Raw genomic sequence first — 56,166 nt, 5'->3', positions numbered from 1 at the left:
AATGGCGGAAAAGGTCTGGGCCGATCATTTGGTCAGAAAAGGCCAGGGGGGCGAGCCCGATCTGATCTACATCGATCTGCAGCTTATGCACGAGGTGACCAGTCCACAGGCTTTCGAGGGTCTGCGCCTGGCAGGCCGGAAGATCCGTCACCTGGACCAGGTCATCGCCACCGAGGATCACAACACCCCCACCATCGACATCGATCGGCCCATTGCCGACAAGGTCTCGGCCCTGCAGATCTCCACCCTGGAGCGCAACTGCCGCGAGTTCGGTGTTCGTCTGCACCCATTGGGGGATGCCGACCAGGGAATCGTCCATGCTTTTGCGCCCGTCCTGGGGCTGACCCAGCCCGGCATGACCATCGTCTGCGGTGATTCGCATACCTCGACCCACGGGGCTTTCGGGGCCCTGGCTTTCGGCATCGGAACCTCCGAGGTGGAGCACGTTCTGGCCACCCAGACCCTGAGCCTGAAGCCTTTCAAGACCATGGCCATCACTGTCCAAGGCCAGCTCAAACCCGGCGTGGGCGCCAAGGACGTCATCCTGGCCGTCATCGCCAAGATCGGCACGGGTGGCGGCCAAGGGCACGTTCTGGAGTACCGGGGCGATGCCATTCGGCGCATGTCCATGGACGCGCGCATGACCATCTGCAACATGTCCATCGAGGCAGGGGCCAGGGCCGGGATGATTGCTCCGGACGAGACTACCTTCGCCTATCTGGAGGGTCGGCCGCACGCCCCCAAGGGGGCCATGTGGGATCAGGCCCTGGATTACTGGCGTACCTTGCCCACTGACCCGGATGCAGTCTTCGACAAGGAGGTCATTCTGGATGCCGACAAGCTGACCCCATACGTGACCTGGGGTACCAACCCCGGGCAGGGTCTACCCATTGCCGCTGATGTGCCTGTGCCAGAGAAGATCGCCGACCCGGCTAAGCGCCAGGCGGCCCAGGAGGCCATCGACTACATGGGCCTGAAACCGGGGATGCCCATCCGGGACATTGCCGTGGACACCGTTTTCATCGGCTCCTGCACCAATGGGCGCATCGAAGATCTGCGCGCAGCGGCGGCCATCATGAAGGGGCATCACAAGGCCAAGAACCTGCATCGCGTCTTGGTCGTGCCGGCTTCCTCGCGCGTTCGCATTCAGGCCGAGAAGGAGGGGCTGGACCGCATCTTCGAGGACTTCGGAGCCGAATGGCGCAACGCCGGCTGCTCCATGTGCCTGGGAATGAATCCCGACCAGCTGGTGCCGGGGGAGCGCTCCATCTCCACATCCAACCGCAACTTCCAGGGTCGTCAGGGCAAGGGCGGCAGGACGCATCTGGCTTCGCCCGAGGTGGCCGCTGCGACGGCCATCAGGGGAACCATCTGCTCCCCGGCCGATTTGTAGGCCCATCAATCATTCGTTATCGTCATCGCCATCCAGCAGGCAGGAGGTCATCATGGAGCCACTTTCCGTTGTAACCGGGGTCGGGGTGCCCTTGCGTCGTTCCAATGTCGACACCGATCAGATCATCCCCGCCGTATTCCTGAAGCGGGTGAAGAAGACCGGCTTCGAGGACGCGCTTTTCTACGCCTGGCGAAGGGATCCGAATTTCGTGCTCAACCGGCCCGAATACTCAGGTGCCCGCGTCCTGGTGGCCGGGCCGGACTTCGGCATCGGCTCCTCGCGCGAGCATGCGGTCTGGGCTCTGCGGGACTATGGCTTCCGCGTGGTCATCGCCCCCCGCTTCGCTGACATCTTCTATGGAAACACCGCCAAGAACGGGGTCCTGGCCGCCATCATGTCCCAGGAATCAGTGGAGTTGCTCTGGAAGCTCCTGGAGGAGGACCCCGGCACAGAGATGACTGTGGACCTGGGCGCTCGCACGGTCACCTGCGCGGATGTGACCCTGCCCTTCCAGGTGGACGACTATGTGCGATGGCGGCTTATGAATGGCTACGACGACATCGATCTGACCCTGCAGCACGAGGATGACATCCGTGCCTATGAGCGCATGCGGGCCGAGCGATTCCCCTTCAAGCCGCGTACCCTGCCGGCCCAGCACATGCCCGAAGAGCCGGTTACTTCAGCAAGGGAGGGCCAAATTGACTGGCCTGGACCCCTGGCTGACCGCGGCATCATCTGACCGACGGGCCGTGCGCCCTGATATGAAAGTCATTCGCCCCCTCTTCGCCTACCATGGAATGTGACAGTCATTGGTCGACTGTGACCGGTTGGCAAGCAAAGAGGGGCGATTATCATGAGGCACAGCAGCGGCGATGTGCACAGCTGGGGCGTTAGACAGGCAGTGAATGCCCTGAGTGCTTTTGCTTTTATCTATGTGGCCATCGAGACCCTGGCGGGTCTTTTGGGGGGCAAGGTGGTTCTGCCTGCTCTCTTCCCACACGCCTCCAAAGAGCAATACAACGGTCCTTTGTCGGACTGGACAGTGGTTATCTCCGTTGTGCTTGCCCTGCTGTTTGCCTTGATCAGTCAGTGGCCGGTCATCGTAGGCCATGAACGGCATGGCCAGGACCAGGTGCGTTGGGTCACTGCGCGCCGGTTCAGTCTGCTGGCGTTGATCATCGCCTTGGCCTGCTTCTTCCTCAGTCAGCTGGTGGCCGGTGCAGCCAACTCCGGGCTGAGTGCCATTCTGTCCGGAACCGGTCTGCATCCGCCGGCTTCACCTGACGAGAGCGGCATGGAAACGCCGATCATGCTCTTTTATGCCATTCTTTTGGGACCCTTCGCCGAGGAGCTGGTCTTTCGCGGGGTCATCATGAACGGCTTGCGCCGCTTTGGTCGAGTCTTCGCTATTATTACCTCTTCTCTGCTTTTCGGCTTCATGCATGGTTCCTTGGTTCAGGGCCTGTTCGGTTTCATTTCCGGCCTGGTTCTGGGCTATCTGGCCATGGAGTACGGGCTGGTCTGGTCCCTGCTGGTGCACATGCTCAACAATGCCTTCTCTTCAGGTCTGCTGGCCAAGTACATGCCCCTGGCACCCGAGGTTGTTCGCATCGGCCTAGGCCTGCTCATGATCCTGGTGCTGCTGACCGGAGTCGTCGGACTGCTGTTCAAGCTGGGGACTCTTCGTGATTACTGCCGAAGCAATCGCGCTCCCAAGGGGATATACGCTTCCTGGAGGGCGCCTTGGTTCCTGCTCTTCTGCCTGGCATGCCTGCTGATGGCCCTGAGCGAATTCGTGCCGGGGCTGTCCTGAGCAGACAGTCGATGGCACTGGCCCATTGTCGGGATTCTGTCGAGGGAAGGGCGGGGTCGGGCTAGACTCGGACATGTAGTGTTGATATGAACGTGGGGAAAGGTTCGTGTCGCTGGACGCCCTTGGCGGTCGTACGGTAGTGCATGAAGGGGAAGGATCATCGACGGATGAGGGATGATGAGGATCGCGACAGCGGCGGCGAGTCTGCCGATGCCCAAAGCGATCAGGGGCGCTTGAAGGTGTCGCGCTCATCTATTGCCCTCATGACTGCAAGCCACAGTGCCAGCAAGGATTACGCGCGCCACTGGGATTATGAGGAAGGGTCCATCAGCCTGCCACCCTTGAGCCTGCCGGGGGAGGCGGTGGATGATGGCTTGGCCTACCCGGGGCGGATAGCCCATAGGAAGACCGCTCTTCTGGGTGATGACGGAGCTGGTGGCAAGGGGCATAAGGGTGCCATGCCAGTTGGTGAACGACCCTCGGTGCTTCCCGGATCCTATGATTTTTTGAACTCGGTCACCATGGCCAGTCAACCGGAAGTTCGCGCATTTCCTCCGGCAGACCTGCCGGTTGACGGGCAGGGCGGAAAGGATTCCGGCCAAGAGCCATCCCCGCGGCGTGTGGTGGTTCGCCGAGAGCTGGAGGCTTCCAAGGCCACCGGGACGGTCTCAGGGACCTCGGCACAGCAGGAGAAGCCTGCAGTCAAGGTCGTTTGGTCCTGGACCAGGCCCGAGACGAACAAAGGCCCGGTCTTCTCTTGGAATATGCCCAAGCGTCGTAAGCCGTCCACAAGCACCCGTGCAGGCAAACCTGCAGCTTCCGCATCGTCTGCCAATGCTGTCGATTCAGCTGTCCTGGCACCTTCCAAGGTTGAGCAGGAGTCATCAAAAGCTTCCGCTCCCGCTCCTTCCGGAGTCAAAACAGCCGAACCCAAGTCGGTGATTACAGCCGAGGCGCCCTCGGCCTCCGGCTCTCAGGCTTCGATGTCTGCGAAACCGAGTCCGGAGGTCTCTGCGCCTGCGACTCCCGTGGTATTCGCCGATCGGCCAGTCGTTGTCCGTCGTTCGGATGCGGACTGGAATTCCCTGGTCACCGGTTCCTCGGCTCCAGGACAGAGCGATGCCGCTGCACAATCCGTGGCCAGCGAGGCCGAGCACCAGGGGCGTCGTGTCTGTTCGACTCCACGGGTAGTTGCCCAGCCCGCTGCAGTCGCCAGTGACGGCACCGGTGGTCGGGTCGTTTCCTCAAAGGCTATCGGGGGACAGGGGCCGGCGCTCGCGCAGAAGGATCATGCCGGTCAGCCCGTGCAGACCGGCCAAGAAGGCATTGCCGTTCAGCCTGCCGTTTCTGAATCTTCCGATGCTGCGAATGCAGCTTCAGGGACGCAGTCGGTCGTTCAGTTTGCATCTTCACCGACGTCCGTATCTTCTCCAGGTGCTTCGGTGGCTCTCGCGGCCAAGGCTGCCGAGGCTGCTGCAGCTGCTGTGGCTGCCAAGGCCGCAACGACGGACGCAACCAAGCCGTCCGGCTCTTCGCATGGTCCTCATCTGGGCCTCTCCACCAGAGGTCGTAAAAGGAGTGGAGGAGCCCGTCGGTTGTCCAAGCGGCGGTCTGTTCGTAACCGCACCCGTCCTTCAGTCGAGTCGGCAGCCCCCAGGGTCGTTTCCAACTCTTCTGCAGAACCCGTCGTAGGAGCAGGCCGACCGGCGCCGGCCGATTCGCGGCCGATCGTTGTTCCGAGTGAACTCGACGCTGCCACGCCAGCTGCTGCAGTTGCGGCCAAACCCACTGCCAAAAAGTCCGCCACCTACACAGCCAGTTCGGGGGTCCTCCATGCCGTCAATGGCCAGGCCGCCTTCGCCTTCGTCTACCTGGCCATATCGGTTCTGGTGCTCATGGTCGGTTCAGGGATGATTCTGCCTGTCATCATGGAGCAGGTCAAAGACCCCGGATCCATAGCCTTCCTGTCCGATGGAATTACCCTACTGTCGGTCCTGCTGGCGCTGACCTATGCCTGTATTTCAGAGTGGAGCGTTATTCGAGGCGAGGATCAGCGAGGACAGGACGCCGTCCACTGGCGCACAGATAGAAGAATGACGGTGGCGGCTCTGCTGGCCCTTGTGGCGGTGCTCCTGCTGGGCCAGGGGATGGTCCATGAACTGAACAAGTTCTTCAACCACTTCTGCCTGCTTCTGCACATCCCCTCCCTGGCTTCGCGCAGTCTGCTGGTCACGGGCGCCTCCTCGCCGATGATGGCCCTGTACGCGCTATTGGCTGTTCCCTTGGCTGAGGAGCTGGTGTTCCGTGGCATCATCCTTAACGGACTGCGTCGGTTTGGTCGAGTCTTTGCCATCCTGACCGCATCCCTGCTCTGCGCCCTGCTCCAGTGTGATCCGGTCTCTGGTCTTTGGATCTTCCTGCTGGGGCTGGCACTGGGATACTGCTCCCTGGAGTATGGTCTGATCTGGGCCATCGGAGCCCGTGTGGTCGGCGATCTGCTCTTCAGTGGCCTGCCCAACCGGTATCTGATGAGCGCCCCGCGAACCGCCCGTCTGTCGATTTTGGCAGTGGCACTCGTCTTGGTTCTGGCTGGGTTGGTCATGTTCTTTCTGCGCCGCGCCAGCCTCTTGGACTACCGGCGGCGCTATCGGGCCCCTAAGGGAACGTACGTTTCCTGGAGGCAGCCCTGGTTCCTGCTCTATCTGCTGCTCTGCCTGCTGCTGACGGTCTTCAAGTTCGTGCCCGGTCTGCTCTAGCGCGTGACGTATGGGTGCTGCCGGTGGTGGCGTAGACTTGGACCAGCTGGAGGTCAATGCCGGATGGCCAAACCTGCAGAGGATCGTGAAAGGGCATGGTGAGATGGGGCAGACAGCGACGGCGGCCGACGCGTCAGGGACCGGGCAGACTCAGAAGCCCAGACAAGGCACGGCGGATCGCGCATGGATGAGTGCGGCCAGGGGCATGCTCAACCGTCAGGCCGCCCTGCTGCTGGTCTACCTGCTTATCATCAACAGCGTCGGCCTTCTGTTCGGTGTCCTGGCTCAGATGGAGTGGAATGCCGTGTTTGATCCGGTGCCTGCCCACTCCGGATTTATATATGTGATGAGCCATGCCGACAAGGAGTATGGGGGCATCATCAATCTGATCGCCGCCTGCACAGGCCTCTGCTTCCTGGTTTTCACACGACGCCGGCAGATCTGCGATTCCGGCCCTACGGGCATCTTCCACACTGATCTGCATCCCATGACATGGCAGGTTCTGCTGGGATGCTTTGCACTGACGCTGACCGGGCAGACTCTGGCCGACTGGTATCAGTCGGGCATGGATTGGACCGCGGCGCGGTTGGGAGTGCAGCAGTCCTGGACCACGACCGAGCAGATTCAGCAGGCCTCGGGTACCATTCCCATGTTTATATACGTCAGCCTGCTGGCCCCGGTCATCGAGGAGCTGGTCTTCAGAGGTGCCATCCTGCACGCGCTGAAGCCCTACGGCCACGTCTTCGCCATCGTCACCTCTGCGGTCATGTTCGGCTTCTTCCATGGCGACCTTGGCCAGGGGTTCTTCGCTTTCATCATGGGTCTGCTCCTAGGCTATCTGGCCTGCGAATACTCCATCTTCTGGTCAATAGCTCTGCACGTGTTCAACAATCTGGTCGTCAGCGACGGGCTGGAACTCCTTCTCGGGTTTATGAGCGACAATATGTCCTCCTACATCAACGTGCTCATGATGCTGGCAGGCATGCTGGCAGCCGTCCTGGTCCTTTACCTGGGTCGCCATCGGATTGTCGCTTTTCTGCGGGAAAACCGCACCTATACGAACGTCTATGGCGCCTGGGCCTGCCCATTCTTCATCATGCTGCTGCTGATCATGGGCTTCACCATGCTGACCCCCTTCGGTTCAGCCGGCGCCTGACCGGTATCTGACAGGGTGGACGCTCTATGCCTGAGGCGACAATTCACGGTGTCCCCACACCCCCTGTGGCAGACTTGCAATAAGGGCCGATGATGTGCCAAAGCCCGGCTCTGAGCGGATACGAGAAAGAAGCCGATAAATGCCCAAGGTGAATACACAGGATGATGTGCTGCATGTGGTGGGCGGCAGGCCCCTGCATGGCACCATACAGGTCCGCGGGGCCAAGAACTTCGTCAGTAAGGCCATGGTGGCCGCCCTTTTGGCTCCGGGTGTCTCGGTACTCAAGAATGTGCCTGTAATCCGCGATGTCCAGGTGGTCTCGGACCTGCTGAGGCTTCACGGTGTCAAGGTGGACGTCCGTCCGCAGGAGGGCGTGGTCACCATCGACGCCAGCCATGTGGAGCTGGCCGATGTGGCCGATGTGGACACCCTGTCGGGCTCTTCCCGCATACCCATCCTCTTCTCCGGGCCGCTCCTGCACCGGATGGGGGAGGCGTTCATCCCCGTTCTGGGCGGCTGCCGAATCGGCAGCAGACCCATCGACTTCCATCTGGAGACCCTGCGCAAGCTGGGGGCCAATGTCGACAAGGAGCATGAGTCCGGCATCCACATCACAGCGCCGGACGGCCTGCATGGGGCCAAGATCCACCTGCCCTACCCCTCGGTGGGCGCAACGGAGCAGACCCTGTTGGCGGCAGTCCTGGCCGAGGGGCGTACCGAGCTGTCAGGCGCGGCTACCGAGCCCGAAATCATGGACCTGGTGGCGGTTCTGCAGAAGATGGGCGCGCAAATCTCCGTGGACGTGGACAGGACCATCCGCATCGAGGGTGTGCCCTCCCTGAAGGGGTTCACCCATACCTCCCTGCCCGACCGGATCGAAGCCGCCTCCTGGGCTTCCGCCGCCCTGGCCACCCATGGCGACATCATGGTCAAGGGCGCCCACCAGCCCGACATGATGACCTACCTGAACGTCTTCCGCAAGATCGGCGGCCAGTTCGACGTGCGCGACGACGGCATCCGCTTCTGGCATCCGGGCGGCGACCTGCGGCCCGTGGCCATCGAGACCGACGTGCACCCCGGATTCATGACAGACTGGCAGCAGCCCCTGGTGGTGGCCCTCACTCAGGCCAAGGGTCTTTCCATCGTTCACGAGACCGTCTACGAGAATCGCTTCGGCTTCACCAAGCCGCTTATTCAGATGGGCGCCACCATCCAGCTCTACAAGGAGTGCCTGGGATCCCTGCCCTGCCGCTTCCAGCAGCGCAACTTCAACCACTCGGCGGTCATCTTCGGGCCCACCCCGCTGACCGGCCAGGACATCGATGTGCCCGACCTGCGTGGCGGCTTCAGCCACCTGATCGCCGCACTGACGGCCTCCGGCCCCTCCACCGTCCACGGCATCTCCCTGATCGACCGCGGTTACGAGGACTTCCGCGACAAGCTGCTGGCCCTGGACGCGCAGATCGACTGATCCGGCAGACATAGATGGCTTCCAAAGGCAAACCCTCCCCCCGGTCTGCGGTGCCTGCCCTGTCCGACCGGCAGGTGGCCCTGCTGGCCCAACGGCACAGTCTGGTGGATCCGACCCGCTACTATCCCACTGGACATCGCACGCCGGCCCTGGACGAGATAGACGGTCAGCACCCTGTGGGGACCACCCGTCTATTGCGCGGGGTCTCCCAGGTGGTGCGTGACTCCTGCCGGGTCTATGCCTGGGGGCTGGAGCAGGTGCCGCAGACCGGTCCTTTCATCACTGCAGCCACCCATGTGACCCAGTTCGACGTTTTCATCCCCATGATGGCCCTCTTCCACCTGGGTCGTCGTCCCCGCTATATGGCCAAGGCCGAGATGGCCCATTGGCCCCTTATCGGCAGCTGGTTTCGCATGGTGGGCATGCAGCCGGTGGAGCGCAAGTCCGGCAAGGCCAGGTCGATCGAGGAGGAGTCGATCAGCATCATCACCTCGGGCAGGCCGCTGACCATCTGGCCCGAGGGGACCGTGACCCGTGACCCCCTGAAGTGGCCCATGTCGCTCAAGCCCGGGGTCGGATTCATCGCCTTGGAGGCTTCGCGGCAGTTGGGTCGCATGGTCCCTCTTTATCCCAGCATCACCTGGGGGGCGGCTTCGATCAATCACAAGTGGCCCTGGCCTCGGAAGAACGTGGTCATGTGCTATGACCGGCTCCTTGACTATTCCGACCTTCTGGAAGACGTGGGTCAGTGGGGTGCTGAACCTCCCAAGCAGTCCGTGCATCTCCTCTGCGTCCGCCTGCGCAACAGGATGGAGGAGGTCATGGCCGAGATCCGTGGCGAGGAACCTCCGGCGGCTGGATACTTCGATTACGTGACCATGACCCGTCGGCCCAGAAGCGAGCAATAAGGCTGGAACCCACCTCCAATTCCCACTGTCCGGCGGCGGTGTCATAGGATGGTAGAGACAAGAATGAGGCTGCTGGTCGGCGTTCCCGTGCGCACGGCATTATGCAAAGGAGAATGATGACGAAGATCGCGGTATTGGGAGCAGGCGCATGGGGAACCGCTTTTGCCCAGGTATTGGCTGATGCAGGCAATCAGGTGGTCATGTGGGACATCGACCCGGATGTCGTGGGCGAAATCAACAGTCAACATTCGAATACTCGCCGTCTGCCGAACGTGAAGAGGCTGCCTGATGCCATCACCGCTGAAGGTGACCGGGCCGGGGCCGTCTCGGGGGCGGAAATCGTGGTCGTTGCCATAGCCGCTCAGCATGCCTGTGAGGCCTTGACGCAATTCAAGGGTCTGCTGGGTCATGATGCCATCGCAGTTTCCCTGATGAAGGGGATCGAACGGGGCACCGACAGGCGGATGGATCAGGTGGTTTGCCAGACGCTTGATCTGGACCCTGTCAGATTTGCGGCCGTTTCCGGCCCCAATCTGAGCAAGGAGGTGGCTGCCCGCGAACCGAGCGCCACTGTGGTCGCCAGCGCGGATGCTGATACTGCCATGAAAGTAGCCCGTGCCTGCACGACCGACTATTTCAAGGCCTTCGTCTCGGACGATGTGATTGGCCTGGAAATGTGCGGGTCGCTGAAGAACGTCACTGCGCTGGCCGTCGGGATGTCACGGGGGGCTGGGTTCGGGGAGAATACGGCCGCCATGATCCAGGCCAGGGGTCTGGCTGAGCTCACTGCCTTGGGGGAGGCTTGCGGTGCCAAGTCCAAGACCTTCGCTGGCCTTGCCGGGGTCGGCGACCTGGTGGCTACCTGCGGGTCGTCCCTGAGCAGGAACTATACTTTTGGCTTCAATCTGGGCCAGGGCAAAAGCATCGAGGAAGCCACTCGCGTCAGCAAGGGTGTCGCCGAGGGCGTACCCACCACCGATGCTGTCGTCGCTCTGGGCAAGCGCTACCAGGTGGCGACCCCGCTGGCTACGGCCATGAGCCATGTGCTGGATCAGGGACTGAGCTGCCGGGGCATGATCGATGAGCTGTTCGGCGGGCAGATCACTGCAGAATGAGTCTGACGACCATCAGAAAATCCTGAGGGTTATAGAGGGTGTACGAAGGCTGTGAAGCGTGCGCTATCAACCTTTTGATCGGCGATGAATGGTTTCCGGATCAGGATGTGCGCCTGGCTTGTCTGACTGCTGTATTGGCCCTGTTATGCCTGTGTTCGTGCCAAGCTTGTGGATGAGCGACTGTGTCCGGGCCTTGCCACCTGGCAAGGGGATATTCTGCTGTCTTGAATGATGTATCTGCCCGGGCAGGTGCATGAGGTTGAAAATCATGTCCAGGATGAGGAAAGCCGAGGGATGATGGTCAGGAAACGTGTTGTGGTGCTCTATGGCGGACGTGCCGACGAACATTCCATATCCTGCGTGTCGGCGGCCGGTGTGCTCAATGCCATCGATACCGACCGATATGAGCCCATCCCCATCGGCATCACCAAGGATGGCCGATGGACCATCGGCGGCCAGGATCCCAGGCAGTGGGGTCTGGGCGATGCCAGTCTGCCAACCGTGCAGATAACCGAAGGCAGCCGTCCGATCATCCTCGACATGGCCCGTGGCAGGGATGGGTTTCTGATCGGCGACCATGACGACCTGGTCTCTGGATCCGAGCCTTCCAGGTCCGTCGGGTCCTTGGAGCCTTTGGGGCATGTGGACGCGGTTTTCCCGGTGCTCCACGGCCCTTACGGTGAGGACGGCACCCTGCAGGGCCTGCTTGAAATGATGGGTCTGCCCTACGTCGGGTGCGGGGTCTTCGCCTCTGCCGCATGCATGGACAAGCACTATACCAAGATTTTGCTCAGCCAAGCCGGCATACCTGTGGCTCCGGGCATCACCATTGACTCCCGTGAACAGCGGTCCGGGGCCGACCTGCTGGCTGCTGTGGAGAAGGCGGAGCTGCATTACCCGCTCTTCGTCAAGCCCTCCCGCGCAGGATCCAGCTTTGGCGTGGTCAAGGTGGAAGAGCCCGAAGGCGAAGCCCTGGCTGCTGCGGTCGCCGAGGCTGCAAAGCATGACTGGCGGGTCCTGATAGAGGAGGGCATTGAAGGGCGGGAGATTGAGTGCGCCGTGCTCGCCTCAAGCAAGGACAGAAAGCCCCGTACTGCCTGGCCTGGCGAGGTGGTGCTGGACAAGGATGATCAGGACGAGGCCTTCTACGATTTCGACAGCAAATACGTGGACTCCTCCGCCTCCCACGTGGAGGTCCCCGCGAACCTGCCAGAGGAGACTCTTCAGAAGGTTCGCGACCTGGCTGCCAAGGCCTTCAGAACCGTGGACGGCGCCGGTCTGAGCCGTGTCGACTGCTTTGTGACACCCGAGGGCAGGGTCATCGTCAACGAAATCAACACCATGCCTGGCTTTACGCCTATCTCCATGTATGCCAAGGCCTGGGAAGCCACAGGGATCACCTACACCGATCTGATCACCGATCTGATTGAGGGTGTATCGGCCTGACGCTGGAGCTGCTTGCGGAATTTGACGCTTCTGACAAAAGGGGGGATGCCGCTTTTGCATTTCTCCCCAAGGATGAGAAGATCATCCGGCTAATGCTCAATGTCTTTTGTTTGGAGCTCCGCCTCCTGGACCAGGTAGTCCTGGCCGGCCAGAGCGCGGGTGGCGGCATCCTGCATATCGGCGGCGATCACACCCTGCTTGGCGAACATGACCACCTGTCCCTTGATGCCATAGGGGGTGAAGCCCTGAAGTTGGACAATGGGCGGGTTGGTAGGCATGGCCATGCCCTTGGTTGCCTGGGCAACCACCTGTGCAATGGAACGGGAGGACTTGGCCATATCGGCATCCCCTCGCAGGGTGAAGGGAACGGTGGTGGCGGCCTCGCCGGCCTCGGTGATTTTCTCAAGCGCCGTGGTGTTGAGGATGGAGTTGGGGATCAGCAGTTGGTTGCCGGTCCTGTCGATGACGATGGTATGGCGCCAGGTCACGTCGCGGACGGTTCCGGTGGTGCCCTGGATGGTGATGATGTCGCCGGGCTGGACCACCTTGCTGACCATCAGTCCGAAGCCGCCGACGATGTTGGCAATTGTATCCTTCAATCCGAAGGAGAGCGCCAGGCCGCTGACGCCCAGGGCGGCGACCACTGTGGATGGGTTGATCCCGAAGACGGGTTGCAGGACTGTGGCAGCAGCGAAGATCCAGATCAGGGCGCGGACGATGTTGACGAAGATGGAAGCACTGGGCAGGTTGGTCCGTTCCAGGGCACGCCGCATGGCCGCCGCTACGATCTTGGAGATCAAGGCAGCGCAGACAGCCACGACGATCAGAAGGATGATTTTTCCGAAATTCTGGCGGAACCAGTAGATGACGGCATCGCTGAAGCTGGAGATGGCCTGTTCGGACCTCCCCATGGGATCCTTGTCCGGATTGACGCTTGCGATGCTCGTGCTGGCAAAATCGACGGTCGGATTCATGAGGCCTGGTCCTCCGGCTCGTTTCCGGTGCTGTCCGTCAGGGGCTTGTCCATCCACATGTGCGGGCATCCCTCGTCCTGGTCGTGAATGCCCATGTCCCTATATCCTAAAGACCTATAGAAGCCCGCCACCCGTTCCTGGGCGTGGAGCGTGAGCCGGTCGGCGCCGTGGCTCCGAGCGGTTTCCTCGGCCCTGCCTACCAAATCGGCACCCAGATGCTGGCCGCGGTAGGGCTTCAGAACCGCCAACCGGCCAAGGGTCCATGTCTTGCCACCGTCGAGGAAGATCCGACACACCCCGACTGGTTCATCCCCGTCATAGGCCACGATATGAAGGCTGGCATCGTCGGTTTGGTCGAACTCATTGTGAAAGCCCTGCTCCTCCACGAATACGGCCGTACGAATGGCCCTGGCATCATCGGGGATGGTCTCGCTCACCTCATACCGCATGCTTCCTCCTCGCCATGGTCCTCAGCTGCCTCCAATCTACCAAGCTTGACCCGGGGAGTGAACGTATGTCCGCAACCGGATGACGAATGTACGTGTGGCTGTCGGCTGTCTGACCCAGACGATTACATGGATAGGGCATCTGCAAGCAGTACAAACTTATAGCAGTGACAGTGAAGTGACGCGGGAATGATTGGATGACTATGGACAAAGATTCAAAACTGACAGATTCGGCTGGCGGAGCCGGTAAAGGGACTTGGCGCTCGCAGAGGGAGCGGATGCTTGCCGGCGAGCTCTATGATGCCTCGGACCCCGAACTGGGCCAGCTGCGGGTCAAGGCCCACGAACTTTGCCGTCTTTTCAACGCGTCTTCTGAGCAGGAGCTGGATCTGCGCAGCCGGCTTCTGGACGATCTGGTGCCCGAGCATGGCCAGGACGTCGACTTTATGGGGCCTATCTACTTCGACTATGGGTGCTTCACCAAGCTTGGCTCGCGCATCTTCGCCAATTTCAACTTCACTGTTCTGGATACCTGCCCGGTGCAGATCGGCGACGATGTGATGATCGGCCCCAATGTCACCCTGGCCACCCCACTGCATCCCCTGCGGTGGCAGGAGCGGAATCTGAGGCGCCATGAGGATGGCTCCCTCTACGACTACGAGTTGGGCGCTCCGATCACCATCGGATCGAACTGCTGGCTGGCATCAAACGTGACTGTGGCCGGGGGAGTGACCATCGGCGATGGTGCGGTCATCGGGGCAGGATCCGTGGTCACCCATGACATTGCGCCCGGCTCCCTGGCCGTGGGCGTGCCCTGCCGGGAAATCCGGACCATCACCGAGGCTGATCGGATGGAACTGCCAGGGGAGGGCTGAAGGCCTCCTGGTCTGGAACGGCATCCATGCTGGCCAGCTGCTGGGCTATGGTCTGCGGGTCTCCGCCCGGGCAAGCTGCCTGAATGCGCCCATCCTGGAGGAAGATGACCCGGTGGGCCCTGGCGGCTACGTTGGGGTCGTGGGTCACCATGAGGATGGTCTGGCCGCTTCGGACGGCCAGTTCGAAGAGGTCCATGACCTCCCGTGAACTATGGGTATCCAGGGCGCCGGTGGGCTCGTCGGCCATGATGATTTCCGGACTTGCGGCCAGGGACCTGGCGATGGCCACGCGCTGCTGCTGGCCTCCGCTCATGTCTGCCGGATAGGTGTTGGCATATCCCTCCAATCCGACGTTGGACAGGGCAGACAGGGCCGCTTGGGTGGAGATTTTCCTGCCGCCGAAGAGGCTGGACAGCATGGTGTTTTGCAGGCAGGTGAAGGCGTTCACCAGGTTGTAGTCCTGGAAGACGAAGCCGATATGGTCGCGCCGGAGTCGGGTCAGCTCCTTCTCTTTCATTCGCGTCAGGTCCTCCCCGGCGATGGCCACTCTGCCCTGTCTGACCTGGAGCAGACCCGCGGCGCAATAGAGGAGGGTCGATTTGCCGGCGCCTGAAGGACCCATGATGGCCGTCCAGGTCCCCGCCTGACATTCCAGGCTGATCTCGTCCAGCACTCGGGCGCCCTGCTTCTGCCGCCTTCCGTAGTCGTAGGAGATCTTGTCCAGAATGAGTGGGGTCTGCGCGTATGGATCCTTTGCCGCCTGATGCCGCATCCTTGCCTTCCTTTCGGTCGTCGCCTGCCTGGTCTCTTCTTCTATAAGACCATGGCAAGAGCTCCCGTCAGGGTGTTTTCAGGGTCGAATCGGGGACGGTTCAGGGTGGAATCCACAGAATTCGCCTTTGCTTCTGAAAGATATGTATCGTAAACGTAGGGGGTCGTATCTCTTGCCAGAAGGGGGATTTATGGGCGGGTCGTCATCAGGATGACAGGGATTCGGTGATTGCTTATTTCCTTGGAATTGCAAGGATGCAACCGTCGGTTGACGGAAAATATCGGTGTCTTCGCCGGGTGCAACCCAAAGCTGGTGGCGGTCGGAGCCCCGCACGTTTCATCATGGCCTCGTTGCTGGTTGAATCGGCAATCTGCCGATCGGGAGAAAGAACAATATGAGTTTCAGAACCAACGTGCAGTATCTGCGTTCGCAGCGCAACATGACTCAGGAGCAGCTGGCCATGCTGGTGGGGGTGTCCCGTCAGGCGGTGTCCAAGTGGGAGTCGGACAAGGCATATCCTGAGATGGACAAGCTCCTGGCCATCTGTGACCTCTTCGGCTGCACCCTTGATGACCTGGTCCTGGGCGATGTTCGGCATCCGGGTTCCGGGCAGCGTGCATCCAAGCCGGACCATCAGGAAACCACCCAGACGACTCCGCCAACCCATGCGACTATGCCGCCTGTCCAATCTGCTATGGAAGACGTGACCGGCTACGCATCCTTCAGCAATGCCTACAGTCTGCGCATGGCTTTCGGCATCGCCCTCATTATGCTGGGACTGGCTTTCGGCGGTCTCTTCGCCGGAGCCAACCAGCCGACCGACACGCAGAATGGTTTGGCCTTCCTTGCTCTGATGATTGGCATCGTCCTGGGCCTGGCCTGTCTTATACCGGCGGTTTCCACCAGGAAGGACTTTCGCCGCAGGCATCCTTATGTGGCGGATTTCTATACCGATGAGGAGCGCTCGCGAGTTTATCGGCAGACTACCTGGGAGTTGGTCTGCGGTTTGGCTGTCGTGCTTCTGGATGTGGGGATCAACTCTGCCGGATACCTGATCTGGGACTGGTCCGATCAAGTCAGAGGGTTTGTCTTCTTCCTTCTTCTGGCTCTGGGGGTCTTTCTGCTGGTCCATGCGGGAACAAGCCACAGGATGATGAATCTACGCGCCTACAACAGGCAGGTTGATTCCGTCGATGACGGTCGCTGGGATACCTATCGTTACGAGCACCGGGTAAGCAATGCCATCAGCGGAACCGTCATGGGCCTTTGCACGCTGGTGGCCCTGACCATGCTCTTCTCGGGCAATTATGACAACCTCTTCGGTTGGCGGATCCCATTCTGGGCCATCTGGATCATCGGCGGGGTTTTCTGCGGGGTGCTCCAGTCTCTGATCGGCATCTTCCGCAAGCCTCCCCGTGCCTGAGGCTGCTGATTTGCCTTACTTGGCTGAATGTAGTAGTCTAACAAAGTTGTGTGTTCATCCGTGGCCTTGTGCTGCGGGTCGGAACACCTGGGACGACTTGGAAAACAACGTAAAGGAAGTCATCATGGCAGCTCGTTGCGCGGTGTGCGGCAAGGGCCCGCAGACCGGTTACAGTGTTTCTCATTCGCATATCCGGAACAAGCGCATCTTCCGCCCCAACCTGCAGTCGGTGCACACCACCGTCGATGGCCAGAACGTGCGTCTGCGCGTCTGCGTCAAGTGCCTCAAGGCCGGCAAGGTGCAGCGCATCGCCGCCTGAGTGCGGTTCGTCGGTCGTATTTGGACCCCCGGGGGCATAAGCTCCGGGGGTTCTTGTCATCCTGAGGGATGATGGTCGGCGCTTGCGGGAGGTGATCGGGTATGTCGGCAGTGGCTCGTGTAGGTCTGCACAGCACCGTGGCCTCGCTGGTGGCCAACAGGCGTCGGGTGAGCGCTCTCAAGGCTCTGGGCGTGGTCACGGTCGGGGATGCGCTGACCTATTATCCTTTCCGCATTACCGATCCCATGCAGATCACCACTATTGCCGGCATTCGTCTTGGCCAGCCCTGTGCCTTCGCCGCCCGGGTGGACCAGGTGCGTCTAGTGCCTCTGAGCGGTCACCGGGGCTTCCGGCTGGACGTGATGGTGGATGATGCATCCTTCGTCAGCGGTCGGGGCGGCACTCCGCTGTCGGTCAGGCTGGTTTTCTTCTCTCATAAGAAGCCCTATATGGACTGGATGGTCCGTCGGCTGCAGGTGGGGGCGTATCTGGTCGTGGCCGGCGAGCCCGGTGTCTACATGGACCAGCTCCAGTTCACCCATCCTGAGACCCTGGTTGTCGCCGATGCTGATCAGGAGGTTTCTGCGGACGCTTCCCGGCCTGATGCGGCCAGCCTTGACGAGGCTCTGGAGCGGGTCCGTCGGCCGCGACCGGTCTATCACGCCAGTTCCCGCATCTCCTCGGACCATATTCACGATGTCATTCTGGGTTTTCTGCGTCTGCTGGCCCAGGCCGATGATGCATCTGACCCTACTCCTGGGGCCGGTGCTGCAGAAGAGGAGCCGCCCAGTGCTGAGATCTGCATCAATCCAGAAGCGTTGGGTCGGTCCATACCCGATGTGCTGCCCGAGCAGGTCCGTGTCGACCAAGGGCTGATGCATCGTGCCCGTGCCCTGCTGGGCATGCATGCGCCCGACAGCCCTGACGACTTCGCTGCGGCACGCAAGACCCTGCGCTATGAGGAGGCCTTCGTTTCGCAGACAGCCCTTCTGCAGACCCGCCGACAGACCCAGCAACAGCCCACTTATCCATGCGCGGATTCGGGTGCCGACCGTCCAGACACCCTGCCTGCCCGTTTCATCGACTCTCTGCCATTTCAGTTGACCGATGGCCAGCGTCAGGTCATCAATGATATCGGTGTCGACATGGCCAAGGATCAGCCCATGCAGCGGCTTCTGCAGGGCGAGGTTGGCTCCGGCAAGACCGTGGTGGCTCTGGCGGCCATGCTTCAGGCGGTCCAGGCTGGCCATCAGGCTGTCTTGGTGGCTCCTACCCAGGTGCTGGCCGAGCAGCACTACGCCTCCATCGGCGCCATGCTCAAGGCCATGGGCACCGATGTGACCGCCACTGCCGTAGCGGGCCGCCATAAGCCTGTGGATAACGTCACCATGATCCGTATGACGGATCAGCTGGTCCTGCCTCTGGTACTGCTGACCGGAGGTATGAGACTGGCACAGCGCCGCTCCGCCCTGGCTGTTTCAGCCTCGGGCCGTCCCTGCATCGTCATCGCCACCCACGCGGCCTTCTCCAAGACCTTCCAGGCTCCCAACCTGGCCTTGACCGTTATAGACGAGCAGCATCGTTTCGGGGTTGAGCAGCGCGAGGAGCTACGTCGCAAATCCGAGCGAGTTCCCCACCTGCTGATCATGACCGCTACGCCCATCCCGCGTACAGCCGCCATGACCTGGTTCGGCGATCTGGACATCTCCGCCCTGACCGAGCTGCCCAGCAACCGCAAGCCAGTCCGCACGCACGTCATCGACGAGTCTGACGGAGCGACCATGGGCGCCATGTTCCTGCACCTGCGTCGACGGATCGAGGCTGGGGAGAGGGCCTACGTGATCTGTGCCCGTATTGATGATGAAGACGATCCTTCGGCCTCCTCAGACCGCCCCGGTCAATCCGGTGGGTCTGACTCCCAGCCTGAACTGCTGGTTGAGGAGGGCCAAGGTGACGGCCAGCGTCCGCCACTGCATTCGGTGGCTGAAATGAGTCAGCGACTGGCCGCCCTGCCGCAGTTCCAGGGCATCGCCATGGCCACGCTGACCGGGCGAGACGACGATGCCACCAAGAACGCCGTCATGGCTGACTTTGCCTCGGGCCGCACGCCCTTGCTGGTGGCCACCACTGTGGTGGAGGTGGGGGTGGATGTGCCCCAAGCCTCCTGCATTGTCATCTTCGATGCCGATCGGTTCGGACTCTCCCAGCTTCATCAGCTGCGCGGCAGAGTGGGGCGCGGCGGCACAGACTCCTGGGCCTTCCTGATCTCACGCGCCCCTGCGGATTCCCCGGCTGCAGAGCGGCTTAATGTCATCCGCGGCACCACTGACGGGGCCAAAATCGCCGAGGAGGACATACGCATCAGGGGAGCCGGCGACGTGCTGGGCGATGCCCAATCCGGCGGTCATTCCTCGCTGAAGCTTCTGCGGGTGGTCACCGACGCACCTATGATCGCCCGTGCTCGAACCCAGGCGGGCCAACTCCTGGAGTCCGATCCCACCCTGGCCGGGCAGCCCGAGCTGGCTGGCGCCGTCCTGGACTTCATGAGGGGCAACGAAGGTTTTCTGGTCTCCAGCTGAAAGGACAACGGACCATATGCACATCATCGCCGGCCGCTTCAAGGGATTCCCCATTCCCGCAGCCCTCAAGGGCACCCGGCCCACCACCGATCGGACCAAGGAGGCCATTTTCTCCCATCTGGAGTCCGAAGGCCTGCTGTCCGGTGCTCGGGTCCTGGACCTGTTCGCCGGCACGGGGGCCTTGGGATTCGAGGCTCTTTCCCGCGGTGCCCAGAGCCTGGTGGCTGTGGAGTCTTCCGGTCGTGTCGCCGGACTGCTGTCACGCTCAGCCGCCGGGCTGCGTCACCATCCGGCCTGGGATTCAGCCATGGACATTCGCGTCAGCAGAAACCGTGCCGAGCGCTTTGTTCGTCCCCTCTCCTCCGGTCATGAGGATGCAGGTCTGTCCGAGGCCTGCTTCGACCTGGTCTTCATGGACCCGCCTTATGACCTGTCGACTGCGGACTGCCAAAGCATCATGACCGGCCTGACCGGTCGAGAAATGGTGGACGATGGAGGCATGATCGTTCTGGAGCGATCGACACGCACCCCGCCGCCCACGGCTCCTGACGGATGGGCCATTGATCAGGCTCGTACCTATGGGGAAACAGCAGTCTACTATCTGACGGCCCGCTGATTATCGCTGCGTTTTAGGGTTGATCGACCAGATGGTTGATCCAGAGGTCTTGGATGGGTTTCCTGCATGTCCCAGCCCAGGTCCTCCAAGAGACGACGGTCTTGCTTATCAAGGGCGGAGCAGTCCAATCGGGCAATCAGATCGGGACGGATTCGACTGGTTCGCCTGATGGCCTCGTCGCGCCGGAAACGGTCCACCTTTCCGTGGTCACCGCTGGTCAGTATCTCGGGCACGGCCATGCCACGCCAGGTGGTGGGACGCGTGTACTGGCGATATTCCAGCAGCGGCTCATCCCCGGTGTAGGACTCCTGCACGATGGATTCAGGATTGCCCATGAAGCCGGGCAGGAGCCGGGTGATGGCCTCCAGCATGACCGAGACGGCCACCTCGCCTCCATTGAGCACGTAGTCGCCGATGGAATACTCTCTGACGTCGACCCCCTGATTCCGGTAGTAGACGGGGATGCGTGCGTCATACCCTTCGTAGCGGCCGCAGCCGAATACCAGCCTCTTCGCCCGTGACAGCTCGGTCGCGTCGGCCTGGGTGAACAGGGGAGCGGATGGGTTGGGGAAGATCAGGACTGGTTTGGCCGCGCCGGCCTCGTGGTTGTCTGCAGATGAATCTGCCTCGGATGCTATGCCGTAGCTTTCGTCGCCGGAACTCTTCCTTGCTTCTTTTCGTTCTTCGGCATCGGCAGTGTCGGCTGTTTGGTCGGTGGTGGGTTGTTGCAGAGCCGATCCGTCTGGAACGTTCAATAAATCGTCCAGGCATCGGCCCCAGACTTCGGGTTTCATCACCATGCCCGCTCCGCCGCCCACCGGAGTGTCATCCACCGAGTGATGCACGTCATGGGTCCAATCGCGCAGATTGTGGGCACGTATGGTCACCAGGCCCTTCTCCTGGGCCTTGCCCAGCAGACTGAGTCCGGTTACGTCAAAATATTCGGGGAAGACGGAAACGATATCGATTTGCATGTGACCAACTCTACCCAAGCTTGTTCGGGTCGGGATCGGGCGCGGATTGGTACACCTATGAGTGTTACACTGTCTGGGTCTTCAAGTCGCGTATGAATCCGGCTTGGAAGATGTCATCAACGCAGCCAGAGAGCTATAACCGTTGCGTAAACAGCAATGAGAGCGGCATCGGATGATGCCATGCCGTACGGATCCGTGGTGATGGCTATGCGAACAGTCTGATGTGTGAGGAGCGGACGGTCCATGGTCGACCATGTTGATAAGAAAACAAAACTGCTGATTACCGGCACAGCCGGGCTCGCCTTCTGCGGGGTCCTTTTGGAGACCTCGCTCAACGTCACCTTTCCGGAGATGACCCGGTACTTCAAAACCGGGCTGGGCACGGTCCAATGGCTGACCACCGGCTATCTGCTCGTAGTGGCCTTGACGGTTCTGGCGGCCGCCTGGCTGGAACATTCATTCACTACCCGCGCATTGATTCTGACCAGCGTGGGAATATTCCTGGGCAGCGATCTGATGTGCATTCTCGCCCCATGCTTTCCCGTTCTTATGGCGGGGCGCCTCCTGCAGGGCATCAGCACCGGTATCGCCCTCCCCTTGGTCTTTTCCCTGATTATGAAAAAGGTTCCTCTTCACATCCAGGGCCGCTACGTGGGCAGCGCCGGCATGGCGGTGGCTCTGGCGCCCTCCCTGGGCCCGACCTTCGGCGGAGCCGTTATCCAAGCCTCTTCCTGGCGGGCCATCTTCCTGATCGTGCTGCCCATCGAGCTGGTCTTCGGGCTCATCGCCCTCATCTCGGTTGACAGGGAGAGCGCCCACGTCGGTCCCTTCGCCTGGCTCCAGTTCCTTCTTCTGGGCATTTTCCTGACCGGTCTGACCATGGGTCTGAGCACCTTGGATGTGCATGGTCCTATAACCTGGCTGTCCTTGTTTATCGGGGCCCTGGCCCTTGTTGCAGGGGTCTGGGCTCTTGCCCACCAGAGCAACAGGCTGATCGACATCGCGGTCTTTCGGAACCGTACCTTCACCCTGGCCCTGATCCTCTACTTCCTTGTCCAGTTCGTTCAGATTGGCCTGACATTCGTCCTGCCCAACATGGCCCAGTCCGTCCTGGGGGAGACCTCCACCGTGGCCGGCCTGCTTCTGCTGCCGGGAAGCCTGCTCTCGGCCCTCTGCCAGCCCATCACAGGCGGCTATCTGGATGGCCATGGCCTGCGTGGACTGCTCGCGGTGGGAAGCACGGCCTTCTTCCTTTCGGCCTCAGGTTTCCTGGTCCTCAGCAGGCACTTATCCGTTCCGCTGATGGTCCTTCTCTACGCCTGCTACATGGTCGGTCAGGCTTGCGTCTTCAACAACCTGCTTACGGTCGGACTGCAGCATATCCCAGCCAAACTGGTGCCCGACGGCAACGCGCTCTTCAACACCCTTCAGCAGTATTCAGGTGCCGCCTCGACCGGCGTTCTGGCCGCCATCATCACGGGTATGCCTAAGGCCAGTGGAATTCATGCCGGCGCTCAGGCTTTCCAGTTCGGAGCAGTCTGGGCCTTCGTCTTCGTCTTTCTGATCGTCCTGGGCATCCTCCTGGTGGCCTCGTTCCTGGAGCGCAGCCTGGCCCGTCAGGATAAGGGCGAGGTTCAGGTTGTATGACCTCTGATTGCTTCCGAAAGGCAATGGTTTCAATTCAGGAATGAGATGCCGACCCAGACGGCCCAGCCTATTGCAAGGACCAGGTAGGGCCACCAGTGCATGCGGGTGATGGCCACGAACTCCCGGATGAAGGCAGTCGGCCAGTAGTAGCCCTTGGTGTGCGAACCGATTCCGTCGGCGTTCAGCCCGACCTTGCTGGCGTATTCGCTGGCTCGGAAGACGTGGTAGTCACTGGTGACCAGGGCCACCCTGTAATGCTCTGGCCCGGTGCCCATCTCGTAGCGGTCATCCAGTATCTGCTTGGAGTAGCGCAGGTTCTCCAGGGTCGTGGTCGACCGGTCCTCCATGATGATGGCCTCGGCCGGCACCCCACAGGAGTTGCGCAGATACTGAGCCATGGCCCTGGCCTCGCTGATAGCCTCGTCTGGGCCCTGCCCGCCTGAGGCCACAAAGCGCCCGTTTCGTCCCTGTCGCTTCCAGAGGTCTACGGCCTTGTCCAGCCGTCCCCGGAGCAGAGGCGTGGGCTCTTCGCCGCGCAAACCGGCTCCATGGATGATGATGTAGTCGTAGCGACGCTTGCGGGGCAGCATCCTGTAAAAGTTGGAATAGAGCAGCAGGGCCAGGAAGGAGAAGAAGAACCAGGTGGCTTCCAGGTCGATCAGCCCGGCCAGCTTCTGCAGCCATGAGGGGGCGCCGAATCCAGCCAGGAGGGGCGAAAGAATCATGTAGGCCACCACGGCCAGCGCCAGCAGTCCGGGCAGCAGAGTGGTCAGGGAGACCCCCTCGTGCCGGATGACGATGACCGTGTTGGCCAGCAGGAAGCAGATCACCAGCAGGGGGGAGAGGATGAGCAGGATGACCAGAGGCAGGATCAGCCAGCGCATCCCGAACTGCAGAAGAAGTGCTCCGCCCAGGGTCAGCAGCAGGAGCAGGAGCCAGATGGCATTGCGGAACTGTCGTGGCTCCTTGTGCAGGTCCCAGAGGAAGAGCAGGCCGAAGATGATGGCGGGTGCATAGAGCAGGAGGAGTTGCAGGTGGTTGGACATGCGCTGATTGCCCCTTTCACGAGAATGGCCGCGTAGGGTCTTACTCCACTGTAGCGAATCGGCCAGTCACCTCCCATCCTTGACATGCCCAGGATTCCCAGACCGCCGTGGTAACATATATGTGGTAAATCTCACACGTTCGGAAGCTGAGTGTGGGCGATTCCCGACGGTGCGAATTCCAGGTCGAGACCATGATAATGATGGGTCCTTTCGGGATTGCGCATCGGTGTCCGCATAGGCGTGGTCGGTCGCAAGGCAGCGATGTGTTGGAAGGATTAGGGGTTCAAGTGATGTTGGGTTTCTCCACGATCCGGAGATGGTTCGGACCTGGCGTGCAAGGTTGTAGAGAGGTGCGGTAATGAAAGTAGTAATATTCTCCACCTGCGTGGTGGACCTCATGTTTCCGAACGTGGGGAAGGCCATGGTGGAGGTGCTGGAGCGGTTCGGCTGCGACACCTATCTACCCAAGGAACAGATCTGCTGCGCCCAGCCCACTTTCAACAGCGGGTATGTCAAAGAGAGCATGCAGGTCATGCGCAATGAGGTCGACGCCCTGCTGAGCGTGGATGCCGACTACATCGTGGGTCCGGCAGGCTCCTGCGTGAATATGCTCAAGGAGCTGCCCTTCCATTTGCGGGCTGACCCTGTCTATGCGGCCAAGGCACAGACCATGGCTGACAAGACCTATGAGTTCTCGCAGTTCCTCTATCGGGTGCTGGGTGTGCTTGATGCCGGTGCCGAACTCGACGCTGTGGCCACCTACCACCGATCCTGTCACATGACTCGGCTGCTGGGGGAGCGGACCAGCCCATTCGTTCTGTTGGATCACGTCAAGGGCCTGACCATGGTCCCCTTGCCCCACATCGAGAACTGCTGCGGGTTCGGCGGCATGTTCTCCATGAAGGAGCCTGAGATCTCCAAGCAGATGGTGGACGAGAAAGTCAATGACGTGCTCAGCACCAAGGCCAGCGTCCTCATCTCCTGCGATCCAGGCTGCCTGATGAACATCGGTGGCCGCTTCAACCGGCGTGGTGAGAAGATCACCATCATGCACCTGGCCGAGGTGCTCAATCACAACGTGGACATGAGCCGCGTCAAGTATGTGGAAGGCCGCTCTGCTGGCGATGGGGCCGTGGGTTCCGTCAGGGCTGCCAAGGAAGAGGGGGCTCTGGTATGAGCAGCATGGTCAATGGCAAGAAGGCCGCGCAGTATCTGCGGACCAGCAAGGCTCCCTTCCTGACTAGGGTCAAAGAGTCCGAGCAGGACAAATTCGCCCAACAGGCCGTGGCCAAGGCCCAGGATGCCCAGTGGGTCAAGCGTGAGGCCGCCCGCCAGGAACTGGGCAACTGGGAACAGTGGCGGGACCTGGGCGAGCAGATTCGCCAGCACGTCATCCGCTACCTGCCTGACTACCTGGAGGAGTTCTCCGACAACGTGGAGAAGCGCGGTGGCCATGTCTTCTTCGCCCAGACCGACGACGAGGCTGCCCAGTACATCAAGCAGATCGCTATTGAAAAGAAGGCCAAGCACGTCGTCAAGAGCAAGTCCATGGTGACCAGCGAGATCAACCTGGACCCCACGCTGATGACTGTGCCCGGTCTGGAGGTGTTGGAAACCGACCTGGCCGAGTTCATCCTGGAGGAGGACGACTGGGACCAGCCCACGCATCTGGTCTTCCCCGCCCTGCACAAGAACCGGGAGCAGGTTCGTCAGGTTTTCGAGAAGAAGCTGGGTTACAAGGGCGACAACGACCCTCAGCACATGGCTCGGTTCTCGCGCAAGGTTCTGCGAAAGCACTTCCTCGAGGCCGACATGGGCATCACCGGCTGCAACTTCGCCGTGGCTGACACGGGCATGATCAACCTGGTGACCAACGAGGGCAACGCTGACCTGGCCATGTGCATCCCCAAGACCCAGGTGGTGGTCATGGGTATGGAGCGCCTGGTACCGACCATGAAAGAGGCCGAGACCATGGACAACATGCTGGCTAGGTCCGCTGTCGGCCAGAAGCTGACCTCCTACCTGACCTACACTGCGCCACGCACCGGCCAGGAGTCTGACGGACCGGACGATTTCTATGTGGTCATTCTGGACAACGGCCGCTCCAACGCTCTGGGAACGGTCTTCGAGCCCATCCTCCAGTGCATCCGCTGCGCCTCCTGCTTGAACGTCTGCCCCATTTACCGACACATCGGCGGTCACGGCTACGGATCCATCTATCCCGGTCCCGTGGGCTCGGTGCTCTCGCCGGTGCTGGACGGAGGCTACGACGACTTCGGAGACCTGCCCTACGCCTGCAGCCTGTGCGCGGCATGCACGGCCACCTGCCCGGTCAAGATTCCCCTGCATCAGCTCATGATTGAGCACAGGCGGATTATGATGGACGACCAGTCCCAGGCCAATCTGATTGACGACACGGTCATGAGAGTCATGGGCCTGGGCACCGGCCACTCCTCGCTCTTCCGCACTGCCCTAGGGGTGGATCACACCATGCTGACGCCCATATCCAAGAAGCAGCCGGAGACGGCCAAGAACCTCTTCGCCAGCGATCGGCATGTGGAATGGATGCCCTTCGTCTTCGGCGGATGGACCAAGGTGCGCGATCTGCCGGATCCGCCCAAGCACGGGCAGAACTTCCGCAGTTGGTTCGCCCATCATAAGAAGGAGCAGCAGGCATGACCGATCGTGAGGTATTCCTGGACTATTTGGCCAAAAAGAGCGGTCGGCCCCGCCACCAGCTCAAGGATCATCCTCTGGTGCCGGTCAACGATCTGCCGGAGTCCACTCTGTCGGGTCACACCCAGGATGAGTTGTTGGAGATTGCCCGGAAGAGCAGTGAGGCCGTCCATGTGGACTTCCGCACCTGCACCAAGGCCGGGCTGCCTACTGCATTGGACGCATTCATCGATTCGCGCAAGGACGACAGCGATCATGTGATGCTGCCCACCTCCGACCTGTTCGCAGACTTCGGTCTGGAGGAGTGGAGGGACGGTCTGAACCCTCCGGCCACTTTCTGGAAGCCGGGAGCCAGCCGCGAGGAGAATATCAAGACCGCCGACGAGTCCGGAACGGCCATCGCCTTTGCGGACTTCCTGCTGGCGGAGTCAGGTACCATCACCGTGGCTACCACCCCGGGTCAGGGTCGTGCCTTCCACTTCCTGCCGGTGCACTATCTGAGCATCATCCGCAAGTCGAAGATCCTGCCCCGAACCCGGCAGGCCATGGACTACTATGATCCGGCACTGGTTTCGGGCGAGCTCAAGACCTCCAACATCAACTTCATCACCGGTCCCTCCAACACGGGCGACATCGAGATGGTGATCGTGGTGGGTGTGCATGGTCCCCTGGATATGACATATTTGGTTGTTGAAGACATGTAGCTCAATTAGATTTCCTGCTCAGGCAGGCGCATTTCCCGTAAGTGGGGAGTCAGCGGCTCGAAGAAAGACGCCGACTCCCCACTTACGTTTCTGCTGAAAGACAGGTTCAGCCCAGCCCGGGCAGAAGTCCTCCAGGTGGATCAATGGCCACGTACCCGTTTTTAATGTCAACCTGAGGCACCAGGGCTTCGACGAAGGGTATCAGCCCTTCCGCCTCTTCGTCGTTTTCTGTGGTGGTCATGCGGATCTGCAGCTGCTGCTGGGCTACGCCGTCCAGTACGTCGCTGACCTGGCCGACCACTCGTCCGGACGGTTCACCTAGTGAGTTGCCCGGGGCCATGCGAACCTCGAGTCCGATCAAATCCTCGGGATACCAGGCGTCCTCCTGTGCCAGCTCCTCGGCTGAATCAGCCTGGACATACAGTTCGATGCCATTCAGTGCTTCGGAGGCGTTCCGGTCTTCCACTCCTTTGAAGAGGACGATCCAACGCTGTTTGAAGCGGCGGGAGGAGACCACCGTGAAAAACTGTCCGTTCTTGGTCTGCAACCGGGAGCCGGGGGAGAAGCGCCGATCAGGCTCGTCGGTGTAGACATATACGTTGACCTCGCCCTTGAGTCCCTGAGCGCGGCCGATACGGCAGACCCTCAGCAACCTTCGCTGCTGAGGGTCCGGACCCTGCGAGTCGTGATTGGTGGACCGGCTGGGGTTCACCGGCGCACGTCCATGATATCGACGCGCACCTTGTGGTCGGCCAGCGCCTGGATCACGGTGCGGATGGCGTTGGCGGTCCTGCCGCCCCTGCCGATCACGCGGCCGATGTCCTCGGGGTTGACCCGCACCCGCAACAACTCTCCGCGAGAGTTCTCGTGGGACTTGACCGACACGTCATCGGGGAAGTCCACGATGTTCCTGATCAGGTGCTCAACAGCCTGCGCAAGCATGATAGCCGGTCCTTCCAATCCTTAAGTGAATGTGCCTTACTCAGCTGCCTGCTCGGCCGGGGCGGCATCCGCCGACTCATCGGCCTTGGGGGCTTCCTTCTCCGCCTCAGCCTTGGCCTTGGCGTCAGCCTCGGACTTTGCGGCCTTGAGCTTCTGGGCTTCGTTCTGTGCCTGCTCGATGCGAGCCTGGGCGTCGACCTCGGCCTGCGGCACCTTAAGGGTGCCTTCCTTGCCGGGCAGATCCTTGAACTTCTGCCAGTCGCCGGTGATCTTCAGAAGGTTGAAGACAGGGTCGCTGGGCTGAGCGCCCACACCCAGCCAGTACTGGGCGCGCTCGGAGTCGATCTTGATTGAAGAGGGCTGGGTATTGGGATCGTAGGTGCCGATCTCCTCAATGACCTTGCCATCGCGCTTCTTGCGGGAATCGACCACGACCACGCGGTAGAAGGGGTAGAACTTCTTGCCCATTCTCTTCAGACGAATTCTGGTTGCCAAAACGGCTCTCCTTGGTACTTGGTGTGCCCGGCGGCGTCTCCATGTGGGGCATGGCGGCGCTCCTGGCGTGTTCCTCACGGCCGTCGGAATGAGAGGGCTCCTCCGGACATGAATAACAGCAAAAAGTATACCTCAACCGTGGGATATGGCGGGTGGTGAACCTGGATGGTGTTCAGAGCTGACGCGTCAGAGTCAGACGGGCCACTAGAGCTCGGTGGTCGCTGCCTGAAATCCGCAGGGCATGCATGGATTGCGGGACCAGGTCGCCGTCCGTCAGAATATGGTCGATTTCAATCAATGGGGGCAATGCGCTTGCGGAGGGGAAAGTCGGATGGCTGCCGGCTTTCAGGTGCAAAGAAGCGTCATGCAGCCCGGATTCAGCCAGCATGGCCCGGAAATTCGGATGCTGCAGGGTGGCGTTGCAATCGCCCATAACGATGGTGGGTACGGGCGGATGGGTAAGCCTGGCCAGGGCAGCGATGCCCATGCCCCACTGTCTGGCTCCTCGTTGGGGTGATTTGGGATGGACGCTGGCCACTCGAATCGGTCCAGAGCTAGTCTCGAGCTCAATCAGGGGTACCGCAGCCGCCGGAAGGTCCAGGACTGACGGGGAGGCTTTGACGGGTTGGTGGGCCGAGAAGATAGCGTTGCAGCCGCCGTTGTCGTCAAGGCTCGCAGTCCCCTGCGTCAGATAGGGCAGGAGCTGATTCAGGCCCGCAGCCTGAAGCGACTCCAGCAGCTTCCCTTTTACCTCCTGCAAGGCCAGCACTTCAATTCCATAGGCCTGCACGCAACGCACGACTTCTTCAGGATCAGCCCTGCCAAAGCGACAGTTCAGAGTCATGACGCTCAGTCCATGCTCGGAAGATGATTGACAGGTCCGGTCTGCTGGAGGAGGCAGCCGGTAGCTTAGGCGCTGCCAGCTGACCAGAGTGAGTTCGATCAGAGCCAGCAGGCATTGGGGCCAGGCGCGTGCCAAGACCGTCCATATCAGTATGGCCAACAGGGGAGCGGTCAGTAGGTCGATCAGGGCGATCAGCTCCACCAGAGGACGGTGCCAGTCAGCTCCGGCAGGCAGGAAGCGCAGAGTCATCCATAAGGCGATGAGCCCCAGGAGAATCCAGAGAAGGGTGTTCACGTGCCATTGTCTCCTGCAGGAGGAAGGGGGTCAGCGTCCGCCGAAGAGACCGCCCAGTCCGCCGCCCAGGTTGGGGGGCAGGTCCGGCAGGCCCTCGGGCATCTGCGGAGTTTCGGGGCGTTTGGCGAAGGCCGAGCCGCCGGAGGATTTGCCCTTGCCGGACAGGCGCTCACGTAGAGCCTTCTCTTCGGCCTCCCGCTTCATGGGATTGCCTGAACGGGAACCCTTGCGGCCTTTCTTGCCCTTTTTGCCCTTCTTGCCGCCGCCAGCACCCATGCCGCCCATGCCGGGGATCGAACGGCTGCCGTTGGTCATCCGCTTCATCATCTTGGCCGCCTGCTCGAACCGCTGCAGCAGGCCGTTGACAGCCGAGACCGTAGTGCCGGCGCCATAGGCGATCCGGGCCCGCCGTGAGCCGTCGATGATGCTGGGGTCGCGTCGTTCCTGGGGAGTCATCGACTGGATGATGGCCTGGGTCCGGTCCACCTCCTTTTCATCGAACTGTTCAAGCTCCTTGCGGTGCTGGGCCATGCCTGGAATCATCCCCAGGATGCTCTTGAAGGAGCCCAACTTGCGGACCTGCTGGAGCTGCTCCAGAAAGTCATCCAGGCCGAAGCTGCCCTCCGACATCTTCCCGGCGGCCTTGCGGGCCTCCTCCTCGTCGAACTGGCGCTGGGCCTGCTCGATCAGGGTCAGAATGTCGCCCATGTCCAGAATGCGGGAGGCCATCCGGTCGGGGTGGAAGACTTCGAAGTCCTTGAGACCCTCGCCGTTGGAATCGAAGAGGATGGGCTTGCCTGTCACCGAAGCCACCGACAGGGCCGCGCCGCCGCGGGCATCGCCGTCCAGTTTGGACAGGACCACGCCGGTGAAGTCCACGCCCTGGTCGAAGGCCTTGGCTGTGGCGACCGCGTCCTGGCCGATCATGGCATCGATGACGAAGAGGATCTCGTCGGGGTGGACGGCGTCGCGGATATTGCGGGCCTGCTCCATCAGCTCCTGATCCACGCCCAATCGACCGGCCGTATCAATGATGACCACGTCGTAGAGCTTGTCCTTGGCCACCCTGATTGAGTCAGCCGCCACCTTGACGGGATCGCCCGTGACCTGACCGGGGGCTGCCAGTTCGGATCCGCTGGTCTGCACGCCTGGCTCGGGTGCGTATACCGGCACTTCGGCGCGCTCGCCCACCACCTGGAGCTGGGTGACCGCGTTGGGCCGCTGCAGGTCAGCCGCCACCAACAGGGGGGTGTGCCCGGCATCCTTGAGCCAGTAACCCAGCTTCCCGGCCAGCGTGGTCTTGCCTGCACCCTGCAGGCCGGCCAGCATGATGACTGTGGGCGGGTTCTTGGCGAAATTGAGCGGTCGATCCACTCCCGCGCCCAGGATGCTGGTCAGCTCGTCGTAGACGATGGAGACCACCTGCTGGGCCGGGTTCAAAGCCTTGGAGACCTCTTCGCCCAGGGCGCGTTCCCGGATGCGTCCGGTAAAGGAGCGCACCACGTCCAGGGAGACATCAGCATCCAGGAGGGCGCGGCGGATCTCGCGGATTGTGCCGTCGATGTCGGCCTCGGTCAGCTTCCCCTTGGAGCGCAGATGGGTGAAGGCCTGGGAGAGCCGATCGGTCAAAGATGAAAATGCTGCCATAATGCCCCAAGTCTACCTGTCAGCCGGGAGATTGGCTCTGGTTTCAGCAATGCCTGTGCCCAGGGTTTGCCTGACATTGACTGATAGCGTCAGCGGCGTTTACCCTCATTGAAAGGCAACAGAACGATAATGCAGGTCGATGCCTTGTTCGTCGGAAATTGTCTTCGCAACGTTGCAAAGCGCATATCCTGCTCGTGTTAATTGAATGACTATACCGGTTTCTTGCCCAATTGTTCCTGATATGAAACGACGATTTTGTTCGATAACAAGGGGCGTGTTACTCTAAATTTGCAACGTTGCAAATTACTATGAACCGGTCGGTCCGGCTCGCTGGGCGTCGATGTTTGATGCCCGGGGGCCGACGGGTTCAGAAGAAACGATGCAGGGTTGCCGGCATACGGGTGTGCCGGTCCCATCGAGAGGAGCAAGAGGGATTGTGAGTGTCTTCAAGGAAGAAAGACACGGGGGAGGTGGAACCCACATGCCCCTATTCGCACGACGGTGGCTCAGGCTATTGCTGAGTCTGGCGGCCATATGTGGCATGGTGGTCTCGACCGCAGGCTGTGGCGGCGCGGATCAATCCGCCAAGGAGATCTACTTCTGGAATGGTTTGACCGGCGATGACGGCCCGGCCATGCAGAAAATCATCAAGGCCTTCAATGCACAGAGCCCCGAGTACAAGGTGGTCTTCCAGCCCATGAACGGCGGAGATCTGACCACCAAGATCTACAGCGTCATGCAGACCGGGAAGAACATCCCCGATCTGGTCATCAACGACTCGTTCTCCACTTCGGTTCTGCAGAGCCAAGGGTTGCTCAACCCATCGTCGGTGTGGACCAAGTACCATCCGGAGCTCAAGAAGTCGAACTTCCTGCCGCAGGCCTGGCAGAACACTGTGGTCAAGGGCAAGTCCTACGGCATTCCCCTGTACATGTTCCAGATGGCCATCTATTACAACAAGGATCTGATTCACAAGTACGGCCTGGACTACATCCTGGACGACCGGCTGGTCACCACCGATGAGATCGCCTCCATGAAGGGCAAGCTGCCCAAGGATGTCTATGGGCTCTGCCTGGGCAACCTGCCCTGGGCTATGATGTCCCTGCTCTACAGCACCGGTGGCAACATCGAGGATGGCGTCAAGGACATGACCGGTCCAGGCTGGCGCAAGCCGCTCAAGGCACTGCGCGACCTCAACGACCAGGGCATGCTCTCGCCCATCGACAGCGACGGCGAGCAGGTCTTCGCCTCTGGGCATGCGGTCTTCGGCATGCTGGGCACCTGGGCGCAGGGCAACATGTCCTCCACCCTGGGCAAGGACAAGGTTGGCGAGATCAACACCCTCCAGTACGGTACCGAGCACCCCTCCAACTTCCTATACCAGCAGAACTGGCTCCAGCTCAAGGACAAGAACCGGCCCGAGGCCAAGGTCAAAGCGGCCGCAGACTTCGTGGACTTCGTCTACAAGCATTGGATGATGTGGTCGGACGTGGGATCCATATCGCCGGCCTATCGTGACCTGAACAATCCGAAATATCAGAAGCTCATCCAGGCATCCTTCACCAACGACAAGCGTGAACGGCAATGGATCAAGACGTCCAACTATATCTATGGCGGCTATGCAACAGCCGGGTGGGGGTCCTTCATGGACATCGTCTATCGGAACATCTCCCTGGAGGAAGGTCTGAAGACGCTTGATCTGATGACCCAGGGCCAGATCCAGATTCAGGAGCAATCATGAGCGCACACGGCACAACCGCAGTCATGGATGGACGGGGCAAGCGTCGTCCGCTGGGACAGAAGTCCTTCTGGCACGCCTTCCCCTACATCGCACCGCACATGGTGGTCTTCGCCATCTTCGGAGTCATCCCGATCTTCTTCGGCATCTACCTGGCCTTCACCAGGTGGAACCTGGTCGGTTCCCCCACCTGGGTCGGCCTGGACAACTTCAAGCTGATCTTCGACAAGTCCACCTACTTCTACTCCATCTTCTGGAGGGACATGTGGCATACGATCATCTTCGTGCTGATCAGCGTGCCCCTGACCATCATCGTCCCCCTGCTGCTGGCCTGGGCCCTGCAGACCAAGCACCTGAAAGGCGTGGGGCTCTTCCAGGCCATCTTCTACGTGCCCGGGCTGATCTCCGTGGCCGCAGGAGCCCTGGTCTGGCGGCTGGTCTTCAACTCTCAGTTCGGCCTGCTCAACACCACCTTCCGGTGGGACATCAACTGGCTGGGCAAGCAGCCTTGGGCCTGGATCGCCATCTTCGTCCTCAGCCTCTGGGGAGGTATCGGTGGCAACCTGATCATCTACCGGTCGGCCCTGTCCGGGGTAAGCCAGGATCTGTACGAGGCGGCCTCGGTGGACGGCGCCGGACCCATCCGGCAGTTCTTCAGCATCACCCTGCCAGCAATCAAGCTGCCACTCTTCTATACGACCATCATGACCACGGGCGGTGCCTTCAACGTCTGGGGTCAGCCGCAGATGCTGACCGGCGGCGGTCCTGCATACACCTCGCAGGTGCTGCTGATGGACATCAGGAACCTGGCCTTCCCGCAGGGGCCTTCGGCCGCTGGCATGGCCTCGGCAATGGCCTTGTTGCTGGGGATCATCCTCATGCTGATCTCCCTGGTACAGATATTCTTCATGAACAAGGAGGACTGACATGAGTTCGGCAACCCTTGATATGTCATCCCTGGGCAAGGGGCTCAAGGCTCCAGGCCCCAGCGCAACGGTTCCCGGCGGCGAGAACGTGCCTGAAAACCACCACAAGGTGCTCAAGCCATCGCTGGTTGCCATCTATGTGGTGCTGATCGTCCTGGCTGTGGTCTGGATCATTCCTGTGGTCTACACCATCACAACATCGTTCAAGTCACCCCAGGAGTTCCTGAAGAACGCCTATAATTTCCTGCCCGCGCACTGGGTCACCGTCAACTACCTGACCCTGCTGCAGGCCTCGGCCTCTTACCCGGTCTTCAACTGGCTGGGCAATTCGCTGATCATCTCGCTGTCCCATGGCATCTTGGCGGTCTGCGTGGTGGCCCTGGCAGGGTACGGCTACTCCCGCATCAATTTCAAGGGCAGGGATACGCTCTTCTTCGTCCTCCTGCTCATCTCGATGTTCCCGGGTGTGGTCAACATGATTCCCTCCTACCGCATTGTGGCCACCTTCGGCTGGATCAACTCCTACTGGTCCTGCATCATCCCCGGTTTGGGGAACGTGGCCAACATCTTCCTGGTGCGCAACTTCATGAAGGGAATCCCCAAGGAGATCGACGAGGCCGCCGAGATTGACGGCGCCGGCGACTTCCGCATCTTCCGCAGCATCATGCTGCCCTCCATCCGCCCAATCCTGATCGTGATCTTCCTGTTCGCCTTCACTGGAGCCTGGAACGACTTCCTCTGGCCCACCCTGGTCTTCAACGATATCAAGAAGACCCCTGTTACGGCCGGCCTGCAGCTGCTGGGCAACCAGATGATGCAGTACAACCAGATGGGCACGCTTTGCGCGGCCACCTGCCTGGCCATCATCCCCACCCTGCTGCTCTTCGTGTTCGCCCAGCGCTACTTCCTGCAGTCGCTGAACATCACCTCGGGCCTCAAGGGCTGAATCAGGAAAGGCTACAACAATGGCAAAGGAAAACCGTAACGATCATCTGGCGGGCAAGGACGTAGCGAGCAGAAGGACCGAGAAGATCATCCTCCTGGTGGCGGCAGCCATCAACGTGATCATGGCCTCGGTCACTATGTTCATCTACTCGCCCTGGTTCAAGGATGAGGGCTATGCCATCCTCGGACGGGCCGGACGTCTGGCCGACGATATGGCCACAGTCAACGGTGCCGCCACCGTGGCCCAATCCTACGGTTTTCTGCTGCTCATCCTTGGGGCGGTCTCCTTCATTGTGGCTCTGCGGGCCATGCGGCCCTCAACGATCGTTCGAGGGGTGCAGTATTGGATGATCTTCTGCATGGTCTTTTCCTTGGCCACGGCAGATTGGCTTTCGCTGATCGCCTACGGCCTGGCCTTCGTCACCTATGTTGCCAGGAACAAGACCATCCGCCGGATCCCGTCGAGTCGAAGGTGACCAGTCCCGGGGGCATGCGGCGCCCCTGATCGCTGCGCTTCCAATTCCCTTCCCATTGTCCGAAGCCATCGGGCAAGGGGAAGGGTTTTCCGTATTTTCACCCGTCCTCTTCAGTGTGCCCAGTTGACATGATTCCATTTGAGCCTCTATACTGAGTCGAAACGATTCGATACCTCGGGTGCATCGACGGAGATGATTAGTGCCCTGCAGTCCGCCCGAAGTCGAAACCTTTCGACAAGTCGAATTGCGATAACTGGATGCAAGGATGCAAGGAAGTTAGGAGCCATCATGAAGATCAGAAGAGGGATCGGGGCGGCCTTGGCCTTGGCCATGTCGATCCTGCCGCTGGCGGCCTGCGGATCGGGGGGCGATGCTCCCCAGGAAGCCCATCCGTCCAGCATCAAGATCTGGTACTACGAGGAGCCAAGCAGCGGCCAGGCCCGGGGCTGGCTGAAGGCTGCCGATATCTTTACCCGGCAGACCGGCATCAAGGTGGATTTCGAGGTCAAGTCTTTCACGCAGATCGCCCAGAATGGCAGCCAGTTCCTCAACTCGGACGACGCCCCGGACGTCATGGAGTCCAATCGAGGCAACGGCTCGGCCGGGGTCCTGTCCACCCTGCAGCTGCTGACTGACCTGAAGCCCTATGTGCAGAAGTACGGCTGGGACAAGAAGGTGCGCGGCCAGGCGGCGGCGGTGGGCAAGTACGACAAGCGCGGCGTCATGGACGGGGATACCTGGTACGGGGTTTCCTCCTACGCGGAGATGCAGCGGGTCTACTACAACAAGGACCTCTTTGCCAAGTACAAGATCCCCATCCCGCAAACCTTTGACCAGTTTGTGGCTGCCCTCAAGGCCTTCAAGAGCCACGGGGTCACGCCCATAGCGGCCGATGCCCAGGAATACGGGGTGCTTTGGCTCTGGTGGCAGCTGGCCATGACCAAGGCCGATGCCCAATTCGTCGACGACTGGCAGCTCTACAAGCATCCGGTCAACTGGCGCAGCAAGCCGCTGACCTTCGCCACCAACACCATCCGTGACTGGGTCGACAAGGGATACATCTCCAAGAATGCCACCGGTATGAAGGCCGAGGATACGACCACGGCCTTCATCAAGGGGACCTATCCCATCTACCAGACCGGCACCTGGAACCAGACCCGCTTCATGGAACAGGTGAAGGCCTTCGACTGGACGGCATCCATTTTCCCAGGGGCCAGGATGGTCGAGGGCTGCGCAGGCAACCTGCTGGTCATCCCGCAGAAGTCCCGGCGCAAGGATGCCGCGGCCCGCTATATCAACGTGGTCCTGTCCAAGGAGGTTCAGAACTACATCGGCAACAAGGGCGGTGTGCCAGTGGCGGCCGATACGGCGGCCATCACCAACCCCAAGAGCCGTGATCTGGTCAATGAATACACCAAAGCCTCGGACGCCAGCCGGATGAGCTACTACCCCGACTACCCTGCGCCCAACCTGACCGACGCCATGCCGGCCGCCTTCCAAGAGCTGGTCAACGGCACCAAGAGCCCCGACCAGGTTCTGGACACCCTGCATAAGAACTACGACGACGGCGTCGCCCAGCTCGATCTGGATGACGACTGAGCTGCGTCAATCCGCCAAGGAGAGTACAAGCATGTCTGACACACATAGCAGGAAGAAGGCGCAGTCCCGCATCCCGGGCAGTGCGCCCTCGCGGTTCGTCCCTTATCTGATTCCCGGTCTGATAGGCATCGTGGCCATCGTCATAGTGCCCATCTTCTGGAACATCTACCTGAGCTTCACCCGTTGGAGGGGGGTGGGGCCGACCAAGTGGGTGGGTCTGCGCAACTGGCGACGGCTCATGGGCGACTCGACCTTCTGGGTCTCCTTCGGCCACACCCTCTGGATTATTGTGGCCATCGTCATCATTCCCACGGTCCTGGGCCTGCTGATTTCCTCGGCCCTGACCGACGTGATCCAGAAGAAGTTCGGCCCCCACACCTCCTCGACCCTACGGGCCCTTTACTACCTGCCCCAGGTTCTGCCTGTGGCCGTGGCCACCATCATCATGGGCTGGATCTTCCGCCCTGAAGATGGTGCGGTCAACGACCTGCTGACCAAGATCGGCCTGGGTGGATTGGCCCACAACTGGCTGGGTTCGACCACCACGGCCCTGCCCATCCTCATGGTCATCCTGATCTGGATCCAGTTGGGTTATCCCATCGTCATCTTCATGTCCGGACTGCAGCGGGTGGATCCCGAGCTCTACGAGGCGGCCAGCCTGGACGGGGCCAACTGGTGGCAGAAGTTCCGCGTCATCACCCTGCCCTCCATCATCCCCGAGCTGCTGGTGGTCATCCTCACCTCCACCATCGGCGCCCTGAAGACCTTCGCTCCGGTCTATCTGCTGACCAAGGGCGGGCCCGGCACCTCCACCATGGTTCCCTCCTACTACTCCTACAACCAGTTCTTCCAGGTGCAGCAGGTGGGCTACGGCGCCGCTATCTCGACATCCCTGACCGTGGTCATCGTCATCTTCTCCATCGTCTTCACCATCGTGCAGAAGCGCGTGCAAAAGAGCATCGCCTGAGGAAGGCTAGGAAGCACATCATGAATAATCAAGCCACACTGCAAGCCGACGCCCGGGTGTCCTCCCGGCACGCCCGTAGAATCCGTACCTGGGGGGACTGGGCCGGTCTGATCCTGTTGATCGCCGGAGCCGTAATCATGCTCTTCCCCCTGCTGATCCTGGTCCTGAACGCCTTCAAGACCACGGCTGACTACAACGCCACAGGCCCCTTGTCCGTGCCCGCCCACTTCAGCATGGACGGCATCATCTCCTTCTGGAACAAGAGCAATTTCCCGCTCAAGCTGGGCAATTCACTGCTTATCTCTCTGGTGGTTGCCGTGGTCGGGGTCCTGCTTTCGGTCCTCAATTCCTTCGCCCTGGGCATTGGCAGGGTCAAGGGCAACACGGTCATCCTCCTGTTCATCATGCTGGCCAACATGGTTCCCCAAGAGGCCTTGCTCTACCCGCTCTACGTCATGTTCAAGTGGATGGGCTTCTATAACTCCCAGTGGTCCATCATCATCATCTTCACCATCATCCAGAGCGCCTATGGCACCTACCTGCTCTCCTCGGTCTACGGGACCTTCCCCCAGGCCATCCTGGAGGCGGCCACCGTCGACGGGGCCTCGCGCTGGCAGATTCTGCGCAAGATCGTGCTGCCGGTGTCCTGGTCGACCATCAGCGTCCTCTTCGTCTTCTTCTTCATCTGGACCTGGAACGAGTACATGATCCCCATGGCCTTCCTGATGAGCGAGAAGACGCAGACCATCCCGCTGGCACTGGCGACCATGCAGGGGCAGCACACCATGGCTGCCACCGATCTGGCCTCCGCCTCCCTGCTCAGCATCATTCCCACCATCATCTTCTTCATCTTCTTCCAGAGGAAGCTCTCGCAGGGGATAGTGGCTGGCGCTGTCAAGTAATCGTCGCTGCACAAGTACACTGAACAATGGCCGCCCGCTGCAAGAAGGCAAGGGAGGGGAGCGGGCGGCCCGAATATGAAAGGCAAATCACAACCATGGCTATGACCATGCCGAACATCACCAACGGTCTTGAGGCGCTGACCCGCCCATCCACAGACCGCACCCGCTGCATCAACGCCGAGAACCCTCGGGGAGGCAAGGGCAGCGCAGCTATGACGGCCAGCAATCTCGGTCCATCCAGAAAGGGGACCCCCTGCCTGAGGAACATTCCTCCTGGGCAGGATATGGTTCTGGCCGACCTGTCCGGAGCGGGCGAGATCCGTCATATCTGGATGACCGTGACCGATGCCACCTCGCCCACCGGGCCCAACGTCCTGCGCAATCTGATCCTGGAATGTTACTGGGATGGCGAACAGACACCCTCCGTCTGCGTGCCTCTGGGCGATTTCTTCTGCTGCGGCCATGCCCAGGCCTGCCGGGTGGAGTCCGTGCCCGTGGCCGTCTATCCGCGCCGGGGCTTCAACTGCTACTGGCCCATGCCCTTCCATGACGGGGCCCGGATCGTCCTGCGCAACCGGCACAACGAACCCCTTGAGGCCTTCTTCTATCAGATCGACTACGTGGAAAAGGACAGATTGCCCGAGGAGGTCATGACCTTCCATGCCCAGTGGCGCCGTCAGCGGGTCACTGAACTGGGTCAGGACTACGTGATCCTGGACGGAGTGCATGGTCGGGGCTCCTACGTGGGCACCTATCTGGCCCTGACCGCCCTGGAGAGCCGCTGGTGGGGCGAGGGCGAGGTCAAGGTCTACCTGGACGGGGACAAGGACTATCCCACCTGGTGCTCCACGGGCAGCGAGGATTACTTCGGCGGCGCCTGGAGCTTTGCCGGGCAGGACCCCGATGGCCGGATGCACGAGGTCACCTACAGCGGGGCCTACATGGGATTTCCCTTCCACTCCAGGCAGTTGGACAACCGCGAATCCCAGTACTGGGATGCTGACACCCCGGTGACCAGAGGGTTCTACCGTTGGCACATCCCCGACCCCATTATTTTCAGCAGCGACATCAAGGTGACCTTGCAACAGATAGGCGTAGACGAACAGGGCTACTTCGAGCGTCAGGACGACCTGGCCAGCGTGGCCTACTGGTACCAGCAGGAGCCCCACCAGCCCTTCCCGCACAATGTGCTGGAGACAGGGGAGCGGGATCGCCGGCCCCGCTGAGCGGCTCTGGGGGCCTCCAGCCTCTATCGGCTGATGGAGGAGCGGTCGATCAGTCTGGGGCGCTCCAGTTGGACTCGACCGGCCAGGGAAACCCCCTCCTCCACAGCCTGGGTCAGCAGATCCGCGGCCTTGGCACACAGTGAGCGGGGTGTGAGGGGCATCTCGGAGATGCCTTGAAGCTCAAGAGTGGGGCTGACCTTGCCTGCGGCGCAGGACAGAACAGCCACATCGTCGGGAATGCTCACACCGTCCGAGCGCATGCGGACCACCACGGTGTCAAGCAGAGAGGGGCGAATCTGGCCGATCAGGCCATCGATGCGACCATGATGGATGATGTCCAGCACCTGCTGGGTGTAGGCCAGATCGCTGCCGGTAGGCCCAGGCTGAAGCTGCAGGTCCATGCCCAGGCGGCGGGCCCAGGTCTTGAGACTGCGCAGCAGGATAAGACGGAAGCCGGACCCGCGCCGGTATTCGCCCTCCAGATCCTCCAAAAAGAGCAGGCGTTTGCGTCCGGCTCGGGCCATGGCTTCCACCGCCATGCGTCCCATCAGGTCGAAGTCCAGATCCACGCAGGCGCAGGCTGTGTGTTCTCGAGGCACTCCCAGAGCCACGCAGGGACGTCCGTATGAGGAGGCCTGGGCGGCACGGATGTCATCGTCCACCAGATCCATCAGGACCACGCCGTCGGCCAGATTGCTACGGGTGACCCGCCGAATATCTTCGACGCCGTTCTCGGCGGTCAGCAGCAGGGAGTCATAGCCACGAGCATGCTCGCAGCTGGCCATCTCGATGAAGTAGTCCGCGTAGGAGGCCCGGTTCTGCCCGGGGCGCAGAGGGGCGCTCAGGGCGACGATCTGATTGCGCTTGGCTCGTAGCATCCGGGCGCCGGCATCCGGGGCGTAGTCCAGTTCGTCGGCGGCCTGCATGATTCGGTGGTAGGTTTCCGGAGAGACGGGACGCTTGCCGGAGAAGGCATAGGAGACTGTGCTGACCGAGACCCCGGCTCTCCTGGCGACGTCGCGTATGTCGGACATGGGTTCAGCGGCTCAGATCCCAGGTGCTGCCAGCGGGCGTGTCCGCCACGGCTACGCCAGCCGCCGACAGCTGGTCCCGGATGGCATCGGCACGGGCGAAGTCATGATCTTTCCGTGCTTGTTCGCGTTCCAGCAACTGCTGGCCTACCAGGGTATCCAAGGTCCTCATAGCCCGATCGTCCTGGTCGGATGCGGCTCCTGCCCAGTGGGGATCGAGGGGATCAAGTCCGAAGACATCCAGCATGGCCCTGACCTGAAGCAGGGCGTTGGACAGCCACTTCCGGTCCAGAGCTGCCGGGTCCGCATCCATTGCCGCGTTGGCTTGACGGATCAGTGCATAGAGGGCAGCCAGGCCGCCTGACACGTTGATGTCGTCATTCATGGCCTGTACGAAGTCCTCTGGCAGATTGTCCGCGCCCAGTCCCGCCACGCGGTCACGCTCGGGCTGTGCTCCCAGGATCCGACCGGCCCGGTCCACGAAGTTGCTGATGCGATCGTAGGCGCCCTGAGCCTCCTGAAGGGACTGGTCAGACCATTCCAGCATGGACCGGTACTGCACCGAGACCAGAGCGTAGCGCACCACCCAGGCCGGATGCTGCGAGAGCACCTGGTCCACGGACAGTCCGTTGCCCAGAGACTTGCTCATTTTTTCGCCCTTCTGGGTCACCCAAGCCGTGTGCATCCATCGATGGGCGAATCCCCAGCCTGCCGCGTGCGACTGGGCCATCTCGTTCTCGTGGTGGGGGAATCGCAGGTCCAGGCCGCCTCCGTGGATGTCGAAATCCGCACCCAGATAGCGGTGGCTCATGGCTGAGCATTCCAGATGCCAGCCCGGCCGACCTGTGCCGAAGGGTGTTTGCCAGCGAGCCGTGGGCGGATCGGTGGGCTTGGGTGCCTTCCACAGTGCGAAGTCGCGGGGATCACGCTTGCCGGGCTCCTCATCGGCGTCGGTATTCTGCCCATCGGTGTCGATGCTGGGTCCCAGCCGGTCGTTGGCGGCGGCCTGTTCGTCGGCGGGCTGGGTGCCGGTCTGCTGGTGGGTCAGGGCACCATATTCGGGCCAGGAGGCCACGTCGAAGTAGACGTTGCCTGATGGGCGACCCTGTTCGTCGGGCACCACATAGGCGTGGCCACGATCGATGATGCGCTGTATCAGATCGATCATCTCGGGGATGTGTCCGGTGGCTCTGGGCTCGTATGTGGGTGGCAGAACCCCCATGGTCTCGTAGGCATGGGTGAATTCGCGCTCGTAGATGTAGGCCCGTTCCCACCAGCGCTGGCCGTTGGCCGCCGCCTTGGTCAGGATTTTGTCGTCGATGTCAGTCACGTTCCTGATCAGGGTCACCTGGTATCCCAGCCTGAGCAGCCAGCGGCGGATCACGTCGAAGGCCAGCGTGGTCCTGATATGGCCAATGTGGGGTGAGCTCTGCACCGTGGCCCCACACACGTAGATGCCAACCTTGCCCGGTTCGATGGGCTGGAAAGGGGTCACCTTGTGATCAGCCGTGTCATACAGACGCAGACCAGCTGCGGCCAGACTGACTGAAGCCTTGGAATCATGCGGTTGCGAACTCGTGTCCATACCCTTGAGCCTATCAAGGCTTGCTGACTGTCCAAGCGGAAATGCCGAGCCTACGGACCCGGTCCGAGGGCATATGTGCAAGAATGGAATCATGGCGAAACCTAGGGTGCTGGTGCTCCAGCATGTGGATTGGGAAAAGCCGGGTCGCATTCTCGATAACCTCCAGGAGTGCGGGCTGGACACCGAGATCACCAATATCGTGGATGAGAAAAAGCCCAAGCTGCCGCGCTCGCGTGAGTTGGCGGGGCTGGTCATCATGGGCGGGCCCATGTCGGCTGACGACTACGCGCAACACCCCGGACTCAAGGCGGAGACCAAGCTGGCCAAGGCGGCAATGGCTGCAAACAAGCCCATTCTGGGAATCTGCCTGGGGCATCAGATTGTGGCGCGGGCCCTGGGAGGCACCCTGTTGAAGGACCAGGAGCCCGAATACGGCATGGGGCCCATCCGCTGGGTGGGGCAGGATGACGACGTGGCCATGTGGAGCAAGAATACGGACGTGTTGCACTGGCATGCCGACCAGGTCACCCTGCCGCCTGGGGCCAAGCTCCTGGCCCGCTCCCAGGCAACCAAGGTTCAGGCTTTTCGACTTGGGTCAGCCCTGGGCCTGCAGTTCCACCTGGAGGTTACGGCGCCCCTCTTCGAGGAGTGGATGCAGGTGCCGAGCATGGTCGGAACGATGAAGAAGTCCAAGATTGCTAAAATGCGCGACGAATTTATCAAGGGGATGCCGCAGATGCAACCTCTGGCCGACGCGATCTTCTCTGCCTTTGCGGCCCGGTGCTCGACCCAGGCCGCTCAGCTGGCTGCCGCCTGAGGCTACTACTCCAGCTCCTCCCCGATGGTCAGCCACTCCTCCTCCAGCTGGTCTGACTGTCCGGTCAGATCCTTGAGCTTGCTGTTGAGCTCGTTGAGGCCCTGGTAGTCGCCGGGGTCGTGCTCGGCCATCTGCCGTTCAAGATCCTTGCGCTGATCGGCCAGCTTGGCTAGCTTGCGTTCGATGGCAGAGGCCTGCTTATTCAGATTTCGTCTGGCAACTCGTTCGGCCTTGGCCTGATTGGAGTCTCCGGCCTCCTTGGCTGATGCCCGGCCCGGTGCATCCGCTGCCTCCCGGTCGGCCGAATCGACCATATCCAGGTAGTCCTGAACACCGCCGGGCAGATGAACCACCTTGCCGTTGATCAGCGCGAACTGCTGGTCGGTCACCCGCTCCAGCAGGTAGCGATCATGGGAGACCACGATCAGGGTGCCCGGCCATGAGTCCAGCATGTCCTCCATGACGGCCAGCATGTCGGTATCCAGGTCGTTGCCTGGCTCGTCCATGATCAGCACGTTGGGTTCGTCCAGCAGGATGAGCAAGAGCTGCATGCGGCGCTTCTGTCCGCCAGACAGGTCGCTGATTCTGGTCATCAGTTGGGAGCTTTCAAAGCCCAGACGCTCCATCAACTGGCTCGGGGACACCTCCTTGCCCTCCACTAGATAGGTGGGTTTGTAACGGCTGAGGACCTCCTTGATCCGATAGCGGCCCAGTTTCTCCAGCTCGTCCAGACGCTGGGTCAGCACCGCAAAGCGGACCGTCTTGCCGACCTTGACGTGGCCTGCTGTGGGAGCCACGCTGCCGTCAATCAGACCCAGCAGGGTGGACTTGCCCGCTCCGTTGGCGCCTACGATGCCAAACCGGTCGCCAGGGCCGATCAACCAGGTCACGTCGTCCAGGACCTTGTGTCCGCTGATGGTAAGGGTGTCGGCCGCTGCAGTGCTTGGACGCTCCTTGCCGGGATCGGCGGCCACGGTCACCGATCCCATCAGGGGGCGTTCGGCATGAGGGGAGGGGACCCGGTCGTTTTGGTTTCCATTGGCATCGGAGTCGGCCCCTGGATAGATCTTGGTCACGTCGACCAGGTCCACCACCTGCTTGCCCAGGCGGGAGGTGGCCATCCGCTTGAGTTCCAGGCTGTTGCGCATGGGTGGCACGTCGGCGATCAGTTCCTGCGCGGCCTTGACATGGAACTTCTGCTTGGTCGATCGGGCCCGGGCGCCTCGGGTCAGCCAGGCCAGTTCCTTGCGGGCCAGGTTGCGGCGCTTGGTCTCGGCCAGATCCGCCTGGCGCTCGCGCTCCACCCGCTGGAGCATGTAGGCGCTGTAGCCGCCCTCGAAGGGGTCGATGGTTCCGTCATGTACCTCCCACATGGAGGTGCAGACTTCGTCCAGGAACCAGCGGTCGTGGGTGACCAGCAGGAGGGCTCCGGAGTTCTTGGCCCAGCGGTTCTTCAGGTGCTCGGCCAGCCAGTGGATGGTGAGCAGATCCAGATGATTGGTCGGCTCATCCAGGGCCAGGATGTCCCAATCCCGCAGCAGCAACCGGGCCAGGTCCACCCTGCGGCGCTGACCACCGGACAGGGTACCCACCTTGGCCTCCAGCTCCATGCCACCCAGAAGGGATTCAACGATTTCGCGCGATCTGGGGTCGGCAGCCCACTCGTAGTCTTGCCGATTCTCCAGGGCCGCCTTGCGGACCGTGTCCTCGTCCTTCAGGGGATCACGTTGGTCCAGCATGCCGAAGGTGAGTCCATTGCGCATGGTCACCCGGCCCTGATCGGGTTCCTGTGTGCCCTTCAGCAGGTGTAGCAGGGTGGACTTGCCGTCGCCGTTTCGGCCAACGATGCCGATCCGGTCACCCTCGAAGATGCCCTGCGTCACATCCGTAAAGATGGTTTTTGTGGCGAAGGATAGAGCGACGTGTTCCAGACCGAGATCATAGATGGGCATGATTCCCCAATCTACCGCCAGCCTTGGATGGAAGTCCTGGGAGTCAGCGATCGGTGATCTGGGAGCCCAGCACCTTCTCGCTCAGGGCCCGGGGACCTCGGGTAACGGCTACAGCGCCCGAACGGACCAGCTCGATGATGCCGAAGGGCCGCAACAGCCGCAGCAGGGCCTCCAGTTTGCCTTCGGCCCCGGTGGCCTCAATGGTCAGGGACTCGGGGTGGACGTCGACCACGCGCACGCGGAAGAGTTTGACGATCTCCAGTACGTCGGAGCGGTTGCGCTCGTTGGCCTTGACCTTGATCATGACCAGCTCGCGCTCCACGGCCTCGTCGCCCTTGAGCTCGACGATCTTGAGCACGTGCAGGAGTTTGTTGAGTTGCTTGATGATCTGCTCCAGGGGGACGGCCTCCACGTCTGCTGTGACCGTTATCCGGGAGATGTCGTCCCGCTCGGTGGACGAGACGGACAGGGAGTTGATGTTGAAGGCGCGCCGGGCGAACAGGCCGGCCACCCTGGCCAGGACGCCGGGGCGGTTCTCGACAAGGACGGAAAGGGTGTGTCGTTCGGAACCGGGCTTGGATGCTGGATAATTGGCCATGTGGTGCCCCTTTCCTACTTGTTCATGCGACCGGCGGCGTCGCTGGCCATGGCTGCCCGGTCGGCTCCGGTCTGCTCGCGCGGCTCGGCCTGCTCCTGCTCCGGACGGATGCCGGCCAGGGGCTGCACGCCAGGCTTGTAGATGATGGTGTCATTGGAGGCGCCTGCTGGGACCATGGGCCATACCATGGCATCCTTCCAGACGCGGAAGTCGATCAGGACCGGTCGGTCGGTCACCGCGTTGGCCTTATCGATGGCCTCCAGGGCCTGCTCCTGGGTAAAGGCCCGCAGTCCCAGGCAGCCATAGGCCTCGGCCAGCTTGACGAAGTCGGGGATGCCGTTGCCGTCTGTGGGCTTGGCGCCGCCGTCCTCCAGGTTGGTCTGGGAGTAGTGGCTGCCATAGAAGAGGGTCTGCCACTGACGGACCATGCCGTAGACCGAGTTGTTCAGTATGGCGATGCGGATGGGCAGTCCCGCCTGCCCGGCCGTGGCCAGTTCCTCGGAGGTCATCTGGAAAGAGCCGTCCCCGTCAATCAGCCAGACGGGCCTCGGATCATCCTCTTCTCGGGTGCCGATTGCCGTGCCTATTGCGGCGGGCAGACCGTAGCCCATGGTCCCCAGTCCGCAGGAGGAGACCCAGGAGCGGGTGCGTTCGAAGTCGATGAACTGGCTGGCCCACATCTGGTGCTGACCTACACCGGATACCCAGATGGTATTGGGGTCGGCCTTGTTGCTCAGGGTCTGGACCACCCACTGAGGGGCCAGTGTGCCATCCGGGCTGGGTTCAAAGGTGGTGGGGTAGTCGTGCCGCCACCCGTCGATCAGCCGCCACCAGGGCTTGAGGTCGGGCTTGCCCCAGGTGCGCTGGGCGGCCTTGAGCGCTGGGATCAGATCGTCCAGCACCTGGCCCACATCCCCGACGATGGGTACGTCCGCCTGCCTGTTCTTACCGATTTCGGCCGGGTCGATGTCGATGTGGATGACCCGGGCCACCGGGGCGAAGTCCTCCAGGCTGCCGGTCACCCGGTCGTCGAAGCGTGTGCCCACAGCCACCAGCAGGTCGGAATGCTGGATGGCCCCGTTGGCCGCCACCGTTCCGTGCATGCCGGGCATTCCCAGAACAGCCGGGTCGGAGTCGGGCACGATGCCACGCGCAGGCAGGGTGGTGACCATGGGGGCACCGGTGGCTCGAACGAGTTCCTGGACCTGCCGACGGGCGTCTGACCGGACTGCGCCGCCGCCCACATAGAGGACGGGCCTGTGCGACTGGACCAGGAGCCGGGCGGCATCGTCCAGGACGTGCCCGTGGGCACGCGTCACTGGGTTATAGCCAGGCAGGATCATTTCCTGGGGCCAGGAGTAGAGCATTTTGCCGTTCTGAGCCGTCTTGCTCAGGTCCACCACTACCGGGCCGGGCCTTCCCGAGCGTGCGATGTGGTAGGCCTCGGTCATGACCCGGGGGATGTCCTGGGCCTTGGTCACCAGATAGGAATGTTTGGCCACCGGGTAGGTGATGCCCACGATGTCGGCTTCCTGGAAGGCGTCGGTGCCGATGGAGTCCACGCCCACCTGGCCGGTCACCACCACCAGGGGAACCGAGTCCATCATGGCATCGGCTATGGGGGTGACCATGTTGGTGGCTCCGGGTCCGGAGGTCACCAGGCAGACCCCCACCTTGCCCGTGGAGACGGCGTAGCCCTCGGCTGCGTGGCCGGCTGCCTGCTCATGGCGGGTCAGTGTGAAGTTGAAGCGCACCTGATCGTCAATGGCGTCGTAGGCGGGCAGAATGGCGCCTCCTGGAACGCCGAAGACCTGGGTGACCCCCAGATCCTCCAGGGACCGAATCAGTGCCTGGGCTCCCGTCATGGGCTCGCCCTGGGCAGGGACATCCTTGTCGTCATGGTCCCAGTTTTTGGGTACCGAGCTGAACGCTTGTAGAGGTGTCGGCAGACTCATGTTTCCTCTCGACCTCCAGACTGCGCGCCGACCTGCGGCCGTGCATGTCGAAATACGAACCTGTCGGAGCGTCGGCGGGGTGGGCGGACGAATCCCGATCAGGAGGAGGCACCTGTGCCGTTTGTGACGGCGTGCCTCCGGGTTATGCCCATAGTCTAAACAGGGGTCTGGTCGGCGCGTTGGCGCGGTACCGCATGCCGGAATTCCGACAGGAACTTCAGGCTGATTGCTCGGCGTGTAGGGTTGCAAGCAGATTCTGGTCGTCCAGCCGCTTCCACCCCTGGGCGGCCGCAGCCAGTTGGGCCTTCCGCTTGCTGCTGGCCCGGCCCTTGCCGATCACGGTCCCGCCGTCCTCCAGTCGCAGCTCGGCGGTAAAGATCTGGGCGTATTCCGGCCCGGAGACCGCCATGGCATACCGGGGTTCACCCAAGCCCAGCTTGTGGGCCTTGACGGTAATCGAGGTCTTCCAATCCAGTGCCGGCCCCTCGGTGGCCACCTCGGCCAGTGTGTCGTCAAGAAGGGTATGGACGGTGGTCCTGGCCCCCTCGATGCCGTGCTCCACAAAGACCGACCCGATCAGTGATTCGACGGTGTCACAGAGTATGGAGTCCTTATCGGCCCCGCCGTTCTCACTCTCGCCCCGGCCCAGAAGAATATACTGCCCCAGATGCAGCTTCTCCCGGGCGATGGCCGACAGGGCCTCCTCGGAGACCGCCTTGGCCCGCATCTTGGCCAGCTGGCCCTCGGTCATGTCCGGATGAACCTTGTATAGGGTCTCGGTGGCCACCAGTTCCAGAACCGCATCGCCCAGGAACTCCAGCCGTTCGTTGTTGGGCATGCCTGGGTGCTCATGGGCGAAGGAGCGATGGGTCAGGGCGTGTACCAGCAGCTCCGGGCTGATCCTGCCGCCCAGGGCCTGGAAGAGTTCCTCAGCCGCCTGGTTGCCGGGATCCACCTGCTCCTGTTCCTCCTGCTGCATATGGTCTTCCTGATTCTTTCCGGAGTGCCCTTCCTGCATGGCCATTCTCGCTTTCTCGGCCCTTTCGCCTGATGATATGGAAAAACCCCTGCCACCCGTCGATGGCCGGGGTTCTCTCATTGCGTTCTGATCGCCAGTCGGCTCACTTGCTGAACTGCGAACGGATGGCGTCGCGGTAGACGCGCCCGCGGTACATGCCGCAGCTGGGGCATGCCATGTGCGGCAGCGTAGGAGCTCCGCAGTTGGGGCAGGTCACCGTAGCGGCGGCCTGGGTCTTCCAGTTGGCGCGCCGGGAATGGGTGTTGGCGCGCGAGGTCTTGTACTTTGGCAGTGCCATATTGTCCTCTATTTCGATCGAATACTTCGAGCTTAAGCGTAGAGCAGTCTACCGCAACCTCCGGTCATTCGCCAGCCTGGCCGGCGCTGCCGGGATTCTCCTCTTGCTCCAGACGCTGTTTGAGTTCCTCAAGGGCCGCCCAGCGGTCATCGATTATCTCGTGGTGGTGATCGGGATGGTCATTCAAATCCATGCCGCACTGGGGGCACAGGCCCCGGCAGTCGGGCCGGCACAGGGGCTGCAGGGGGAGGGCCTCCACCAGGGTGTCACGCAGCAGGGCCTCCAAATCCATGAAGGCGCCTCCGCTGACCAGAGGATAGGTCTGGCCGCCAGCCTCTTCCTCCTGCTCGGCCAGGATCTCCTCTTTGCCATGGGTCGGCTCCGGTTCGGGCTCCTTGTAGGGGAAGAAGACCACCGGGTCGTCCTTGATGCTGGTATTGACGGGCCTCAGGCAGCGGGTGCATTCGGTCTTCAGGGGCACGCTGATATGGGCCTGGAACAGGAGTCCGTCCACCAGGGAGTCGATGTCGCCCTCCACATGCACGGGCGTTCCTGCCGGGATGCCCACTACCTGGTCGCCGATGCCCTCCGGGGCTGGAAAATCACGGTCCACCCGGGTGCTCTGCCCTGCCCGCGTCGACACCTGGGCCACTGAAACCGCCCAAGGGGAATCCTCCGGTCTGCTCATCCCTGTGCCTCCTCTCCCTGGTCCGAGACTGACGCGTTCATGCTACGCGCCGCCTCCTGCTCACGCTGATGGAGAACCTCCAGGCCGGCACGCACATCCTGGCTCATCTTGCCTAGCTGGGTGTCAAGCTCGCCCATGACCTGGGCTGCATACCCATCGGCCCCCTGAACCAGACGGTCTGCCTGGGCCTGGGCCGTGTCGATGATGGTCTGTGCCTTCTGCCGGGCTATGGCCACTACATTCTCCTGGCCGGCCAGGAAGCGGGCCTGCTCGCCGGCCTCCTTGACGATGTCCGCAGCCCGACTCTGGGCATCGGATATGGTGGCGTTGGCCTGGGTCTGAGCCGTGTTCAGCCGACGCTCCGCCTCCCTCATGAGCGCCGAGGCCCGCTCCAGTTGCACTGGCAGCATTTTCTTGAGCTCGTTGAGGTCGTCGGCCAGCTCGTCTCGGTCCACCTTGACCAGTCCCGGGCTGAAAATTGGGGCCTTGGCCTCATCCAGCATGGTCTGGATCCGGTCGATGATGTCATAGACGGTGGTGAATTCCGATCGGGGGTTCCTGCTCTCGCTCCGATCCTCCTGCAGGTCGGGCAGGTCCTTCATGTCGACTGCGGGCTTGGGAGCGCTCGCTCTGGTCGAGTCGTCGATAGGCTCGCCATCGTCCCTTTCCTGGGTCTGCTCGTTCATCATTGGCTCTTTTCCGTGTGCGGTGTGTTCCTGTGCAATGTGCCTATCAGCGCGTCCACGACGCTGTCGGGGACCATGCCGGTGATGTCCCCTCCATGCCTGGCCACGTCCTTGACGATGGTGCTGGAGATATGTTCCCTCACCGGATCGGCTGGCAGGAAGAGCGTTTCCACCCCGGACAGCTTGCGATTGACCAGGGCCATGCCCAGCTCGGCCTCATAGTCCCCGTTCTGCCTCAGTCCCTTGACGATGACCGAGGCGCCCACCTTACGGCAGTAGTCGGTGATCAGGCCATCGGTGGAGGCTACGGTGATATTCGGGTACCCGTCCTCGTCCAGGGCCCGGCGGATCATGGCCACCCGCTCCTGTTCGCTGAACATGGGGGTCTTGGCGGCATTGACGGCCACAACCACGTGGACCGTCTCGAAGAAGCAGGCGCAACGTTCGATCACATCCATGTGGCCGGAGGTGACCGGATCGTATGAGCCAGGGCATACAGCGATAGTCATGATTCTCAGCGTAGCGCGTCATAGGGAGCGAACGTGTAGCTCGCCGCCGTACCATGGTGTCATGACTGCAAGCAAGAGCATTCGCATGGAAGATCCAGAGCGAGAGCAGAACCCCGATCAGGGTACTGGCACGGCCGTGCTGGACCGTCCGGATACCGAGACCGCCGAGAAGACCCGGCTGAACGATCAGGGCGATGCCGACAGGTTCGCCCACTACGTCTCCCGTGAGCGCATCGCCGAGTCCAAGCTGACCGGTCGGCCTGTCGTGGCCCTTTGTGGCAAGGTCTGGGTGCCCAAGCATGACCCCTCCCAGTACCCGGTCTGCCCGGACTGCAAGCGCATCTATGAACAGATGACCGGCGGCAGCCACTGAGCGTTGCTGAGCGGTCCAGATTGTTTCAGGACTGCTTGCCCAAGGCGATCCGGTCGATCGTCTCCAGCTCCTCCTGGCTGAAGTCGGCCGACTGGACGGCCTTGAGATTGTCCAGGATCTGCTCGGGCTTGGAGGCGCCGATGAGCACTGAGGTCACAGCAGGGTCCCTGAGCAACCAGGCCAAGGCCATTTCTGCCAGACTCTGGCCCCGTTGGCGGGCCATCTCGTTCAGGTCCTGAATCTGCTTCAGCCGCTGTGGGGTCAGGGCAGACTCCTTGAGGAAGCGGCCGTCGGCCCGAATCCGGCTGTCTTCGGGAATCCCATGCAGGTAGCGGTCGGTCAGCAGTCCCTGGGCCAGCGGGCTAAAGGTGATCAGTCCCTTCTTCTCTTTCATCACGGCCTCTTTGAGACCGTTGTCCTCGATGGTCCTGTCGAAGATGGAGTAGCGGTTCTGGTTGATGACGAAGGGGACGTGCATCTCCGTCAGGATGGCCGAGGCCCGTGCCATGGTCGGCCCGTCGTAGTTGGACAGTCCCAGGTAGAGGGCCTTGCCGCTGGTGACCGCCTGGGCCAGGGCGCCCATGGTCTCTTCCAGAGGCGTGTCCGGGTCAGGGCGGTGGTGGTAGAAGATGTCCACATAGTCAAGCCCCAGCCGTTTCAGGCTCTGGTCCAGCCCGGACAGCAGATGCTTGCGTGAGCCGTGGTCCCCGTAAGGGCCAGGCCACATTTCATAGCCGGCCTTGGTGGAGATGACCAGCTCCTGGCGGTGGTGGCTGAAGCACCGGCGGAGGATAATCCCCATGTTGCGCTCGGCGGCGCCTGGTCCGGGTCCGTAGTTGTCGGCCAGATCGAAGTGGGTGATGCCGTGGTCGAAGGCCGTCGTGCACAGCTCCTGCATACGGTCCAGTGGCATTGTGTCGCCGAAGTTGTGCCAGCAGCCCAGGCAGATGGGCGGCAATTTCAGACCGCTGTCGCCGCAACGCCGGTAGGTTGTGGAATCATATCGGCTAGGGTCTGGCTGGTAGGTTTCGCTTTGCGCGTTCATCAGATGCTCCTGACCAAAGTAGGTAGGACCGGCTCGCCCTTCATCAGGCTGAGGGCGTTGATGGGCATCTCTTCAAGGGCCTTGGCCCGGTGCTCCCGGGCATCCAGGACCGCCTGCCCGCCCTGGTACTCCGGCCTGCCCTGGCCATGGTCCACATAGGTGACCAGCAGGTCCCGCCAGCCCTCTTCGGGTTTATAGGCCGCCAGCGCCTGTTCGGCGCCCGAGATGACGTGCTCGGCATCAGCCACCCCGTTGTGGTAGGAGCGGTAGGCCAGCTTGCGTCCCGGTACCGAGGCTTTGCCCACCGACTTCTTGGCTACAGCCTCCATGTCCCCATTGGAGTTCTCGCGCTCGGTCAGCTTGTAGACCATGGCGCAGGTGGGGGCTCCCGAACCGGTGACCAGCATGGTGCCCACCCCGTAGGAGTCCACCGGAGCGTCCTGCAGGGAGGCGATGGCGTACTCGTCCAAATCGTTGGTGACGGTGATGGTGGCCTTGGTGGCTCCCAGGGAATCCAGCTGGGCGCGGACCTGCTGTGCCAGTGAGCCCAGGTCTCCGGAGTCGATGCGAACCCCGCCCAGCTCCGGTCCGGCAACCTCGACGGCTGTTCTGACTGCCTCCTCGATGGAGTAGGTGTCGGTCAGCAGAGTGGTCCCCTTGCCTAGGGCCTGAATCTGTCCTTGGAAGGCCTCACGTTCATTGTCGTGAAGGAGGGTGAATGAGTGGGCAGCGGTTCCGATGGCCTTGAAACCGTATCGCTTGGCCGCCAGCAGGTTTGATGTCCCCTGGAATCCGCCGACTATGGCCGCTCTGGCCGCTGCCACGGCTGCATACTCGTTGGCCCGACGTGCACCCATATCCATGCAGGGCCGTCCCTTGGCCGCGGTGACCATGCGGGAGGCGGCCGAGGCCACAGCCGAGTCGTAGTTGAGTATGGACAGGATCAGGGTCTCCAGCAGGGTGCACTCGCCGAAGCTGCCCTCGACCTGCAGGATGGGGGAGTCGGGGAAGAATATCTCGCCCTCCCGATAGCCGCGGATGGTTCCGGTGAAGCGGAAGTGCTCCAGCCAGTCGATGGTGGTCTGGCTGACGATGTGACGGTCGGACAGGAAGCGCAGCTCGTCCTCGCTGGGGTGGAAATCCGCCAGCGCGTCCAGAATCCGTCCGGTGCCTGCTACAACTCCGTAGCGGCGCCCTGTCGGCAGATGTCGGGTGTAGACCTCGAAGACGGATTGGCGTCCGGCCGTACCGTCCTGTAGGGCGGCATCCAGCATGGTGTATTCGTACATATCGGTCATCAGAGCCGTAGAGGTTCCGGTGTCCTTACTATTGTTTTCAGCGTTCATATCTTCCCCTTTGTGGGTGGAAAAAGCCCTTGGTTGGCACCCAGTCTAATCCTCTGCCGACCTACTGGCTCGCCCTGTCCTCGCAAGGTCGGGCTAAGCTGGTCCGCATGAGATTCGTCGTGGGCATCTACCGATTGCTGATCGCCTTTTTCTGCCTGGGCGGCACCTACGAGGCCTGGCTGCTGGGGATCGGCAACAAGTGGGTCTATTTTACCTTCCAGACCAATATCGCCCTAGGCCTGGTCATGCTCTGGGCCGGCGCGGCCACCTTGCTCAAGGGCATCCAGCCTCCCGCCTGGCTCAAAGGGTGTCTGACGCTTTACATCGTCATCACCGGGCTGGTGGCCATCCTGGTCCTGGGGCTGAACAGCACGGACTACAAGCTGGTCCTGGGCATCCGGACCACATGGATGATTCACGTCATCAGCCCTATCCTGGCATCGGTGGACTTCCTCTTGTTCGACCCGCATCGTCGTTTCCATTGGCACAACGTGCTGACCTGGCTGATCTATTTCCCCTTCTACGTGGCTTTCGTAGTGATCAGGGCCGCCATCTGGCCTCATTCGGGACCGGAGCCGGGCGGTAATCCCTACCCCTATGCCTTCTTGGACCTCGGACACCTAGGGTGGGCCCAGCTGATAGTCAACCTGGCTGAGTACCTGGTCGTCTTCTTCGCCTTGTCATTGGTCATCTTCCTGATCGATCGCATTCTGCCGGCCAAGACACCGCTGACCATTGATCGGTAGACGGCTGACGGAATAATAGGGACCAGACCAGGGGAGCCTGGGCGGAACGGGAAAGGATCATCACTGATGGTTGCTATCAAGGACATGCTCCAGGAGGGTGCCGTGCTGCGGCCTGACGGCAGGGCGGCTGATGAGTTGCGGCCGGTCGTCATCACCAGGCATTGGACGGAGGCCCCCGAGGGATCGGTGCTGATCGAGTGCGGCAAGACCAGGGTCATGTGCACGGCCTCCTTCACGCCGACGCTGCCTCGTTGGCGCAAGGACTCCGGGCTGGGCTGGGTCACGGCCGAGTACGCCATGCTTCCCAGGGCCACCAGCGATAGGACTGCACGCGAGTCGGTCCGGGGAAAGGTCGGTGGCCGCACCCAGGAGATCAGCCGGCTGATAGGCCGTTGCCTGCGCGGTGTGGTGGATATGAAGGCCCTGGGCGAGAATCAGATCCAGCTTGACTGCGACGTGCTTCAGGCCGATGGCGGCACCCGTACAGCCTCGGTAACCGGCGCCTACGTGGCCATGGTCGATGCCCTCAGATGGGCCCAGGACCACCATCACATCCGTAGCGCCGACAAGGTGACCAAGGATTGCGTCTCGGCTGTCTCGGTGGGCATCATCGATGGCAAGCCTATGCTTGACCTTCCCTATCTGGAGGACAGCAGGGCCATGACCGATATGAACGTGTCCATGACCGGCTCCGGCGATTTCATAGAGATACAGGGAACGGCGGAGCATCGTCCCTTCAATCGTCAGGAGCTTGGCATCTTGCTGGACCTGGCAACCAAGGGGAACAAGGAGCTTCAGGCCGCTCAGCGCAAGGCTCTGGCATCCGACTGACGTCCGGAACAGGCATTTCAGCGAGGAGGACCGGTATGGGGTATGCCAGAAAAGTGGTTGTGGCCACGCACAACGAGGGCAAACTAGGTGAGCTTCGTCGCATACTCGACGGTTTCCTGGCCGATGAGGGGCAGAGGATCGAGCTGGTTTCGGCGGGGCAACTGGGGCTGTCCGATCCGGTAGAGACCGGCACCACCTTTCAGGAGAACGCCCTTATCAAGGCTGGGCAGGCTGCTCGTGAATCAGGTCTGCCCGCGCTGGCGGACGACTCGGGGCTGGTCGTTGATGTGATGGGTGCCGCCCCGGGGATCCTTTCGGCACGGTGGAGCGGCCGCCACGGTGACGACCAGGCCAACTTGGAGCTCTTACTGAACCAGCTGAACGACATTCCCGACGACCACAGAGGAGGGCGGTTTGTCTGTGCTGCCGCCCTGGTCGTTCCGGATGTGCCAGGGTATGCCGTCCGTGGACGTCAAGTGACCAGAGTCGGCGAGATGCCCGGAAGCATCATCCGCCAGGCACGGGGGGACAATGGGTTCGGCTACGACCCGATCTTCGTGCCCCTTGATCAGCCTCGG

53 protein-coding genes (2 of these 53 running past the window's edge) are annotated in these 56,166 nt (G+C 61.6%); 31 read left to right on the top strand and 22 right to left on the bottom strand.

What is annotated here, in order from left to right; all coding sequences use genetic code 11:
• From leuC to AACP62_RS06065, 9 genes are all read left to right on the top strand, one after another.
• Positions 1-1,393, top strand: partial view of a 3-isopropylmalate dehydratase large subunit gene (leuC, locus tag AACP62_RS06105; protein WP_029677684.1) — the 3' portion only. The gene continues 11 nt to the left of window position 1, outside the view; only the last 1,393 of its 1,404 coding nucleotides appear in the window; its start codon lies beyond the left edge, outside the window; its stop codon occupies positions 1,391-1,393.
• A 52-nt stretch (positions 1,394-1,445) separates the two neighbouring features.
• A complete protein-coding gene (gene leuD / locus AACP62_RS06100; RefSeq protein WP_339347073.1) occupies positions 1,446-2,132 on the top strand; it encodes a 3-isopropylmalate dehydratase small subunit in 687 nt (228 codons plus the stop codon).
• Between the two features lie 114 nt (positions 2,133-2,246).
• Positions 2,247-3,206 (top strand): CPBP family intramembrane glutamic endopeptidase, encoded by a 960-nt coding sequence (locus tag AACP62_RS06095; protein ID WP_339347071.1) that lies wholly within the window; start codon positions 2,247-2,249, stop codon positions 3,204-3,206.
• Between the two features lie 167 nt (positions 3,207-3,373).
• Positions 3,374-5,962: a CPBP family glutamic-type intramembrane protease gene (locus AACP62_RS06090; protein WP_339347070.1), complete on the top strand. Its 2,589-nt coding sequence runs from the start codon at positions 3,374-3,376 to the stop codon at positions 5,960-5,962.
• Between the two features lie 10 nt (positions 5,963-5,972).
• Positions 5,973-7,118, top strand: coding sequence for a CPBP family intramembrane glutamic endopeptidase (locus tag AACP62_RS06085; RefSeq protein ID WP_339347068.1), 1,146 nt, complete (start codon positions 5,973-5,975; stop codon positions 7,116-7,118).
• Between the two features lie 139 nt (positions 7,119-7,257).
• Positions 7,258-8,589, top strand: a complete 1,332-nt coding sequence (gene murA, locus AACP62_RS06080) for a UDP-N-acetylglucosamine 1-carboxyvinyltransferase (protein WP_045935015.1) — start codon at positions 7,258-7,260, stop codon at positions 8,587-8,589.
• 14 nt (positions 8,590-8,603) lie between these two features.
• A complete protein-coding gene (locus AACP62_RS06075) occupies positions 8,604-9,497 on the top strand; it encodes a lysophospholipid acyltransferase family protein (RefSeq protein ID WP_339347065.1) in 894 nt (297 codons plus the stop codon).
• Positions 9,498-9,610: 113 nt separating this feature from the next.
• Positions 9,611-10,612, top strand: coding sequence for an NAD(P)H-dependent glycerol-3-phosphate dehydrogenase (locus tag AACP62_RS06070; protein WP_339347064.1), 1,002 nt, complete (start codon positions 9,611-9,613; stop codon positions 10,610-10,612).
• Between the two features lie 297 nt (positions 10,613-10,909).
• A complete protein-coding gene (locus AACP62_RS06065) occupies positions 10,910-12,058 on the top strand; it encodes a D-alanine--D-alanine ligase family protein (protein ID WP_339347063.1) in 1,149 nt (382 codons plus the stop codon).
• An 89-nt stretch (positions 12,059-12,147) separates the two neighbouring features.
• Here AACP62_RS06065 and AACP62_RS06060 read toward each other — a convergent pair whose 3' ends face one another.
• On the bottom strand, positions 12,148-13,032 hold the full coding sequence (locus AACP62_RS06060) for a mechanosensitive ion channel family protein (RefSeq protein ID WP_339347062.1): 885 nt from the start codon (positions 13,030-13,032) through the stop codon (positions 12,148-12,150).
• Entirely contained in the window at positions 13,029-13,481 is a 453-nt protein-coding gene (locus AACP62_RS06055) for a GNAT family N-acetyltransferase (protein ID WP_339347061.1), read from the bottom strand. Before AACP62_RS06055 ends, AACP62_RS06060 begins: the two co-directional genes overlap by 4 nt.
• Before the next feature lie 194 nt (positions 13,482-13,675).
• On the opposite strand from AACP62_RS06055, the gene AACP62_RS06050 reads away from it, so the two are divergent.
• Complete coding sequence (locus AACP62_RS06050) at positions 13,676-14,353, top strand: sugar O-acetyltransferase (protein WP_339347060.1); 678 nt, start codon at positions 13,676-13,678, stop codon at positions 14,351-14,353.
• Here the strand turns inward: AACP62_RS06050 and AACP62_RS06045 are convergent.
• The gene (locus tag AACP62_RS06045) at positions 14,313-15,125 is read right to left on the bottom strand and encodes an ABC transporter ATP-binding protein (RefSeq protein ID WP_339347059.1); all 813 of its coding nucleotides are present in this window, start codon (positions 15,123-15,125) and stop codon (positions 14,313-14,315) included. The two genes, AACP62_RS06050 and AACP62_RS06045, sit on opposite strands and share 41 nt — an antisense overlap.
• 394 nt (positions 15,126-15,519) lie before the next feature.
• Between AACP62_RS06045 and AACP62_RS06040 the strand changes: the two genes are divergently transcribed.
• The 4 genes from AACP62_RS06040 to rsmD all read left to right on the top strand — a co-directional run bounded on the left by AACP62_RS06040 (position 15,520) and on the right by rsmD (position 20,062).
• The gene (locus tag AACP62_RS06040) at positions 15,520-16,548 is read left to right on the top strand and encodes a helix-turn-helix transcriptional regulator (RefSeq protein ID WP_339347058.1); all 1,029 of its coding nucleotides are present in this window, start codon (positions 15,520-15,522) and stop codon (positions 16,546-16,548) included.
• 124 nt (positions 16,549-16,672) lie between these two features.
• Positions 16,673-16,867 (top strand): 50S ribosomal protein L28, encoded by a 195-nt coding sequence (gene rpmB / locus AACP62_RS06035; protein ID WP_015021347.1) that lies wholly within the window; start codon positions 16,673-16,675, stop codon positions 16,865-16,867.
• 101 nt (positions 16,868-16,968) lie between these two features.
• A complete protein-coding gene (locus AACP62_RS06030) occupies positions 16,969-19,446 on the top strand; it encodes an ATP-dependent DNA helicase RecG (protein ID WP_339347057.1) in 2,478 nt (825 codons plus the stop codon).
• 16 nt (positions 19,447-19,462) lie between these two features.
• A complete protein-coding gene (rsmD, locus tag AACP62_RS06025; protein ID WP_339347056.1) occupies positions 19,463-20,062 on the top strand; it encodes a 16S rRNA (guanine(966)-N(2))-methyltransferase RsmD in 600 nt (199 codons plus the stop codon).
• Here rsmD and trmD read toward each other — a convergent pair.
• Positions 20,044-21,036, bottom strand: a complete 993-nt coding sequence (gene trmD, locus AACP62_RS06020) for a tRNA (guanosine(37)-N1)-methyltransferase TrmD (protein ID WP_198187546.1) — start codon at positions 21,034-21,036, stop codon at positions 20,044-20,046. The genes rsmD and trmD overlap by 19 nt on opposite strands.
• 243 nt (positions 21,037-21,279) lie before the next feature.
• Here trmD and AACP62_RS06015 point away from each other — a divergent pair, with 243 nt between their 5' ends.
• A complete protein-coding gene (locus tag AACP62_RS06015; RefSeq protein ID WP_339347054.1) occupies positions 21,280-22,683 on the top strand; it encodes an MFS transporter in 1,404 nt (467 codons plus the stop codon).
• Positions 22,684-22,712: 29 nt separating this feature from the next.
• Here AACP62_RS06015 and AACP62_RS06010 read toward each other — a convergent pair whose 3' ends face one another.
• Positions 22,713-23,729 carry a YdcF family protein gene (locus AACP62_RS06010; protein ID WP_339347052.1) on the bottom strand — a complete coding sequence of 339 codons (1,017 nt, stop codon included), beginning with the start codon at positions 23,727-23,729 and terminating at the stop codon, positions 22,713-22,715.
• Between the two features lie 358 nt (positions 23,730-24,087).
• On the opposite strand from AACP62_RS06010, the gene AACP62_RS06005 reads away from it, so the two are divergent.
• From AACP62_RS06005 to AACP62_RS05995, 3 genes are read left to right on the top strand one after another with little or no spacing between them, the layout of a single operon-like run.
• Positions 24,088-24,906 (top strand): (Fe-S)-binding protein, encoded by an 819-nt coding sequence (locus AACP62_RS06005; protein WP_211120060.1) that lies wholly within the window; start codon positions 24,088-24,090, stop codon positions 24,904-24,906.
• Positions 24,903-26,408, top strand: coding sequence for a LutB/LldF family L-lactate oxidation iron-sulfur protein (locus AACP62_RS06000; RefSeq protein WP_081708976.1), 1,506 nt, complete (start codon positions 24,903-24,905; stop codon positions 26,406-26,408). The genes AACP62_RS06005 and AACP62_RS06000 overlap by 4 nt, the downstream gene beginning before the upstream one ends.
• Positions 26,405-27,109, top strand: a complete 705-nt coding sequence (locus tag AACP62_RS05995; protein WP_339347049.1) for a LutC/YkgG family protein — start codon at positions 26,405-26,407, stop codon at positions 27,107-27,109. The genes AACP62_RS06000 and AACP62_RS05995 overlap by 4 nt, the downstream gene beginning before the upstream one ends.
• Before the next feature lie 106 nt (positions 27,110-27,215).
• Here the strand turns inward: AACP62_RS05995 and rimM are convergent, their stop codons facing one another.
• From rimM to ffh, 5 genes are all read right to left on the bottom strand, one after another.
• Positions 27,216-27,821 (bottom strand): ribosome maturation factor RimM, encoded by a 606-nt coding sequence (gene rimM, locus AACP62_RS05990; protein WP_339347047.1) that lies wholly within the window; start codon positions 27,819-27,821, stop codon positions 27,216-27,218.
• A complete protein-coding gene (locus AACP62_RS05985) occupies positions 27,818-28,051 on the bottom strand; it encodes an RNA-binding protein (RefSeq protein ID WP_015021362.1) in 234 nt (77 codons plus the stop codon). The genes rimM and AACP62_RS05985 overlap by 4 nt, the downstream gene beginning before the upstream one ends.
• A gap of 36 nt (positions 28,052-28,087) precedes the next feature.
• On the bottom strand, positions 28,088-28,546 hold the full coding sequence (gene rpsP / locus AACP62_RS05980) for a 30S ribosomal protein S16 (protein ID WP_339347046.1): 459 nt from the start codon (positions 28,544-28,546) through the stop codon (positions 28,088-28,090).
• A 172-nt stretch (positions 28,547-28,718) separates the two neighbouring features.
• Positions 28,719-29,684 carry an endonuclease/exonuclease/phosphatase family protein gene (locus AACP62_RS05975; RefSeq protein WP_339347044.1) on the bottom strand — a complete coding sequence of 322 codons (966 nt, stop codon included), beginning with the start codon at positions 29,682-29,684 and terminating at the stop codon, positions 28,719-28,721.
• Between the two features lie 30 nt (positions 29,685-29,714).
• Positions 29,715-31,331, bottom strand: a complete 1,617-nt coding sequence (ffh, locus tag AACP62_RS05970; protein WP_029677712.1) for a signal recognition particle protein — start codon at positions 31,329-31,331, stop codon at positions 29,715-29,717.
• A gap of 481 nt (positions 31,332-31,812) precedes the next feature.
• On the opposite strand from ffh, the gene AACP62_RS05965 reads away from it, so the two are divergent.
• From AACP62_RS05965 to AACP62_RS05930, 8 genes are all read left to right on the top strand, one after another.
• The gene (locus AACP62_RS05965; RefSeq protein ID WP_081708977.1) at positions 31,813-33,072 is read left to right on the top strand and encodes an ABC transporter substrate-binding protein; all 1,260 of its coding nucleotides are present in this window, start codon (positions 31,813-31,815) and stop codon (positions 33,070-33,072) included.
• The gene (locus AACP62_RS05960) at positions 33,069-33,995 is read left to right on the top strand and encodes a carbohydrate ABC transporter permease (protein ID WP_229281630.1); all 927 of its coding nucleotides are present in this window, start codon (positions 33,069-33,071) and stop codon (positions 33,993-33,995) included. Before AACP62_RS05965 ends, AACP62_RS05960 begins: the two co-directional genes overlap by 4 nt.
• Before the next feature lies 1 nt (position 33,996).
• Positions 33,997-34,941 carry a carbohydrate ABC transporter permease gene (locus tag AACP62_RS05955; protein WP_229281629.1) on the top strand — a complete coding sequence of 315 codons (945 nt, stop codon included), beginning with the start codon at positions 33,997-33,999 and terminating at the stop codon, positions 34,939-34,941.
• Positions 34,942-34,960: 19 nt separating this feature from the next.
• The gene (locus AACP62_RS05950) at positions 34,961-35,416 is read left to right on the top strand and encodes a hypothetical protein (protein WP_029677716.1); all 456 of its coding nucleotides are present in this window, start codon (positions 34,961-34,963) and stop codon (positions 35,414-35,416) included.
• A 288-nt stretch (positions 35,417-35,704) separates the two neighbouring features.
• Entirely contained in the window at positions 35,705-37,015 is a 1,311-nt protein-coding gene (locus AACP62_RS05945; RefSeq protein WP_339347039.1) for an ABC transporter substrate-binding protein, read from the top strand.
• A gap of 31 nt (positions 37,016-37,046) precedes the next feature.
• Positions 37,047-37,982, top strand: coding sequence for a carbohydrate ABC transporter permease (locus AACP62_RS05940; protein ID WP_024627639.1), 936 nt, complete (start codon positions 37,047-37,049; stop codon positions 37,980-37,982).
• A 20-nt stretch (positions 37,983-38,002) separates the two neighbouring features.
• Complete coding sequence (locus AACP62_RS05935) at positions 38,003-38,884, top strand: carbohydrate ABC transporter permease (protein WP_029677718.1); 882 nt, start codon at positions 38,003-38,005, stop codon at positions 38,882-38,884.
• Between the two features lie 95 nt (positions 38,885-38,979).
• On the top strand, positions 38,980-40,110 hold the full coding sequence (locus AACP62_RS05930) for a glycoside hydrolase family 172 protein (protein ID WP_425332917.1): 1,131 nt from the start codon (positions 38,980-38,982) through the stop codon (positions 40,108-40,110).
• Between the two features lie 23 nt (positions 40,111-40,133).
• Here AACP62_RS05930 and AACP62_RS05925 read toward each other — a convergent pair whose 3' ends face one another.
• On the bottom strand, positions 40,134-41,144 hold the full coding sequence (locus AACP62_RS05925; RefSeq protein ID WP_339347035.1) for a LacI family DNA-binding transcriptional regulator: 1,011 nt from the start codon (positions 41,142-41,144) through the stop codon (positions 40,134-40,136).
• Between the two features lie 4 nt (positions 41,145-41,148).
• A complete protein-coding gene (gene cysS, locus AACP62_RS05920) occupies positions 41,149-42,726 on the bottom strand; it encodes a cysteine--tRNA ligase (protein ID WP_339347033.1) in 1,578 nt (525 codons plus the stop codon).
• 91 nt (positions 42,727-42,817) lie between these two features.
• On the opposite strand from cysS, the gene AACP62_RS05915 reads away from it, so the two are divergent.
• Positions 42,818-43,543 carry a type 1 glutamine amidotransferase gene (locus AACP62_RS05915; protein WP_339347030.1) on the top strand — a complete coding sequence of 242 codons (726 nt, stop codon included), beginning with the start codon at positions 42,818-42,820 and terminating at the stop codon, positions 43,541-43,543.
• A 5-nt stretch (positions 43,544-43,548) separates the two neighbouring features.
• Here AACP62_RS05915 and AACP62_RS05910 read toward each other — a convergent pair whose 3' ends face one another.
• The 8 genes from AACP62_RS05910 to coaD all read right to left on the bottom strand — a co-directional run bounded on the left by AACP62_RS05910 (position 43,549) and on the right by coaD (position 51,247).
• Positions 43,549-45,495: an ATP-binding cassette domain-containing protein gene (locus tag AACP62_RS05910; RefSeq protein WP_339347029.1), complete on the bottom strand. Its 1,947-nt coding sequence runs from the start codon at positions 45,493-45,495 to the stop codon at positions 43,549-43,551.
• 43 nt (positions 45,496-45,538) lie between these two features.
• A complete protein-coding gene (gene ilvN, locus AACP62_RS05905) occupies positions 45,539-46,093 on the bottom strand; it encodes an acetolactate synthase small subunit (protein WP_029677724.1) in 555 nt (184 codons plus the stop codon).
• Between the two features lie 14 nt (positions 46,094-46,107).
• The gene (locus AACP62_RS05900; protein WP_339347028.1) at positions 46,108-48,048 is read right to left on the bottom strand and encodes an acetolactate synthase large subunit; all 1,941 of its coding nucleotides are present in this window, start codon (positions 48,046-48,048) and stop codon (positions 46,108-46,110) included.
• Positions 48,049-48,265: 217 nt separating this feature from the next.
• Positions 48,266-49,027 carry a ribonuclease III gene (gene rnc / locus AACP62_RS05895; RefSeq protein ID WP_339347313.1) on the bottom strand — a complete coding sequence of 254 codons (762 nt, stop codon included), beginning with the start codon at positions 49,025-49,027 and terminating at the stop codon, positions 48,266-48,268.
• Between the two features lie 142 nt (positions 49,028-49,169).
• Positions 49,170-49,364 (bottom strand): 50S ribosomal protein L32, encoded by a 195-nt coding sequence (gene rpmF, locus AACP62_RS05890; RefSeq protein WP_029677727.1) that lies wholly within the window; start codon positions 49,362-49,364, stop codon positions 49,170-49,172.
• Positions 49,365-49,428: 64 nt separating this feature from the next.
• The gene (locus AACP62_RS05885; RefSeq protein WP_339347026.1) at positions 49,429-50,052 is read right to left on the bottom strand and encodes a YceD family protein; all 624 of its coding nucleotides are present in this window, start codon (positions 50,050-50,052) and stop codon (positions 49,429-49,431) included.
• Positions 50,049-50,741 (bottom strand): SPFH domain-containing protein, encoded by a 693-nt coding sequence (locus AACP62_RS05880; protein ID WP_339347024.1) that lies wholly within the window; start codon positions 50,739-50,741, stop codon positions 50,049-50,051. The genes AACP62_RS05885 and AACP62_RS05880 overlap by 4 nt, the downstream gene beginning before the upstream one ends.
• Positions 50,738-51,247, bottom strand: coding sequence for a pantetheine-phosphate adenylyltransferase (gene coaD, locus AACP62_RS05875; RefSeq protein ID WP_339347023.1), 510 nt, complete (start codon positions 51,245-51,247; stop codon positions 50,738-50,740). Before coaD ends, AACP62_RS05880 begins: the two co-directional genes overlap by 4 nt.
• Before the next feature lie 61 nt (positions 51,248-51,308).
• Here coaD and AACP62_RS05870 point away from each other — a divergent pair, with 61 nt between their 5' ends.
• A complete protein-coding gene (locus tag AACP62_RS05870) occupies positions 51,309-51,620 on the top strand; it encodes a DUF3039 domain-containing protein (RefSeq protein WP_024627652.1) in 312 nt (103 codons plus the stop codon).
• Between the two features lie 25 nt (positions 51,621-51,645).
• Here AACP62_RS05870 and AACP62_RS05865 read toward each other — a convergent pair whose 3' ends face one another.
• Together AACP62_RS05865 and AACP62_RS05860 are read right to left on the bottom strand one after the other, a co-directional pair.
• Entirely contained in the window at positions 51,646-52,665 is a 1,020-nt protein-coding gene (locus AACP62_RS05865; RefSeq protein WP_339347022.1) for an aldo/keto reductase, read from the bottom strand.
• Complete coding sequence (locus AACP62_RS05860; RefSeq protein ID WP_339347020.1) at positions 52,665-54,011, bottom strand: nicotinate phosphoribosyltransferase; 1,347 nt, start codon at positions 54,009-54,011, stop codon at positions 52,665-52,667. Before AACP62_RS05860 ends, AACP62_RS05865 begins: the two co-directional genes overlap by 1 nt.
• A 107-nt stretch (positions 54,012-54,118) precedes the next feature.
• On the opposite strand from AACP62_RS05860, the gene AACP62_RS05855 reads away from it, so the two are divergent.
• The 3 genes from AACP62_RS05855 to rdgB form a co-directional block, all read left to right on the top strand.
• Positions 54,119-54,757: a Pr6Pr family membrane protein gene (locus tag AACP62_RS05855; protein WP_339347018.1), complete on the top strand. Its 639-nt coding sequence runs from the start codon at positions 54,119-54,121 to the stop codon at positions 54,755-54,757.
• A 66-nt stretch (positions 54,758-54,823) separates the two neighbouring features.
• Complete coding sequence (gene rph, locus AACP62_RS05850; protein WP_015021386.1) at positions 54,824-55,588, top strand: ribonuclease PH; 765 nt, start codon at positions 54,824-54,826, stop codon at positions 55,586-55,588.
• 35 nt (positions 55,589-55,623) lie between these two features.
• A protein-coding gene (rdgB, locus tag AACP62_RS05845; RefSeq protein ID WP_339347015.1) for an RdgB/HAM1 family non-canonical purine NTP pyrophosphatase crosses the window boundary here: on the top strand, positions 55,624-56,166 show its 5' portion. It continues 144 nt past the right edge of the window; the window shows 543 of its 687 coding nt (coding positions 1-543); its start codon is at positions 55,624-55,626; its stop codon lies off the right edge, out of view.

Source organism: Bifidobacterium apis, assembly GCF_036986835.1.
In the GTDB taxonomy this organism is placed as follows: Bacteria; Actinomycetota; Actinomycetes; order Actinomycetales; family Bifidobacteriaceae; genus Bombiscardovia; species Bombiscardovia apis_A.
The sequence above is the reverse complement of the archived record's forward strand: the minus strand, read 5'-3'. Positions and strand labels throughout refer to the sequence as shown.

Excerpts from the sequence above, each read along its gene's own strand:
- leuD (WP_339347073.1), top strand. The coding sequence starts at position 1,446 with ATGGAGCCACTTTCCGTTGTAACCGGGGTCGGGGTGCCCTTGCGTCGT.
- AACP62_RS06095 (WP_339347071.1), top strand. The coding sequence starts at position 2,247 with ATGAGGCACAGCAGCGGCGATGTGCACAGCTGGGGCGTTAGACAGGCA.
- AACP62_RS06090 (WP_339347070.1), top strand. The coding sequence starts at position 3,374 with ATGAGGGATGATGAGGATCGCGACAGCGGCGGCGAGTCTGCCGATGCC.
- AACP62_RS06085 (WP_339347068.1), top strand. The coding sequence starts at position 5,973 with ATGGGTGCTGCCGGTGGTGGCGTAGACTTGGACCAGCTGGAGGTCAAT.
- murA (WP_045935015.1), top strand. The coding sequence starts at position 7,258 with ATGCCCAAGGTGAATACACAGGATGATGTGCTGCATGTGGTGGGCGGC.
- AACP62_RS06075 (WP_339347065.1), top strand. The coding sequence starts at position 8,604 with ATGGCTTCCAAAGGCAAACCCTCCCCCCGGTCTGCGGTGCCTGCCCTG.
- AACP62_RS06070 (WP_339347064.1), top strand. The coding sequence starts at position 9,611 with ATGATGACGAAGATCGCGGTATTGGGAGCAGGCGCATGGGGAACCGCT.
- AACP62_RS06065 (WP_339347063.1), top strand. The coding sequence starts at position 10,910 with ATGGTCAGGAAACGTGTTGTGGTGCTCTATGGCGGACGTGCCGACGAA.
- AACP62_RS06060 (WP_339347062.1), bottom strand. The coding sequence starts at position 13,032 with ATGAATCCGACCGTCGATTTTGCCAGCACGAGCATCGCAAGCGTCAAT.
- AACP62_RS06055 (WP_339347061.1), bottom strand. The coding sequence starts at position 13,481 with ATGCGGTATGAGGTGAGCGAGACCATCCCCGATGATGCCAGGGCCATT.
- AACP62_RS06050 (WP_339347060.1), top strand. The coding sequence starts at position 13,676 with ATGACTATGGACAAAGATTCAAAACTGACAGATTCGGCTGGCGGAGCC.
- AACP62_RS06045 (WP_339347059.1), bottom strand. The coding sequence starts at position 15,125 with ATGCGGCATCAGGCGGCAAAGGATCCATACGCGCAGACCCCACTCATT.
- AACP62_RS06040 (WP_339347058.1), top strand. The coding sequence starts at position 15,520 with ATGAGTTTCAGAACCAACGTGCAGTATCTGCGTTCGCAGCGCAACATG.
- rpmB (WP_015021347.1), top strand. The coding sequence starts at position 16,673 with ATGGCAGCTCGTTGCGCGGTGTGCGGCAAGGGCCCGCAGACCGGTTAC.
- AACP62_RS06030 (WP_339347057.1), top strand. The coding sequence starts at position 16,969 with ATGTCGGCAGTGGCTCGTGTAGGTCTGCACAGCACCGTGGCCTCGCTG.
- rsmD (WP_339347056.1), top strand. The coding sequence starts at position 19,463 with ATGCACATCATCGCCGGCCGCTTCAAGGGATTCCCCATTCCCGCAGCC.
- trmD (WP_198187546.1), bottom strand. The coding sequence starts at position 21,036 with ATGCAAATCGATATCGTTTCCGTCTTCCCCGAATATTTTGACGTAACC.
- AACP62_RS06015 (WP_339347054.1), top strand. The coding sequence starts at position 21,280 with ATGGTCGACCATGTTGATAAGAAAACAAAACTGCTGATTACCGGCACA.
- AACP62_RS06010 (WP_339347052.1), bottom strand. The coding sequence starts at position 23,729 with ATGTCCAACCACCTGCAACTCCTCCTGCTCTATGCACCCGCCATCATC.
- AACP62_RS06005 (WP_211120060.1), top strand. The coding sequence starts at position 24,088 with ATGAAAGTAGTAATATTCTCCACCTGCGTGGTGGACCTCATGTTTCCG.
- AACP62_RS06000 (WP_081708976.1), top strand. The coding sequence starts at position 24,903 with ATGAGCAGCATGGTCAATGGCAAGAAGGCCGCGCAGTATCTGCGGACC.
- AACP62_RS05995 (WP_339347049.1), top strand. The coding sequence starts at position 26,405 with ATGACCGATCGTGAGGTATTCCTGGACTATTTGGCCAAAAAGAGCGGT.
- AACP62_RS05985 (WP_015021362.1), bottom strand. The coding sequence starts at position 28,051 with ATGCTTGCGCAGGCTGTTGAGCACCTGATCAGGAACATCGTGGACTTC.
- ffh (WP_029677712.1), bottom strand. The coding sequence starts at position 31,331 with ATGGCAGCATTTTCATCTTTGACCGATCGGCTCTCCCAGGCCTTCACC.
- AACP62_RS05965 (WP_081708977.1), top strand. The coding sequence starts at position 31,813 with ATGCCCCTATTCGCACGACGGTGGCTCAGGCTATTGCTGAGTCTGGCG.
- AACP62_RS05960 (WP_229281630.1), top strand. The coding sequence starts at position 33,069 with ATGAGCGCACACGGCACAACCGCAGTCATGGATGGACGGGGCAAGCGT.
- AACP62_RS05955 (WP_229281629.1), top strand. The coding sequence starts at position 33,997 with ATGAGTTCGGCAACCCTTGATATGTCATCCCTGGGCAAGGGGCTCAAG.
- AACP62_RS05950 (WP_029677716.1), top strand. The coding sequence starts at position 34,961 with ATGGCAAAGGAAAACCGTAACGATCATCTGGCGGGCAAGGACGTAGCG.
- AACP62_RS05945 (WP_339347039.1), top strand. The coding sequence starts at position 35,705 with ATGAAGATCAGAAGAGGGATCGGGGCGGCCTTGGCCTTGGCCATGTCG.
- AACP62_RS05940 (WP_024627639.1), top strand. The coding sequence starts at position 37,047 with ATGTCTGACACACATAGCAGGAAGAAGGCGCAGTCCCGCATCCCGGGC.
- AACP62_RS05935 (WP_029677718.1), top strand. The coding sequence starts at position 38,003 with ATGAATAATCAAGCCACACTGCAAGCCGACGCCCGGGTGTCCTCCCGG.
- AACP62_RS05930 (WP_425332917.1), top strand. The coding sequence starts at position 38,980 with ATGGCTATGACCATGCCGAACATCACCAACGGTCTTGAGGCGCTGACC.
- AACP62_RS05925 (WP_339347035.1), bottom strand. The coding sequence starts at position 41,144 with ATGTCCGACATACGCGACGTCGCCAGGAGAGCCGGGGTCTCGGTCAGC.
- cysS (WP_339347033.1), bottom strand. The coding sequence starts at position 42,726 with ATGGACACGAGTTCGCAACCGCATGATTCCAAGGCTTCAGTCAGTCTG.
- AACP62_RS05915 (WP_339347030.1), top strand. The coding sequence starts at position 42,818 with ATGGCGAAACCTAGGGTGCTGGTGCTCCAGCATGTGGATTGGGAAAAG.
- AACP62_RS05910 (WP_339347029.1), bottom strand. The coding sequence starts at position 45,495 with ATGCCCATCTATGATCTCGGTCTGGAACACGTCGCTCTATCCTTCGCC.
- ilvN (WP_029677724.1), bottom strand. The coding sequence starts at position 46,093 with ATGGCCAATTATCCAGCATCCAAGCCCGGTTCCGAACGACACACCCTT.
- AACP62_RS05900 (WP_339347028.1), bottom strand. The coding sequence starts at position 48,048 with ATGAGTCTGCCGACACCTCTACAAGCGTTCAGCTCGGTACCCAAAAAC.
- rnc (WP_339347313.1), bottom strand. The coding sequence starts at position 49,027 with ATGCAGCAGGAGGAACAGGAGCAGGTGGATCCCGGCAACCAGGCGGCT.
- rpmF (WP_029677727.1), bottom strand. The coding sequence starts at position 49,364 with ATGGCACTGCCAAAGTACAAGACCTCGCGCGCCAACACCCATTCCCGG.
- AACP62_RS05885 (WP_339347026.1), bottom strand. The coding sequence starts at position 50,052 with ATGAGCAGACCGGAGGATTCCCCTTGGGCGGTTTCAGTGGCCCAGGTG.
- AACP62_RS05880 (WP_339347024.1), bottom strand. The coding sequence starts at position 50,741 with ATGATGAACGAGCAGACCCAGGAAAGGGACGATGGCGAGCCTATCGAC.
- coaD (WP_339347023.1), bottom strand. The coding sequence starts at position 51,247 with ATGACTATCGCTGTATGCCCTGGCTCATACGATCCGGTCACCTCCGGC.
- AACP62_RS05870 (WP_024627652.1), top strand. The coding sequence starts at position 51,309 with ATGACTGCAAGCAAGAGCATTCGCATGGAAGATCCAGAGCGAGAGCAG.
- AACP62_RS05865 (WP_339347022.1), bottom strand. The coding sequence starts at position 52,665 with ATGAACGCGCAAAGCGAAACCTACCAGCCAGACCCTAGCCGATATGAT.
- AACP62_RS05860 (WP_339347020.1), bottom strand. The coding sequence starts at position 54,011 with ATGAACGCTGAAAACAATAGTAAGGACACCGGAACCTCTACGGCTCTG.
- AACP62_RS05855 (WP_339347018.1), top strand. The coding sequence starts at position 54,119 with ATGAGATTCGTCGTGGGCATCTACCGATTGCTGATCGCCTTTTTCTGC.
- rph (WP_015021386.1), top strand. The coding sequence starts at position 54,824 with ATGGTTGCTATCAAGGACATGCTCCAGGAGGGTGCCGTGCTGCGGCCT.